The 57671-nt window shown below is 67.8% G+C and carries 47 protein-coding genes (2 of these 47 cut by a window edge); 34 read left to right on the forward strand and 13 right to left on the reverse strand.

Annotated features, from left to right (window positions below):
- Positions 1-1527 carry the final stretch of an AfsR/SARP family transcriptional regulator gene (locus tag ACYVN4_RS35880; protein ID WP_460727073.1) on the forward strand. The gene continues 1734 nt to the left of window position 1, outside the view, so the window shows 1527 of its 3261 coding nt (coding positions 1735-3261); the start codon falls outside the window, past its left edge; the stop codon is at positions 1525-1527.
- A 47-nt stretch (positions 1528-1574) separates the two neighbouring features.
- Here the strand turns inward: ACYVN4_RS35880 and ACYVN4_RS35885 are convergent, their stop codons facing one another.
- Positions 1575-2630: a dihydrodipicolinate synthase family protein gene (locus ACYVN4_RS35885; RefSeq protein WP_460727075.1), complete on the reverse strand. Its 1056-nt coding sequence runs from the start codon at positions 2628-2630 to the stop codon at positions 1575-1577.
- A gap of 229 nt (positions 2631-2859) precedes the next feature.
- Here ACYVN4_RS35885 and ACYVN4_RS35890 point away from each other — a divergent pair, with 229 nt between their 5' ends.
- The gene (locus tag ACYVN4_RS35890; protein WP_460727076.1) at positions 2860-4212 is read left to right on the forward strand and encodes an MFS transporter; all 1353 of its coding nucleotides are present in this window, start codon (positions 2860-2862) and stop codon (positions 4210-4212) included.
- A gap of 274 nt (positions 4213-4486) precedes the next feature.
- On the opposite strand, the gene ACYVN4_RS35895 is transcribed toward ACYVN4_RS35890, so the two are convergent.
- The gene (locus ACYVN4_RS35895; protein WP_460727078.1) at positions 4487-7726 is read right to left on the reverse strand and encodes an AfsR/SARP family transcriptional regulator; all 3240 of its coding nucleotides are present in this window, start codon (positions 7724-7726) and stop codon (positions 4487-4489) included.
- 681 nt (positions 7727-8407) lie between these two features.
- Between ACYVN4_RS35895 and ACYVN4_RS35900 the strand changes: the two genes are divergently transcribed.
- From ACYVN4_RS35900 to ACYVN4_RS35910, 3 genes are read left to right on the forward strand one after another with little or no spacing between them, the layout of a single operon-like run.
- Positions 8408-10243, forward strand: coding sequence for an acyl-CoA dehydrogenase (locus ACYVN4_RS35900; protein WP_460727080.1), 1836 nt, complete (start codon positions 8408-8410; stop codon positions 10241-10243).
- 1 nt (position 10244) lies between these two features.
- Positions 10245-10724 carry a hypothetical protein gene (locus ACYVN4_RS35905; RefSeq protein ID WP_460727082.1) on the forward strand — a complete coding sequence of 160 codons (480 nt, stop codon included), beginning with the start codon at positions 10245-10247 and terminating at the stop codon, positions 10722-10724.
- Positions 10725-10753: 29 nt separating this feature from the next.
- On the forward strand, positions 10754-11161 hold the full coding sequence (locus ACYVN4_RS35910; protein WP_460727084.1) for a PaaI family thioesterase: 408 nt from the start codon (positions 10754-10756) through the stop codon (positions 11159-11161).
- Between the two features lie 43 nt (positions 11162-11204).
- Here the strand turns inward: ACYVN4_RS35910 and ACYVN4_RS35915 are convergent, their stop codons facing one another.
- Positions 11205-12467, reverse strand: a complete 1263-nt coding sequence (locus tag ACYVN4_RS35915) for a cytochrome P450 family protein (RefSeq protein WP_460727086.1) — start codon at positions 12465-12467, stop codon at positions 11205-11207.
- A gap of 248 nt (positions 12468-12715) precedes the next feature.
- On the opposite strand from ACYVN4_RS35915, the gene ACYVN4_RS35920 reads away from it, so the two are divergent.
- The 5 genes from ACYVN4_RS35920 to ACYVN4_RS35940 all read left to right on the forward strand — a co-directional run bounded on the left by ACYVN4_RS35920 (position 12716) and on the right by ACYVN4_RS35940 (position 18810).
- Complete coding sequence (locus ACYVN4_RS35920; protein ID WP_460727173.1) at positions 12716-14683, forward strand: gamma-glutamyltransferase family protein; 1968 nt, start codon at positions 12716-12718, stop codon at positions 14681-14683.
- Between the two features lie 71 nt (positions 14684-14754).
- Complete coding sequence (locus ACYVN4_RS35925; protein WP_460727088.1) at positions 14755-15345, forward strand: GNAT family N-acetyltransferase; 591 nt, start codon at positions 14755-14757, stop codon at positions 15343-15345.
- Positions 15346-15913: 568 nt separating this feature from the next.
- Complete coding sequence (locus tag ACYVN4_RS35930) at positions 15914-16675, forward strand: hypothetical protein (protein WP_460727090.1); 762 nt, start codon at positions 15914-15916, stop codon at positions 16673-16675.
- A 166-nt stretch (positions 16676-16841) separates the two neighbouring features.
- Positions 16842-18107, forward strand: coding sequence for a tryptophan synthase subunit beta (gene trpB / locus ACYVN4_RS35935; RefSeq protein ID WP_460727175.1), 1266 nt, complete (start codon positions 16842-16844; stop codon positions 18105-18107).
- A 325-nt stretch (positions 18108-18432) separates the two neighbouring features.
- A complete protein-coding gene (locus ACYVN4_RS35940) occupies positions 18433-18810 on the forward strand; it encodes a hypothetical protein (RefSeq protein WP_460727092.1) in 378 nt (125 codons plus the stop codon).
- 477 nt (positions 18811-19287) lie between these two features.
- Here ACYVN4_RS35940 and ACYVN4_RS35945 read toward each other — a convergent pair whose 3' ends face one another.
- Positions 19288-20454, reverse strand: a complete 1167-nt coding sequence (locus tag ACYVN4_RS35945) for a GAF domain-containing protein (RefSeq protein WP_460727094.1) — start codon at positions 20452-20454, stop codon at positions 19288-19290.
- A 338-nt stretch (positions 20455-20792) separates the two neighbouring features.
- Between ACYVN4_RS35945 and ACYVN4_RS35950 the strand changes: the two genes are divergently transcribed.
- The 22 genes from ACYVN4_RS35950 (at position 20793) to ACYVN4_RS36055 (ending at position 44260) form a co-directional block, all read left to right on the forward strand.
- Positions 20793-22217, forward strand: a complete 1425-nt coding sequence (locus ACYVN4_RS35950) for a cytochrome P450 (RefSeq protein ID WP_460727096.1) — start codon at positions 20793-20795, stop codon at positions 22215-22217.
- 17 nt (positions 22218-22234) lie between these two features.
- A complete protein-coding gene (locus ACYVN4_RS35955) occupies positions 22235-23248 on the forward strand; it encodes a GAF domain-containing protein (RefSeq protein WP_460727098.1) in 1014 nt (337 codons plus the stop codon).
- Positions 23249-24010: 762 nt separating this feature from the next.
- Entirely contained in the window at positions 24011-25216 is a 1206-nt protein-coding gene (locus ACYVN4_RS35960) for a hypothetical protein (RefSeq protein WP_460727100.1), read from the forward strand.
- A gap of 36 nt (positions 25217-25252) precedes the next feature.
- On the forward strand, positions 25253-25957 hold the full coding sequence (locus ACYVN4_RS35965) for a hypothetical protein (protein WP_460727102.1): 705 nt from the start codon (positions 25253-25255) through the stop codon (positions 25955-25957).
- Positions 25954-26820, forward strand: coding sequence for a hypothetical protein (locus tag ACYVN4_RS35970; RefSeq protein ID WP_460727104.1), 867 nt, complete (start codon positions 25954-25956; stop codon positions 26818-26820). Before ACYVN4_RS35965 ends, ACYVN4_RS35970 begins: the two co-directional genes overlap by 4 nt.
- Positions 26817-28343, forward strand: a complete 1527-nt coding sequence (locus ACYVN4_RS35975; RefSeq protein WP_460727106.1) for a cutinase family protein — start codon at positions 26817-26819, stop codon at positions 28341-28343. The genes ACYVN4_RS35970 and ACYVN4_RS35975 overlap by 4 nt, the downstream gene beginning before the upstream one ends.
- A 34-nt stretch (positions 28344-28377) precedes the next feature.
- Complete coding sequence (locus tag ACYVN4_RS35980) at positions 28378-29103, forward strand: hypothetical protein (RefSeq protein ID WP_460727108.1); 726 nt, start codon at positions 28378-28380, stop codon at positions 29101-29103.
- Positions 29100-29390 carry a hypothetical protein gene (locus ACYVN4_RS35985; protein ID WP_460727110.1) on the forward strand — a complete coding sequence of 97 codons (291 nt, stop codon included), beginning with the start codon at positions 29100-29102 and terminating at the stop codon, positions 29388-29390. Before ACYVN4_RS35980 ends, ACYVN4_RS35985 begins: the two co-directional genes overlap by 4 nt.
- A gap of 11 nt (positions 29391-29401) precedes the next feature.
- Positions 29402-29677: a hypothetical protein gene (locus ACYVN4_RS35990; RefSeq protein ID WP_460727113.1), complete on the forward strand. Its 276-nt coding sequence runs from the start codon at positions 29402-29404 to the stop codon at positions 29675-29677.
- Between the two features lie 21 nt (positions 29678-29698).
- Positions 29699-30322: a hypothetical protein gene (locus tag ACYVN4_RS35995; RefSeq protein ID WP_460727115.1), complete on the forward strand. Its 624-nt coding sequence runs from the start codon at positions 29699-29701 to the stop codon at positions 30320-30322.
- Complete coding sequence (locus tag ACYVN4_RS36000; protein ID WP_460727117.1) at positions 30319-31176, forward strand: hypothetical protein; 858 nt, start codon at positions 30319-30321, stop codon at positions 31174-31176. The genes ACYVN4_RS35995 and ACYVN4_RS36000 overlap by 4 nt, the downstream gene beginning before the upstream one ends.
- Positions 31170-32714 (forward strand): hypothetical protein, encoded by a 1545-nt coding sequence (locus ACYVN4_RS36005; RefSeq protein ID WP_460727119.1) that lies wholly within the window; start codon positions 31170-31172, stop codon positions 32712-32714. Before ACYVN4_RS36000 ends, ACYVN4_RS36005 begins: the two co-directional genes overlap by 7 nt.
- Complete coding sequence (locus ACYVN4_RS36010) at positions 32711-34192, forward strand: SCO6880 family protein (protein ID WP_460727121.1); 1482 nt, start codon at positions 32711-32713, stop codon at positions 34190-34192. Before ACYVN4_RS36005 ends, ACYVN4_RS36010 begins: the two co-directional genes overlap by 4 nt.
- A complete protein-coding gene (locus ACYVN4_RS36015; RefSeq protein WP_460727123.1) occupies positions 34189-36045 on the forward strand; it encodes a hypothetical protein in 1857 nt (618 codons plus the stop codon). The genes ACYVN4_RS36010 and ACYVN4_RS36015 overlap by 4 nt, the downstream gene beginning before the upstream one ends.
- Positions 36042-36356, forward strand: coding sequence for a hypothetical protein (locus ACYVN4_RS36020; protein WP_460727125.1), 315 nt, complete (start codon positions 36042-36044; stop codon positions 36354-36356). The genes ACYVN4_RS36015 and ACYVN4_RS36020 overlap by 4 nt, the downstream gene beginning before the upstream one ends.
- Positions 36353-37531: a peptidoglycan DD-metalloendopeptidase family protein gene (locus ACYVN4_RS36025; RefSeq protein ID WP_460727127.1), complete on the forward strand. Its 1179-nt coding sequence runs from the start codon at positions 36353-36355 to the stop codon at positions 37529-37531. The genes ACYVN4_RS36020 and ACYVN4_RS36025 overlap by 4 nt, the downstream gene beginning before the upstream one ends.
- Before the next feature lie 15 nt (positions 37532-37546).
- Complete coding sequence (locus ACYVN4_RS36030) at positions 37547-38113, forward strand: hypothetical protein (protein WP_460727129.1); 567 nt, start codon at positions 37547-37549, stop codon at positions 38111-38113.
- Positions 38114-38202: 89 nt separating this feature from the next.
- A complete protein-coding gene (locus ACYVN4_RS36035) occupies positions 38203-39795 on the forward strand; it encodes a hypothetical protein (RefSeq protein WP_460727131.1) in 1593 nt (530 codons plus the stop codon).
- An 18-nt stretch (positions 39796-39813) separates the two neighbouring features.
- On the forward strand, positions 39814-40770 hold the full coding sequence (locus ACYVN4_RS36040; RefSeq protein WP_460727133.1) for a hypothetical protein: 957 nt from the start codon (positions 39814-39816) through the stop codon (positions 40768-40770).
- Complete coding sequence (locus tag ACYVN4_RS36045) at positions 40767-42527, forward strand: type IV secretory system conjugative DNA transfer family protein (protein WP_460727135.1); 1761 nt, start codon at positions 40767-40769, stop codon at positions 42525-42527. Before ACYVN4_RS36040 ends, ACYVN4_RS36045 begins: the two co-directional genes overlap by 4 nt.
- The gene (locus ACYVN4_RS36050; protein ID WP_460727137.1) at positions 42524-43012 is read left to right on the forward strand and encodes a DUF4913 domain-containing protein; all 489 of its coding nucleotides are present in this window, start codon (positions 42524-42526) and stop codon (positions 43010-43012) included. Before ACYVN4_RS36045 ends, ACYVN4_RS36050 begins: the two co-directional genes overlap by 4 nt.
- 6 nt (positions 43013-43018) lie before the next feature.
- Positions 43019-44260, forward strand: a complete 1242-nt coding sequence (locus tag ACYVN4_RS36055) for a DUF1173 family protein (RefSeq protein WP_460727139.1) — start codon at positions 43019-43021, stop codon at positions 44258-44260.
- 865 nt (positions 44261-45125) lie between these two features.
- Here the strand turns inward: ACYVN4_RS36055 and ACYVN4_RS36060 are convergent.
- On the reverse strand, positions 45126-45275 hold the full coding sequence (locus ACYVN4_RS36060) for a hypothetical protein (RefSeq protein WP_460727140.1): 150 nt from the start codon (positions 45273-45275) through the stop codon (positions 45126-45128).
- An 828-nt stretch (positions 45276-46103) separates the two neighbouring features.
- On the opposite strand from ACYVN4_RS36060, the gene ACYVN4_RS36065 reads away from it, so the two are divergent.
- Positions 46104-47126: a tyrosine-type recombinase/integrase gene (locus tag ACYVN4_RS36065; protein ID WP_460727142.1), complete on the forward strand. Its 1023-nt coding sequence runs from the start codon at positions 46104-46106 to the stop codon at positions 47124-47126.
- A gap of 153 nt (positions 47127-47279) precedes the next feature.
- Here the strand turns inward: ACYVN4_RS36065 and ACYVN4_RS36070 are convergent, their stop codons facing one another.
- Positions 47280-47483: a hypothetical protein gene (locus ACYVN4_RS36070; protein WP_460727144.1), complete on the reverse strand. Its 204-nt coding sequence runs from the start codon at positions 47481-47483 to the stop codon at positions 47280-47282.
- Positions 47484-47574: 91 nt separating this feature from the next.
- On the reverse strand, positions 47575-52506 hold the full coding sequence (gene mobF, locus ACYVN4_RS36075) for a MobF family relaxase (RefSeq protein WP_460727177.1): 4932 nt from the start codon (positions 52504-52506) through the stop codon (positions 47575-47577).
- A gap of 305 nt (positions 52507-52811) precedes the next feature.
- Here mobF and ACYVN4_RS36080 point away from each other — a divergent pair, with 305 nt between their 5' ends.
- A complete protein-coding gene (locus ACYVN4_RS36080; protein WP_460727146.1) occupies positions 52812-53225 on the forward strand; it encodes a hypothetical protein in 414 nt (137 codons plus the stop codon).
- A gap of 134 nt (positions 53226-53359) precedes the next feature.
- Here ACYVN4_RS36080 and ACYVN4_RS36085 read toward each other — a convergent pair whose 3' ends face one another.
- The 6 genes from ACYVN4_RS36085 to ACYVN4_RS36110 form a co-directional block, all read right to left on the reverse strand.
- On the reverse strand, positions 53360-54016 hold the full coding sequence (locus ACYVN4_RS36085; RefSeq protein WP_460727148.1) for a hypothetical protein: 657 nt from the start codon (positions 54014-54016) through the stop codon (positions 53360-53362).
- A gap of 29 nt (positions 54017-54045) precedes the next feature.
- Positions 54046-55413, reverse strand: coding sequence for a hypothetical protein (locus ACYVN4_RS36090; protein ID WP_460727150.1), 1368 nt, complete (start codon positions 55411-55413; stop codon positions 54046-54048).
- A gap of 73 nt (positions 55414-55486) precedes the next feature.
- Positions 55487-56245, reverse strand: coding sequence for a PP2C family protein-serine/threonine phosphatase (locus ACYVN4_RS36095; RefSeq protein WP_460727179.1), 759 nt, complete (start codon positions 56243-56245; stop codon positions 55487-55489).
- 94 nt (positions 56246-56339) lie between these two features.
- A complete protein-coding gene (locus ACYVN4_RS36100) occupies positions 56340-56507 on the reverse strand; it encodes a hypothetical protein (protein ID WP_460727152.1) in 168 nt (55 codons plus the stop codon).
- Positions 56508-56602: 95 nt separating this feature from the next.
- Positions 56603-57331 (reverse strand): DUF2786 domain-containing protein, encoded by a 729-nt coding sequence (locus tag ACYVN4_RS36105; protein ID WP_460727154.1) that lies wholly within the window; start codon positions 57329-57331, stop codon positions 56603-56605.
- A gap of 51 nt (positions 57332-57382) precedes the next feature.
- Positions 57383-57671, reverse strand: partial view of a hypothetical protein gene (locus tag ACYVN4_RS36110; RefSeq protein WP_460727156.1) — the 3' portion only. It continues 56 nt past the right edge of the window; the window shows 289 of its 345 coding nt (coding positions 57-345); its start codon lies off the right edge, out of view; its stop codon occupies positions 57383-57385.

The following is a 57671-nucleotide window of genomic DNA, read 5'->3' on the forward strand; positions in this document are numbered from 1 at the left end:
GTCCTGGATACCTTGGTGTCGTTGGTCGACAAGTCGTTGGTGGAGTTGGTCAGCGAGCGTTACCGCATGACCGACACCGTTCGCGCCTACGCCGCAACGCAACTCGATGCGGCCGGCGAGCGTGAGCGGTTATCGGGTGCGCACGCGGACTGGTTCATCGCCTTCTCCGATATCGCCGCACCGCGGCTGCGGGGCGCCGAGTACGCCTATTGGACACAGCGTTGGGCGGAGGAGTACCCGAACGGAGAGGCCGCGCTGCGGTGGGCGGTGGCCGCGGGCGACCGCGACCGGGCGGTGCTGTTGTACGGCAATCTGATCTGGTACTGGATGTGGCGAGGCCTACGAGTGGAAGCACTGGCCTGGCGCGAGCAGGTGCTGGCGATTCTCGGCGATCAGCCACAATCGGGCCTGATCAGCGCCTACCTCGCGTGCCGTTTCACCCCGGCCCTGCCGACATATCAGGATCCGCCCTTGCGGCGTGTGGATGACCCGGCCGGCGAATTCGACCGGCTCGTCGAAGCGGCGATGACCGAATCGCGCCCCCCGCATCCGGTTTTCGTCTTGATACTGGCGTTGCGCCGGTGGCGGCGCGGCAACCCCCAGCTGCTGGCGGAGTGCACGAGCTCGACGGATCCGTGGTTGGCGGGTAACGCGTTGGGGGTGCGGGGCAGCGCCGAGTACAGCGCGGGGGCACCGCTGCGCGCGATGGTGGATCTCGAGGCGGCGGTGGCGCGTCGGCGCGAAATCGCTGATCCGCGTGGGCTCAGTGGCGCGCTGCTGGGCCTGGCCAGCTGCCGGACGCGGGTCGAGGGTCCGGCCGCGGCGGCGTCGTTGATCGCCGAGGCGGTCGCGCTGCTGAGTCCCGCGGCGCCGGAGGATGCGGGACTGTTGCGGGTCGTGGCACATCTGCATCTGCTCGACGGCGATGTCGAGGGCGCTGCCGAGTATCTGCAGCGGGCACGCGCTCTGGGGGTCGTGCATCCGGGAATGTTGCGCTGGCAGCGGTTGACCGAGGCCGACTCGGTGCGCCGCGGTGGTCACCCGGCCGAGGCGGTCGCGATGTATCGGGAGCTGGTCGACGATTCGACGCAGCCCAACGTATCGAGTGATCGGTTGGCGATCAGCAGGATGGGCGACGAAGCGAGCATGCGCACCTCCTACGCGCTGGCACTGATCGCGATCGGCGAAGTGCCAGCGGCGAACTCGCAATTATCGATCGCTCTCGAGTTGGCGCGCGGTTCCTCGCACATGTTGCTTCCGGTGGTCGGCGTCGGCTACGCGATGGCTGCCCTGGCCGCTGAGGACCCCGAGCGGGCCGCGGTGATCATCGGGGCGGTGTCGGGTATCAACGCCCGAGCCGGATGCCGTTATGTTCCAGCCGATGATCGCCGCGCGATCACCGAAATCCGTGCGCTGCTCGGCGATACACGTTTCGAGGCAGCGCGGGTGGCCGGGATGGCCCTGACTGTCGAGCAACTCACCGCCATGCTCATGGCGAACAATGCCGTGCCCAACCACTCTGTCTGATCATGGTCTTTCCCCGGAGTACCCGGGTCGTCGCCTGGTGAGGTCGCCTACTCGACCGTCGCAGGTTCGTGGTGTTCGCTCGGAGAGCTGGTGACGGTAAAACAGCAGCGCCCGACCGACGCCGTGCCGCACGTGCGGAACGGCAAAGTCCTACTGCTACAGGTGCTTCGAGAGTTCTCAGGCCCGTGTAGTCGTGCGGCGAACGCAGCGTCAGGTGTTGATGACTTTGGATGGTGTGGCACCAACGGGGGTCGAGTCTTGTGTGGGAAGTTCGGGATTCGTTGGCCCAGAGCGGCTTTGATGTAGGGCAGTTCGGGTAGCGGCGAACGGCGTTTGGTGCGGCTCCACTCATCGAAGATCGCTTGCAGGTGGGTTGCCGTGGCGGTGTCGCCCTCGCGGATGGCCGCCGCGATGCCCACCGGTATTTCGACGATCGGGTTCCCGCCGCCGGTGACGATGCCCTCAACGCCGAGATCGGTCACACGGGCGGCAACGCTGTCATCGCCGACGAGAACACACCGACCGGTCGCGGTGTAAGCGTGCGTTGTATCCCGGTCGGTACCCGAGTCCTTGATCCCGGCCAGGAGTGGGAACTGCCCGGCCAGACGGGCCACTACTGCTGGTGTGACCGGTGTTTGAGTGTGGTGGGGAAAGTTGTAGAGCAGGGTCGGGATCTCGACCCGAGTCAGGATCTGCCGGAAATACTCGAACACCCCGTCTTCGGGCGGATCGGCGTAGAAGTACGGGGCGACAACGGCCAGATAGTCGGCGAGCGGTTGAACATCTCGGAGCTGGGCGATGACCTCCTCGACCGCACAGGCGCCGATGTGGGCGATGACCATGCCGGGGAACCAGCGACGGAACTGCGTCAAGACCACGAGGCGTTCGCTTGCTGTGGTGGCGAAGAACTCGCCGGTGGTGCCGTTGACCATGATCGTTCGCACTCCCCGATCCCACAGCCACTCGGCGTAGCGACGGATAGCGTCGGTATCGACACGATTGTCGGTGAACGGGGTGACGACCGCGACGACAGGCGTCTGGATTTCCCTGGTGGCCGTGATTTCGGGCGCAGGATCCGGGTCCGGGGTGCAGGCGGGTGTCATCGATGGCGCTCCTCGCGGTTCTCCACAGCGGTCGCCTCACAGCGAATCACACGAATCTGACTGCCGCAGTGGCTATCTCCAGCGGTGGGGACGTAGCGCATCGACTTCATTGCCGGACATGGCACCCTGTCGATGCCATGCACCGGAATCGGAGTCCGGTCGATGTCGATGGCTGTATCGACCTCCACGACAGGTCGGTTCCGCTGCACCGCCCAGCACCGAGGACAGCATGTCATCTGCGGATCAGAACACCTTGCCGCGAGAATTGATGAATACCGCCGTTGATGCCACACCCAGGCTTCGGCGGATTCATCTCGGCTCGCTCACCTTGCTGGTGTCGAGTGGGCTGGTCAGCTATATCGATCGTGCGACGCTGTCGATCGGCAGTCCGATGATCCGCCATGATCTGCACCTGTCGGTTGCCCAGATGGGCATGCTGCTGTCGGTTTTCCTGTGGGCCTACGCGGCCGCGCAGCTCCCGATCGGTGTCCTGGTCGACAAGCTCGGGCCTCGGCGACTACTGGCCGCAGGGATTGTCATCTGGTCGAGCGCGCAAGCCGCGGCCGGCGCGGCGGGGTCATTCGGTGCCTTCGCCGCGGCACGAGTCGTGCTCGGTGTGGGCGAGGCACCTCAATTCCCCTCCGGCATCCGGGTGATCCGGGATTGGTTCAACGTTCGCTCCCGCGGTACCGCCACCGGAATCGTGAACTGCTCCTCGACCCTCGGCACCGCTATTGCCGGTCCACTGCTGACCGGTCTCATGCTGGGCCTCGGCTGGCGATGGATGTTCGTCGTGATGGCCGTCGCGGGGCTGGTCATCGCCGCCCTCTGGTATGCCTTCTACCGCGAGCCTGCCACCGTCGCGCTCACCGAGACCGAGCGAACCTACTTGGACGAGGGGGACATTCGGCCCGTTCGGGCAGCGATCGGCTTCGCCGAATGGCGTCGACTCCTGGGTCACCGAACCACCTGGGGGATGATCACCGGGTTTTTCGGCGTCGTCTACGTGACGTGGGTTTACACCGCGTGGCTGCCCACCTATCTGGAGAGCCAACGGCATTTGAGTATCAAGACAGCAGGATTCGCGACTGCGGTGCCCTTCATCGCCGGGGTCGTCGGGGCCCTGTCCGGCGGATGGCTCACCGATCGCCTTGCCCGGCAGCGGTTCTCGCCGGTCGATAGCCGCCGATACCCGATGGTTGTGTCACTGCTGGGCATGGCCGTCTGTACTGGCGCTGCGGCATTGGAATCGGCGACCGCTGTTGCGTTGACCTTCATCTCCTGTGCCATGTTCCTGGGTTGTGTGGCCAGCTCCGCATCCTGGGCCATGGTTCCGGTTGCGGCACCCCCTCATGCCACCGCTTCACTGGGGGCGATTCACAATTTCGGTGGGTACCTCGGCGGTGCGCTGGCACCTCTGGTCACCGGTTTCGTCGTGCAATCCAGTGGCTCGTTCGTGCCAGCGTTCCTGCTCGCCGCAGCCATCGCTGTCGGGTGTGCGATAGCGTCCTTCCTCACCGTCCGCGGCCCGGTTGCTTTACCGGCCGGGCCAGCCGCCGCTGTAGCCGCGAGCCAGGGATGACCAGTCGAACGAGCAAGCGACTCGGACGGCCGGACCAGAACAGCGCATCCGCATGGGCCGATACCCGGTCGGCCCGAGTTCGGCGTCGATGCCGACCTCGATCGCGGGCCTGTAACACGCTGTGGGCCAAGCAATTACGGCGTTCGTCGCGAGATTCACCCCGATTCCGGATGGGAAGGTTTGCGATGAAGCACCAGGATGGGCGGGAGGACCACCTCCGTTCAGCCTCACGTACTCGGCGGCCCGGCGATGTAGGTCGACAGATGTTGTCACGTCATGTCCGTAGTAGGTCGAGTAGGGCCTCGTCGGAAAGCTGAGCGCCGACGAGAAATTCAGCGTTCGCGCGCGCGGGCCCCAGCGCCTCGTGCGTCTGGTCGAGTGCGCGTCGGCGGAACGGCCCGATACGGATCACCCCGCCGCGCCGGTTGAGCCGATCGGTGGCACCGAGAATTCGGGCGGCACGTTCGGGGTCGCCGCTGGCCAGGGCGATGAGGGCGTAGCCGGTGCCGACCTCGGCCAGCAGTGCCGTCGAGGTCTGAGCGGTCAGGTCGCGCGGCAGGGCCAAGACGCGCAGCGCTTCCTCCTGGCGACCCACCGCGGCCAGGGTCGCGGCCTGAGCGGTGCTCATGTAGGTCAGGTTCACGAAGCGGACGGTGTCGTGGCGTCCGGCCGGAGGCGGACCGACAGGCAACGGGTAGTCGGCCATCCGCCGGTAGAGCTCCAGCGCGCGATCGTTGTCTCCGCGCAGGTGTGCCAGGTGTGCCTGCGTCGCGGCCAGGAACCGTTCGGGGGCGGGGATGATGTTCGGGGTGAGCAGGGCCTCGGCGCGGGCGAGAAGGGGCGCAGCGCCGTCGGGGTCACCACCGACGAGGTGCATATCCGCGGTGAACAGCAACACACCGATGCGTTCGCCGGCACCGAGCTCGGGACTGAGCAGCTCCACCGCGCTCGCGATCAGGGTCCGCGCGGAGTCCAACCCGAGCACCCGGGTCCGGAAGCTGGCCAACGCGATCAGGGCGCGACTGTAGGAGCGGGCGTCTCCATGGGCGCTCAGACACGTCAGCGCCGCTTCGAGCGCGGGTTGCCCGCGGACGGCGTCGCTGCCGCCCAGGTCGTCGAAACCCTTTGCTATCAGCGCGTTTCCACGCAACCACGGGTCGTCGGAGGTGGTACACACGCTCAAGAGAGTGTCGTCGTCGTCGAGCAGGTCGCGCAGCGCGAGAATGAGCACGAAGATCGGGTGTGGGGGCCGGTCCTCGGTGAGGGCCGCACGGGTCAAGCGCTCGAATTCGCCGGTGTTCTCCTGGATCTGGCCCCACCAGACGGTGGTGAAATACGGCGGTAGATCCTCCGCGTAGCGGCAGGCCAGATAGGCGCCGGTGCATCCCGGTGGCGGGGTGTCACCGAGTAGTGCGAGGACTTCGCGGCGGCGTTCGGACACGTCGGTGTGCAATCCGCGCAGCAGCCAGTACCACACGAGATTGGCGTACAGCCGTACCGCGCGTTCCCCGTCGCCGACATCGAGCGCCCAGCGCAGCGCGGTTTCGCAATTGCTGTGTTCGGCGATGAGCCGCGCGAGCCAGTCGGGATAGGTGGCGGTGCGCAATCCGTGCGCGGCGGCGTCGGTGAACTGCAGGAAGCAGTCGGCGTGCAGGCGGGCGACCTCGTCGACCTCGTCGGCCGCGATCAGTTCCGCGGCAGCATAGGCCCGGATGGTTTCGACCATGCGGTAGCGCTGCCCGTCGAATTCCACCAGCGACTTCATCACCAGCGAGGTGACCGTGTCGATCGCCCGGGGTCCGCATACCTGGATGACGGCGTCCAGGGTGGCGCCGCCGGCGAACATCGAGAACCGTCGCGCGGCGGCGGCTTCGGCGTCGGTGAGCAGTCCCCAGCTCCAGGCGACAGCCGCGTGCAGGGTGCGATGGCGATCGGCCACGTGACGGGTGCTGTTGGTGAGCAACCGAAAGCGGTCGGCGAGCCGGGCGTTGAGTTCGGACAGCGGCAGGCTCCGCACGCGGGCCGCGGCCAGCTCGATGGCCAGCGGCATGCCGTCGAGGCTGCGCACGATGGCGCGGATATCGGCGGCGTTGCTCTGCGAGAGCGTGAAATCCGGGGACACCGTGCGCGCGCGGTCGAGGAACAGCCGCACGGCCGCTGACATGGTGAGCGTGGGGACGTCGGCGTCGGCGGCGGGCAGTGCCAGGGTCCGCACCGGGTACAGGCGCTCCCCGTCCACGCCGATCGGTTCGCGACTGGTGGTCAACACGCGCAACAGCGGCAGCCGTTGCAGCAGGTCGTCGATCAGGTGTGCGGTGGCCGCCACGACGTGCTCACAGTTGTCGAGCACGAGCAGTGTTCGCCGACCCGACAGTGTGCGTTCGAGAACTTCGGCCCAGTTCGTGGACAGGTCGTCGGGTCGTTGGAAGTGGGTGAGCGCGTTGGCGATGGCCACGCCGACGGCGTTGGTTGCGGGCCGGTCGGCGCGTTCGCGTTCGAGCGCGGCGAGTTCGACGAAGGCGTACCCGTCGGCCCAGTCCTCGGTGTGGGCGCTGACTGTCTCGGTGGCCAGTCGGGTCTTGCCGACACCACCGGTACCCGACAATGTCACCAGCCGCGCCTCGCGCAATGCCTGGCGGGCCCCGTCGACGTCAGGTCCGCGTCCGACGAAACTGGTGCTGCGTCGCGGCAACGAGGGCGGGCCGGTCGGCGCCGGTGGTGTGGGGTGGCTGCGATCCGGTGGCGGTGTCGCGGCAGGAGCGGACGCCTCGATGGTGTGATCGGAGGTGGTGTTGGCGTGAATGTCTGCCAGGGCGGCGCGCAGCACTTGTGTCGGTGTCGTGCCGAGTTCCTCGCGAAGGAGGGCTTCGGTGCGCTGGAACTGTTGGATGGCCTCGGGGGTTCGCCCCGCGACCGACAGGGCCCGGATCAATCGTGCGGCGAGTGTCTCCCGCAACGGGTGCGCGGCGACTTCGCTCCGCAATTCGCGCACCACTTCACCGCTGCGGCCCAGCATGCGGAAGGCATCGGCACGCAGTTCGACCACCTCGAGACGCAGCTCGGTCAGTCGCAGCCCGGCCGCGCGCAAAACCTCCGATTCGCCGACGTCGATGAACGGTTCCCCGCGCCATAACGCGAGTGCGGCGTCGAAGGAGGTGATGGCACGCTCGACTTCGTCGGCGGCGAGTAGTGTGCGCCCGGCTTCGATCGCTCGGGTGAATCGGTGTACGTCGACGGCCTCGGGGGCGAGGTCGAGCACGTATCCGCCCTTGTGGTTGCGTACCGCGCCCGACACCGCGGGACGCAGTCGACTGGCCAACGTCTGTAGGGCCTGCGGGCCCCCGCCGGGCGGGTCTTGCCCCCACAGTCCGTCCACCAGCCGTGGTGCGGGTACTACTCGGCCCGCGTTCAGGGCCAGCAACCCCAGCAATGTCCGTACTCGTGGCCCCCGGACAGTCGTCCGCGTCCCGTCCGCGGCCTCCACAACGATCGGCCCCAAAAGCTCTACCTGCATGAATCATCCATTTCGGGGTCGATCTTGCGTGGGCTGGGCGCTCTCGTCAATCTATAGAATCTGGGAACCTCGCCACATTCCGGCAACCGGATGCGGATGCGACGACGGCCGGCGAGGACGGGATTCGGCGGATCTCGCTCGGAATCTCGAACACGGTGGACCGGGTTGTCGCGGACACGCCTCCCCGCTGTGGCGCCGTCTGGTCAGGACACATCGTGGCAGGGACCCTCGCCCACGTCCGGGGACCGGCGGCAGCGACGGGAGCGGCCTCGACAGGTCACGAGATTCTCGCCGACCGTCGCGGAGGCGGGACTCCTGCGCGGTGTGAGACCTGAATCTCAGCGTGTCGAGGGGGTGAATGCCCTCCGTGCTGGGAGGTGGTGCTCGCGCCTACGCGGCCTGTCTCGAGGCTGCAACGCTGGTGGGCGACGGTGCTGGTCATGGCGGGGTAGTCGGAGCGATGAAGTCGGTCGCGGTGCGTTATTCCCTTCGGCTGCAACAGGATCGGCGATCGGGATCGTCGTGCGATACCGGACGCCCGTTCCGTCGATAGTAGGCATTGACAGAACATCAGCTTGAGATGAAGATACGCATGTGCGTATTAATTTGGTGGAGCGCCGGGACCGACTTCGGGTGGGCCCAGACGCACGGCGTGGCGATGAGCGAGAAGGGACTGCTCTGATGGGTCATTACCGGAGCAATGTGCGTGACCTGGAGTTCAACCTGTTCGAGGTACTGGGCCTGGGCACGGTGCTCGAATCGGGGGCCTTCGGAGAATTGGACCCCGCCGGTGTGCGCGAGATGTTGGGCGAGGTGCGGCGTCTGGCCGAGGGACCGCTGGCGGATTCGTACGCGCAGGCTGATCGGCATCCACCGACCTTCGATCCCGCGACCCATGCGGTGCGGCTTCCTGAGACGTTCAAGCGGTCGTTTCGAACGTTGCAGGCCGGCGGTTGGGCGATGCTCGGCGTCGCCGAGGAACTGGGCGGGCAGGCGGTTCCGCGCACGGTGACCTGGGCGTTGACCGAGATGATCGTCAGCGCCCAGCCCGCGGCGCACCTGTACAACGCGGGGCCGGCGTTCGCGAACATCTTCTACGACAACGGCACCGATGAGCAGAAGAAGTGGGCTCAGATCATCGCCGACCGCAACTGGGGCGCCACCATGGTGCTGACCGAGCCCGACGCGGGCTCCGACGTCGGCGCGGGTCGCACCAAGGCGGTTCAGCAGGAAGACGGCACCTGGCACATCGAGGGCGTCAAGCGCTTCATCACCTCGGGTGACTCCGACGACCTGTTCGAGAACATCATGCACCTGGTGCTGGCCCGCCCCGAGGGCGCCGGACCGGGCACCAAGGGCCTGTCGCTGTTCTACGTGCCGAAGTACCACTTCGACTTCGAGACCGAGACCCTGGGTGAGCGCAACGGCGTCTTCGTCACCAATGTCGAGCACAAGATGGGGTTGAAGGCGTCTGCGACGTGCGAGCTCACCTTCGGCGGCCACGGGATCGCGGCCACAGGCTGGCTGGTGGGTGAGGTCCACGACGGCATCGCGCAAATGTTCAAGGTCATCGAGAACGCTCGAATGATGGTGGGCACCAAGGCCATCGGCACGTTGTCGACGGGGTATCTGAACGCGTTGGCCTATGCGAAGCTGCGGGTTCAGGGTGCGGATCTCGCTCGTCTGGCCGACAAGGACGCGCCGCGAGTACCGATCACGCGTCATCCGGATGTGCGACGCAGCCTGATCCTGCAGAAGGCCTACGCCGAAGGCATGCGCGCGCTGTATCTGTACACCGCCGCGCATCAGGACCCCGCCGTCGCCGAGTCGGTGTCGGGTGCGGACGCTGGGCTGGCGTTTCGTGTGAACGACCTGCTGCTGCCGATCGTCAAGGGAGTCGGCTCCGAGCGGGCCTACCAATATCTGACCGAGTCGTTGCAGATCTTCGGCGGCTCCGGCTTCCTGCAGGACTACCCGATCGAGCAGTACATCCGCGACGCCAAGATCGACTCGCTGTACGAGGGCACCACCGCGATCCAGGCGCAGGACTTCTTCTTCCGCAAGATCGTTCGGGACCAGGGTGTGGCGTTGCGGCACCTGACCGCTCAGATCTCGACGTTTCTCGAGCAGGCAGAAGACAGCGACGAGCTGAAGCCCGAGCGTGCGCTGTTGCGGACCGCGCTCGAGGATGTTCACGAGATCGTGGTGGCGATGATCGCTCATCTGGGTGCCGCACAACAAGACCCCGAACAGCTCTACAAGATCGGACTGGGCTCGGTGCGGTTGCTGCTGGCGGTCGGTGATCTCCTGATCGGCTGGCAGTTGCTGCGCCAGGCCGTGGTCGCGACCACGGCCCTGCGCGCAGGCGTGGTGGGGAACGAGCGCGCCTTCTATCTCGGGAAGGTCGCTGCGGCATCGTTTTTCGCTCGCAATGTCCTGCCGGAGCTGACCGCCACCCGGTCGATCCTGTCGCAGGTCGATCTCGATGTCATGCATCTGGATGAGGACGCGTTCTGAGATGAGTGTCCTGACCGGTCGCAACGGGCTCGTTCTGGCCACCGCATGGAAGCGCGGGCCGGGCCGAGTTTCCCAGGGCCCGTTCATGATCAGTGTCACTCAGTACACACCCCGACATCTGGCAGATGGGGTCGATATCTGGCGGGCTTCGTCGCGGTTGGCCGATGAGTTGGTGGGGATCGAGGGCGCGGTCGGAGTGTCGGCCTACGCCCGTCCATTTCGCCGTGATGTGGGGTCGATCTCGATCTGGACCGACGAGACAGGGCTGGAGACGTTCATCGGGCTGCCCTACCACGTCGAGATCATGAACCGGTACCGGCCGCGCGGCCTGCCGATCAGGTCGGCGACGTGGTGGTCGCGGGAGGCGCGGGTGTCGGCAGCGCTGCGGGAGGGTCTGCGCATGCTCGACACGCATCGCGACCGGCGCCGGATCAACGGACTCGAGCCGCCATCGGCAGGCCCCTGTCGGAGAACGACATGACCCAAGACTATCGATCGAGTGGGAGAGCAATGGCGAGCGACGACATCAACGCGGGCTTCGGCGAGGTGCTGGGCCTGAAGTACAGCGAGGTGACACCCGATCGAGTGAGCGCCGAACTGGCGATCGATCCGAGTTTGCATCAGCCCGACGGGATCGTGCACGGCGGTGTCTATTGCGCGGTGGTGGAAGCGCTGGGCAGTGTCGGCGGGTCGTGCTGGTTCGGCGAGCGCGGCCGAGTGGTCGGGGTCAACAACAACACCGATTTCCTGCGCGCGGTGCGCGAGGGAATTCTGTACGCAGTCGCGGAGCCGGTGCATCGTGGCCGCAGCCAGCAGGTGTGGACGGTGACGATCCGCGACGGCGGGGACACGCTTGTCGCTCGGGGCACGCTGCGACTGGCGAACCTGGCCACCGGCGAGGTGGCTGCTGCCGTGTAGAGAGGTGCGGCGGGCTCGGTATTCGCCTGGGGCGTCGGGGCTTTCACAGCAGAGCCAGTGGTGGGGAGGGCGGGAAGGCGACCGGCACCCGCGTGGGAGCGCGATGGAAGGGGCTCGGATGCCAGGACAGTTGATCTGTCGGTACGGCGAGAGTGATGTCGGGCAAGGCGTCGAGGAGTTGATCGAGTGCTTCCTGGGCGATGAAGGTAGCCAGGGTGGACGCCGGGCAGGCTCGTGGACCGATGCCCCAGGCCAGGTGTGATCGGTTGCCGTGGTGGTCGTCGCCGACGCTGGGGTCGGAGTTGCACGCGGTGGCGTTGACGATGACCGGTTGGTCGGCCGGCAGCCACATGTCGTCGAGGCTTTGGGGTTGCTGTGGGTAGCGAATGGCACAGTTGATCAGGGGAGGGTCGAGGAACAGCACTTGATCGATCGTGTCGCGCAAAGGCAATGCGCCGCCGAGGACCTCGTCGTGGAACTGCTCGTCGGTCACCAGATGTAAGACGGTATTGGCGATCAGGTTCCAGGTGGGTTCGCTGCCACGGGCGTAGAGGACCGCGAGTTGGGCGACGATCTCGCTGTCGTCGAGCCGAGCGGGGTCGTTGATCAGGCGGGAGGTGATATCGGCCCCGGGTTTGCTGCGTTTCGTCCCGACAACATCCGACAGCGTCGTGAAGAAGGATCGTTCGTGGACTCGCGAGGTCGCCGGGTCCTCCGCGTGAGACAGTCCCCGCATCGCGGTGAAGACGCGCGCTGCGTGTTCGGGGGGAAATCCGAGCAGGTGGTCGAGCACGGACACCGTCAGAGGGATCGCGTACTGGCCGAGGAGATCGGCGGTGCCGTCGGCGCAGAAGCCGTTGATCAGCGGGACCGCGGCCACCTCGATGCGGCGGCGCAGTTCATAGAGGTCGATGGCCTCCAGAGCGGCTCGGTAGGCCGGTCGATACCGGAATCGGTGTTCGCTCTGCGTGGCAGGTGGTCCCCATTCCATCAACGGCAGGACCGGGCAGCGGGACGCGACGGTCGACTGCCAGGCCCGCGCATCAGCGGGGAAGTGGTCGAGGTCGTTGAGGATCGACACGGCGGCCTGGTAGCCCACGACGAGTGTCGCCGGTATCCCTTCGGCGAGCTCGACACTGATCAGGCGGCCGTGTTCGCGACGCAGCCGGTCGAACGCGGCGTGCGGGTTGGTGCTGAATTGCGGCGAGGAGAGTCGCCGCGCCGGTCCCGCCGCGGCGCATCCGTCGGAGGGCGAACGCGGGGTGGCTTGCTCGGTGCGCGGGCGGAACGGGGGCCCGTCTGTCACCAAGGGAGCAACTCCTGCCGAGCCGAGCAACGCCGAGTCCTGTTCGGCGGCAGTTGCTGTGAAACACACCTGTGAGAATCGATGAATCGTCCCGATCGTCTGTTCAACGATGCCAGACTGTCGAGGACCAGGGCTTTCCACTGCTGGGGAGCCGACGATGGTGAACATCCACGCGGATCACCGCTGCCAGTGCCGTTGCCGCGCAACACTTCCCAACGTGGGCGACAGCACTATCGTGTGCGGTCATGATGCGATCGCGAGAGCACCGGTGGATCGGCGCGGTGACGACGTTGCTGCTGCTCGGGTCGGCGTGTGCCTGCTCGTCGGATCCGGGACACTCGACGGGCTCCTCGTGTACGGCGACCCCCAACGGGATCGCGGTGGCCTCGGGTGTCCCCGCGGCACCGTCTTCGACGAATCTGGCCGACCATCCCGAGATCGCGACCGGCTATCGCAGTGGGATGCGTGCAGTGCGGACCACCGATTTCGCAGTGTCGACGGCGAACCCGGTCGCCACCGAGGCCGCGTGTACCGTGCTGGCCGCGGGGGGCAGCGCCGCGGACGCGCTGATCGTCGCGCAGACGGTCTTGACGCTGGTCGAACCGCAAGCCACCGGTATCGGCGGTGGCGCGTTCTTGATGTACTACGACGCCAAAGCCCGCACCGTCGACGCCTATGACGGCCGTGAGACCGCGCCCGCGGCCGCGACCCCGGACTATCTCCGATTCGTCAGCGCCACCGACCATTCCGCGCCGACACCCGACGCCCGCGCCAGCGGACGCTCCATCGGGACTCCGGGGGTGCTGCGGATGCTGGAACTCGCCCACACCGAGCACGGTCGACGACCGTGGAAGGAACTGTTCACGCCAGCGATCACGCTGGCGGACAACGGATTCGCGATCGGCCCCCGCATGGCCGGACAGATCGCGCAGTCCGCACACGATCTGACTCGCGACCAGCAGGCCGCCGCCTATTTTCTGCAGCCCGACGGAACTGCCAAACCAGCCGGGACCATGCTGACGAATCCGGCGTTGGGCAAAGTGCTCTCGAGCGTCGCCACCGACGGCGCCGAGGCCTTCTATACCGGTCCTGTCGCAGCCGACATCGTCGCCGCGATCGCCTCGGCGACCGGCGGCCGCACCCCTGGCGCCACGACCACCGCGGATCTGGCCGGTTACCAGGCCAAGAAGCGCACCGCCGTGTGCTCGCCGTATCGGAACCATGAGGTCTGCGGGATGCCCACCCCTTCCTCGGGCGGGTTGGCCGTCGAGCAGACTCTCGGCATCCTCTCCCATTTCGATCTCGGCTCGATGCGCCCCACCGACATCACCGGCGACGGTGACATCGCCCGCAACGGCGGCACACCGAACGCGGACGCGGTACACCTGATCGCCGAGGCCGAACGGCTCGCCTACGCCGACCGCGACCGATACGTCGCGGACTCCGATTTCGTGGCTCTGCCCGGGAATTCACCGAGCGCCATGCTCGACCCGGGCTATCTGGCCGGGCGCGCGGCGCTCATCGATCCACACCACAGCATGGGCACCGCCGCGCCGGGCAGCTTCGGGCCCGCACTCGTCGGTGCGGCGGCGCCGCAGCCCGAACACGGCACGAGCCACATCAGCATTGTCGACCAGTACGGTAACGCCGCGTCCATGACCACGACCGTGGAGTCGGCGTTCGGGTCGATGCACATGGTCGACGGGTTTGTGCTCAACAATCAGCTCACCGATTTCTCGACGCAACCAGTCGACAGCGCCGGCGCACCGATCGCCAATCGTGTCGAGGCGGGCAAGCGGCCGCGCAGCTCCATGGCCCCGACTCTGGTGTTCGAGCGCGATCCCGACGGTTCGCGTGGACGGCTGGACTACGTGACCGGCTCACCCGGCGGCGCGGTCATCATCCAGTTCGTCGTGAAAACCCTGGTCGCCATGCTGGATTGGGGTCTCGACCCGCAACAGGCCGTCTCGATGATCGACTTCGGTGCCGCCGACACACCGGTGACCAACATCGGTGGCGAGCATCCCCGCGTGGACGCCTCCGACAACGGCGCGCACGATCCGCTGGTGCAGCGGCTACGCCAACTCGGCCACCAGGTCTCGGTCGACCCGCAATCCAGCGGCGCCTCCGCACTGGTACGCGAGGGTAGCGGTTGGATCGGTGGTGCCGACCCCCGCCGTGAAGGCGTTGTGCTGGGCGGCAATCCACCACACTGAAACGCCGCGCCGGAGAGGCGGCCGACTTCCACCGCGGTCGGCACTGTCGTCAGGAGCAGGAGGTGGGCGTGATGAATCGATTTCCCGCAACATATCTCACCGAGCCGTGGACGCCGCCGTCACCGATCGCCGAGATCAGCGGCGTCGTCCCGGCCGACGCGGCACAGCTCACGCGTGTGCACGTCCTGTCGTTCCGCAGTGCTCTGCTGTGCGTGCGGGGTTCGGGCGAGAAACGCGCCGTCCTCGACAGGTTCCTCCTCGAGGACCTCGCGCCACGCAAGCTTCCAGAGTGGACCGCTCTCGCGGCGCGCCGGGAGCGCGGGCTGCTGGTGGCTCGCACCGCCACACGACAAGTCGCGGGATTCCTGTGGTCGACCACTGATTCGGCTCCCTGCGGGGTGATCCATTCCTGGTATGTCCATCCGCGGTGGCAGGGCACCGGGGTCGGCGGAGCTCTGATGCGCGCGACGCTGGAGGACCTGGATCGCCAGCGGGTGCGGAGTATCCGCGTATGGACTACCGAGGGCACCGCGGCGGTAGGCGCGTACAGGCGCTACGGATTCGTTGTCCACGGTGCGACGGAACCTACCCCGGATCGGTTACGCGCCATCGGGATCGATGCCCCCCAGCTGTCGCTGCGCAGGTCGCCGCCCTGTTGGTGACGGTCCCGGGAAGCGCGTCGTCAGCCTCGAGTTCGACAGAGTCGTGCGGTGGTGACGGCGGCAGCCCACGGCCTCCCCGATGACGATTTCGTAGCAGGGGTACCGGTCGAGACGATCCGGTTGTCGTGGCGTCGGATCCGATCCCGCCAGCCGCTTCCCACTGTTGGGAATTCGGTGCTGGCCGGAGAGCGGACTCGGCAATAGATTCCTGGCCCAGATCACAGCGACACCGATGCGGCCGAGGAGAGGTGGCTGACGATGATGCCCGTGAATCGTCCGACACCACCGCGGAGACGGATCCGCGCCGCTCGGTGACCGGCCCTTCACTCCGCGCCGCAGGCAAGCCAGGTGTAGGTTGCGTTGCTGCCCTGCCCTTTTCAGTCGATGCGTTCCCCTGTTCAAGGTCGACGATGTGGCGCGTGGGCATCTCAACCGGGGCCTCTCGTCTCAGCGTCGAGGTAGCCTGCCGCGGTTTCTGGGGCCGTCACCGACTGGACTCGGCAACATGGCACCGGTGGCCGTACCGATCACTCTCACCAATCAGCATGAGGAAACCCGGAGACCATCGATGAGGAAAACCACGACCGCCTTGCTGGCAGTCACGGCGATCACCCTGACCGCGCCCGCCGGCGAGGCCGCGCCCCCCACCGACGACGGCAATGCCGTCTCCTACGCCGTGACTCGACAGAGCGACGCCGCACTACTGAGAGTCACCGGCGGCGGTTTGGAAATCATCGGAGATCAGTTGGTTCTCACCGATCCCAGCGATCTCCCGGTCGCCGCGGTTCCTCTCTCCTACCGAGTCGATGACACCGCCTACCCGATCGAGGCCCGCATCGACGGTGACACAGCAACTCTCACCCCGGACACGGCGGATGGGCAGCCTGTGCCGAGCGCGCAATCGGTCAACGAAGGCGAGACCATTTCTGTCGATCAAGCGGCATCCCAGGTCGCCGAATCCTTCAGCCCTCGCGACAACCAGGCGCTGGGTGTCTTCGCTCAGCGTGAAGCCATCGCCGCGGCGGTCAGTGCGGTGGTGGGCGCCGTCGTCGGCGCCGGCGTCGGATGTCTGGTCGGAGCGGCCGTCGGCGGGACGGTCACGAGTCCGGCCATGGCCCTGCTGCTGCCCTTCGTCGGCGGGATCGTCGCAGGGTGTGTCGTCGGTGCCGCCACGCTTGGAGCCGCGGGGTCCACTCTCGGACTCGTCGGCCTCGGCGGACCGATCACCTTGTTCGCCGCGATCCAGTATTTCTCCACCATCCTCGCTCCTTGCCCGCCCGACACCACCTACTGCCAAGCCCCGACAGAGGCACCCGCCGCAGCGCACTGATCCCCGGTGACGGCTGAAAGGGACTCGCACACACCGCGTTTCACCACGTAGCCGCTGACATCAACGGTGGGGAGCCTTGGCGAGCGACCTCGCCGGGGCCGGAGAGTCGCGGTCGTTCGACACAGTAAAACTATTCCCAGGGGTGGGAACGAATTACGTTCGAGGAATGACTGACTGTTTCGTTCGACCGCGGCACAATGTGCTTCCGGACGAACGTGGTCGGTTCGGTCGTTACGGCGGCCGATATGTGCCGGAGAGTCTGATGCCGGAGCTGCTGCGCCTCGAAGAAGAATATTCGCGCGCACGCTCGGATCCGGCGTTCACCGCCGAATTGAACCAAATCCTGCGGGAATTCGTCGGGCGCCCCACCCTGCTGTATCGGGCCTCGCGCTTCGCACGCCTGCTTAAGGTCGCGGGCGTCGAGGTCTATCTCAAACGTGAGGACTTGACACACACCGGAGGGCATTGCATCAACAATGCTGTCGGACAAGCACTTCTGGCCCTCCGGCTGGGCAAGACCCGGATCGTCGCAGAAACCGGCGCAGGCCAGCACGGTGTAGCCGCGGCCACGGCATGCGCGATCCTCGGGCTCGACTGCGTCGTCTACATGGGTGCCGCGGATATCGCGCGTCAGCCGTTCAACGTCGATCGAATGCGCCTGCTGGGTGCACGAGTGCACCCCATACTGCACGGTCGGCGAGGAGTGAAAGAGGCGACGACCGAGGCGGTTCGGGATTGGGTAACCACCCTCGACAGCACCCATTTCCTCTTCGGCACCGTGACCGGGCCAGCACCCTATCCGCAGATCGTGCGTGACTTCCAGACGGTGATCGGCACCGAGACCCGAGGACAGCTACTCGCCACCGAAGCTCGCCTGCCCGATCTGATGCTCGCGTGTGTGGGAGGTGGGAGCAATGCGATAGGTCTGTTCCATCCGTTCCTGGCCGACGCTGCTGTGCGACTGGTCGGTGTCGAGGCGGCGGGTCGCGGCGACGCCGCAGGGCAGCATGCCGCCACGCTCACGCACGGCAGCCCCGGGGTATCGGATGGCACGTACAGCTACCTGCTCCAGGATGAGGACGGCCAGATCTCGCCCACACATTCCATCGCCGCCGGGCTCGATATCTCCGGAGTCGGTTCGGAATTGAGCTACCTCAAAGACAGTGGACGCGTGCAGTATCGAGCAGTATCGGATTCGACCGCCCTGCGCGGAATGTACGCTCTGTCCCGCACGGAAGGGATCATCGCCGCACTCGAGCCCGCGCACGCGTTAGGCGCTCTGCTCGAGATGGCCGAGCGGGGCGAGCTCGCCGAGGGCATGCTGATCGTCTTGGGACTCTCCGGGCGCGGTGACAAGGACACAGCCATGGTCGCCGCGACACTCGGCGATATCCTGCCTGGTGGACCGGCGGCGGTGAGCATCGCCACGTAAACATCGGCGTGGCCTGTCACGATTGGGATCCGACGGCGATGGCGTTGTTCGCAGCGTTGGATGCCGCCGTGTCCGACACATTCCGACAGCGGGCCCACACGGTGGCCTTGATGGTGTGCACCGATGGGGCAGCGCTGGCTGCGAAATTACCGATTGAAGCGATCATTTTCTCGAGTGGGCCGCTCGGTCTGCATTTTCGATCGCCCTCGCTCGAAACCTCCAAGAACCACACGGTTGGTTTGGAGTGTCCGAATTACTAGGGCGCTTCAGTGCTGGGGATAGTGTAATTGGCGATTCACCTACCCAGTATGGAATCCTGCTCCGCATGTCGAAGAAAAAGCACCTGCTTCTCGTGACGGCTGGGTTCACCAGTCTCGGTATCGCGGCGGTCTCCGTTGGCGCGAGTTCGGCTACGTCCGCGGCCACCGACCTGGACCATGATGGCGTTTACGCGGTCCCCGGAGACGCTACTTCCGGTCAGTATCAGACAAATCATTTCAGTGATGATTGCGCATTCTCGGTCTCCGACGCCGCGGGTAACGTGCTGGTCTCCGGCGGCGCAGCATCGGTAAATCGCGGCGTGGTCCAGGTCGAGATCCCCGACAATGCCGCCAGCTTCTCGACGACGGACTGCGGGGTATGGCATCTGGTCTATGTCGGTCGTCAGCCGCCCGCGAGTGGATCCTCCGCTTTGGGGCTCTAACCTGACAGTGCTGCACGGGCTCACGATTCTCCTCACAGCCACCATTAGCCCGTGCAGCTATTCTATGCATATTAACTGTCGGACCGAGTTTGTCCGGCTCGTGGGTATTCGCCCAGTGTGGCGGGCCAAAGACTAGGGTGCCGGGGACTGGCAACGGATCGGGGTATCGATAGCAATCGCGTAAACGGCGACAATGGCTTGGGTAGCTGCTGGGAAGCGGCAAGGAGGGCCGGCGGTGATCTGGTATTCGGTGCAAGTGTTGCCGGGGATGACAGAAAGTGGAGCCAGCGGATACATACGAAGAAATCTGGGGATTGGCTGCAGTGAGCGTGTGCGTCGAAGCGGACCGCGCGGCATGTTCGTTGCCTGGTCACGCCAAGTCGATGGTGGCCAGCCCGGTGAACTTGCTACTGCCCATCGGGTCACGGCGAGTGTGACAGGAGCGTCTTGCCGGACCGAGTCCAGACCTGCAGTAGGTCAGTGTCGTGACTTGGACTTGTTCGCCTGGGTGGCCATTTCCTGGCATGCCTTGCAGTCGCGCACGACGGGGACAGGAATCTCACCCATGGGGGTGATGTCGAGCAGGGCCTGCGGCCGGTCCCCGTCGAGGATCCGAGTCCACTTCGCGTCTAACAGCATCCAACCCTCGCTGGGGGCGAACCGGACCCGGGCGCGGGTGGCAGCGGTGTCCTCGACACCGGCGGCCAGGGCGAACACGGCGTTGACCACCGCGAGTTTGTCGTCCTCGTGGAATTCGGGGTTGTGGTGGCGCCACGCGGCCAGCGCGCTGGTCGGCGACACGAGCCACTCATGGATGAACCCCGTTTTGAGGTCCAGCAGCGCGAGCGCGTGACCAGGGGGAATCGGCATATGCCGTACGGCGGCGAGGGCGAGGTCGGGGCGGCCGGGGGTGGCGTTGGCGGAGACGTCGGCGACGACCGCGCGGACGCGGCGTTCGCCGCGGACGTGGGTGGCGCGGGCGGCGATGTGTACGTGGTGGCGGTCGCCGTATTCGTCGCGGCTGACCGCGGTGCCCGACCAGCGATGGGCCGGGACGTCGACGCTGGGCAGGTTGAACATCGCCAGAAAACCGTGGTGGTCGATGGATTCGAATCCGGCGAGGATTTCGGGGATGGTGTGCCCGGTCAGTGCGTCTCCGGCGGGGGTACGCAGCAGGAACATGGCGGCGGGGTTGGCGGAGACGATGCCTGAGCCGTCCCATTCGGCCGCGCCGATGACCGGGATGCGGGGAAGTGGTTCGGCGATGTTGCCGCACCACATTGCGATGGCCTGCACCGCCCCGGTCGGGCCGAGCACGGGCACGCCGATCAGGTGCTGGACGTGTTCGTCGGTCAGGGTGACGTACTTGCTGCGGGTGCGGCCGCCGTCGTAGACGTCGCGGATCAGTGGTTCCATCCTGCAGGCGACGCTGCCGCAGCGGGCGATGGAGGAGCGGTTGAGGCGGGAGAAGTCGCGGGGGGTGTCGCCGTCGAGGACGACGGTGGCCTGGTCGGGGCCGTCCATGGTGTCGATGACGACCCAGCCCCAGCGTGAGGTGATCGATTCACCGGTGCCGGGTCCGGCGGGCTGGTCGCCGGCGGGTGCGGGAACGAGCTCGGACGGGTCGGGATGGATGTCGGACATGACGGGGCCTCCCTACGGTGACGTGTTCGTTCCCCGCACAGGCCGGATCGCGGTGTGCGGGGTTGCGGTGGTGGGGGGTGCGAAAACGAAACATGGGCGGCCTCCTGGGGTGGGCGTCGGAATCCGATCAGTAAACTCACGCCCCGCCGTGGCGGAGTGGAGGTGATTCGGATGTAGTTGGCGACGCCACCAGGGGAAACCGCCCGGCGCAAGATCAGTAGACACCCGCCGGGGTTATGGCGTCAATCACTAACCCGGTTCGTGTCAGTCCGTGCCAACCTGTTGGAAAACCCGTGGTTATCGCCGGTTAGGGGCGTGTGGGGTGAGAGCCTCGGGGCATGACTGCCGCCGTGTTATCCCTGGACCAGCTGCCCCACGCGCCGGGACGGCTACCGATCCTGGGGGACCTCGCCAGCGTGGATCGCCACCACCCGACCCAGCACGAACTCACGCTCTCACGCACGCTCGGGCCGATCTTCCAGCGCAAGCTGCTGGCCAGCCGCGTCATCGTCGTCGCCGGAGCCCAGTTGGCTACGCAGGCTTGCGATGAGGCGTCGTGGGCGCGGTGTCTGGCCGGACCGGGGGAGACGTTGCGGCAGATCGTGCCGTCGGGACTGTTCACCGCCAAGAGTCGGGATCCGTTGTGGGGCATGGCGCATCGCATCCTGCTTCCCGGGTTCACCCAACAGGCGATGCGCACCTATCACCAGGCCATGACCACCGTCGCCGACGACCTCACCGCGGCGTGGGCGGTCGCACCGGGTGGGGTGGTGGACGTGCACGAGTCGATGACGGCCGCCACGTTGGAAGTGATTGCGCGGGCCGGATTCTCGCGCCGATTCGGACTGCTGGGCGAACCCACGCCGGGCGCGGTGGATTCGCGGTGGTTCGTCGAGGCGCTGGCCCGGATTCTGCGGTGGGCCTCGGATCAGACCAATGACCTGCCGGTGGTCGGCGCGGTCCGCACCCGCCTGCAAGCCAAACAGATCCAGCGCGATATCGCGGCCGCGCGCGGCTGGGTCGAGGACATGATCACCCAACGCCGCCACACCGGCGCGCCGGAGGCGGAGGATCTGCTCGGGTTGATGCTCTCGCAGACCGATCCCGAGACCGGGAAACCGTTGCCCGACAGCAATATCGCCGACCAGGTGCTCACCTTCCTCGTCGCCGGACACGAGACCACCGCGGCCCTGCTCGAGGCCGCCCTGCACTACCTCGCCGCCGACCCCGGCCTGCAACAGCAGTTGCGCGACGAGGTGGCCGCGCGGGGCGGGATCGCGACCTATGACGCGGTCGCTGGGATGCGCGGTATCCGCAACCTGCTCAACGAGGTCCTGCGGCTGCATCCGCCGGTCCCGGGCCTGTTCCGGGTCGCCCGCGAAGGTCAGATCCTGGGCGGTTACCGGATACCTGCCGGGCAGGCGGTATTCGTGCTTTCCCTTGCCGCACAACGCGACCCGGACGTGTGGGGTCCGGACGCCGAAGCGTTCGATCCGTCACGGTTCGACACCGCACGCCGCCGCGAGCATCCGGAGGCGTTCTTCAAGCCGTTCGGTTCAGGCCCGCGGGCGTGCATCGGCATGCAGTTCGCGATGCACGAGGCAGCGCTGCTGCTGGCTGCGATCCTGTCCAGCAACAATCTGGCATTCGGCGTCGGTGTCGAGGCACGAAATGTCCGTTCCGGTCTGCGACTGTACGAGCGGGGAACGCTGCGACCCGAGCCCTACACGCTGATCGCGGCCCCCATCCCGGCTACTCCCTGACTCGAAAGGAACGGCGTGTGACCTGGTATTTCGTCGAGTGCTTGGCGCTGGCTCCCGAGCCGATGACGATCATCAACAAAGACGGCCAGCCCCGCGAATGGACCTCGCTGCGCAGACTGCAGCGACACGAGAACCTCGACATCGATGCCCTACTTGAGCAGGTCCGCGACCAGAACAGCGGCGACACGGTCGAGAAGGTCGTCCCGACTTTTCCCGGCGGGCAGAAGTTCGTGCGGATCGTGCCCGTCGTCGGCCCGACCGCCGACGTCTACGGCATGCGCGTGTGGATCGGTGACCTCGACGACGACCCGGGAGAAGCGCGGCCGGCGGCCGGATTGTGTTTCCACCTGGCCACGCTGGAGGCGCAGTTGACCGAGGAGTCCTGGGCGATGTCGAACCTGCCCGAGGACGTCGCACCGCACCCGGGCACGCTCAGCCCGGCGGAGATGTTCCGTCGGGTGGTGCGCTATGACGCGATCAACGAGCTCGTCGGCATGGGCATCGAGCCGGATCCGACCGCGATCCACGACGCGCGCCTGACCGTGCTGCACAACGACGGTCGGTTGATGTTCTGGCAGGCCGCCGCCCGCGGCCGCAAGGACGATGTTCACACCGGGATGCGGGGGCTGAACATCGATATCAGCGACGTGCAGGCCCCCACGATCAGCCCGCTGGAAGCGTTGGGTTTGGGGGAGGCGGCTCCGGTCGACGGGCCCGCGGCCGCGCTGGTGGCCGCCACGTCGTCGGTGGATCGGCCGGTGATCGCCGAGTGGATCGGCAAGCCTCCGATCTGGATCGATTGGGAACGCGAGAACGGCGACACCCAGGTCTTCCACCCCGAGGACTGGGACCGCATCCGCGCCGATTTCGGCGCGCTGACCGACGGGCAGGAAAGCGTGCTGTCCGCGCGCATCCGCGCCTTCACCGAATCGGGCTGGGCCCCGGTCGAACTGCGCTCACGCCGCTACCCCGGCGAGGTCGGTGCCAATCTGCACGTCGTGCGCATCATCCGCCAGGACGAGTCCGGCTAGAACTGCGGTGAGCCGGTAGGGATTTCAGGCTCGGCTGCCCGCATCCTCCCGCACGGGCAGCCGAACCACCCCGAAAATCCGGGCCTTGACCGGCCGATCAAAAAACAAACCTCGCGCCCTGTTGCCTGGGGCGGTTTCGCGGGTTTACTCTGAGCCTCACTCGATCAAGAGCAATCACTCGGCAATCGGGTAACTGTTAGCCAGGGTCTGTGATGGCAGCCCTGAAGGTGTAGCTCGAACCACTGTGTTCGGCACGCATTCCTTCATCCGATCCCCTTTTTGCGCACGGTGAATTGTCGTGCGCGCGTGGGGATCTCGCCTGCCATCTCCCGAAAGGGGACCCCTCATGCACGCTCGCGCGCTCTTTCACCCCACCCTCAAAGGCACCCGGCCCGCTGTCGTGACGCGGGTTCGGGGGTGCTGGCGGCCTCGTCGGTCCAGGTCAACCTCGGGACCGAACTCCGGCGAGGTCGCCGCGCGAATCCCCGCACGCATCCGGGTGTCGTCCCCAATCGAGTTGGTAGCCAGGGCCTTTGCGCTCATGGTGTCCGACACGCGCGCCCGCATCACCTACGCGTGGTGCCGACGCAGCCTGGCTTGCCGGGCTGATTGTGCTGCGCCATCAACGAATCCGCCGTGCTTGTCGCGGGCCGAGCGCTCGGCGCTGCCGGTGTTCGGCGGCGTCGTCGGGCCTCGTCAATGGGGTCCGTCCTGGTTGTTCCCCCTGGTCACTCGCTGTGTCGACTCGGAAAGGCATGGGAAATGAACATTTCCAAGACCACCCGCAAAGCTCTCCTCGTTGCCGGTGCCTGGCCCGCACTTTTGGCGGTATCCGCCGGTGTCGCGGCCGCCAATCCCGGCCAGCCCGGCGTCGCCGCCCCGGGAGCCGGGCAACCCGGGGTGAGTATCGTGCCCCAGCCCGCGGCCCCGGTCGCACCTGCGGCTCCGGCGGTGGTTGCGCCTGCCGCGCCGTCGGCGAGTTTGGCGGATTGGGCTCCGGATCCGCAGGTCGTGATGCCGTTGCCGACCTGGCGGCCGCGCCCCCAACAGCAGCAGGCCGAACCTCAGCAGTCCTGGTACGTCCCGGATACGACTGCCGATGACAGCACCGCTGCTGATACTCCCGCGGATGCGGTGAGTGTTCCGGCGGCCGCGCCGGTCGATCCGCACACCCTGCGTTTGGGCACCACCGTGGTCGGGCTCCCGGCCGGAGTCGATCAACGCGCCCACGACAAAGCCCAGGCGTACGTCGATGTCGCGGAATGGAACCTCGCCGCGCTCGGTGACCGAATGGGCCTGCCCAGCAACGAATCCGACCGCATGGCCGCCGCCGCGCTCGGCGGTGGCGTGGTCGGTGCCCCGGTGGGCGCGCTCGTCGCGGCCCCGGTCGGCGCGGTCACCGGATGCGGTGTCGGCGCGCTGGTCGGCGCGGCCGCAGGTGCGTTGATCGGCGGAATCCCCACCGCGGGTGCACTTGCCCTGCCCGGTGCGGGAATTGGTGCGGCGATCGGTTGTGGTGTCGGTGCCGCCTCGGGTGGTTTGACCTTCGGTCTGGCGGGTGGCGTCGCCGGTGGCCTGATCGGTGCTGGTGGTGGCGCGGTGATCGGCGGTGCGGATCAGAACGTGAAACTCCCGACCGATGTGCCCCCGCTCGTCGATGCCCCGGAGGCTGCCCCGATGCCCCCGGCTCCGGCGGATCCGGTGGCGGCGAACGAAGTTCAGGCCGCCGCACCCATCGCCGCTCCGATGCCGGCCCCGGTGGTGCCTGCGGTCGAGCAGGTCGCCGCGCAGGTGGTCGACACCGTGGACCAGGCCGTCGCCGCCGATCCCGGCTTGGACTCGACGGTGGGTTCGCTGCGGGATGCGGTCGCGGCGTTGCCGCTGGTCTCGGCTGATCAGCTCGGGGGCTTCGCGGCTCCGGTCAACGACGTGCTCGCTGCGGTCCAGGCGGCCGTGGCGGGCAACTGAAGCCCATGAAACCGGCTGGTGGAGGAGGTGAATCGGATGAGTGAGACCTGGCGCAGCTGGCTGCCGGACACGAGTGCGGACTCCGACCTCAACGGCGAGGAGCTCGACAACGGCGTCAGCACGGAAGAAGTGTTCGTCGATGACGACCCGCTGCGCGAGATCGCCGCCGATATGCGTCGCCGCTCCGACACCCGCACCGTTCGCCGCCACGCCCTGAAGATCGCCGGTGTCGCGGCGGCCGCCATCCTAGTTGTCGGTGGCGCCGCCGCGCTGTCAATGTTGTCCGATCACGGCAATTCCCAAGCCGCCATCCCCGCACCGAAAGCCGTGGCTCCGACCTCGACGGCTGCGGCCTGGTGCGCCCAATCCCACACGCCCACACTCGTTGTCGGCAACGGCGCAGGCCGCGCACCGGGCAGCAAGGGTGCGACGGGCCCGGATCTGATCCTGTATCAGCAGTACGCCTGGTATGTGCTGCGCGACCCCAACGCCGCCCGCTCGGTCTTGGCCCCGGATGCGACTGCGGCGGATCCGGATCAGGCGCGTGCGGCGGTGGCCGCGATCCCGGCCGGGACCCGGCACTGCGTCACCATCACCACCCTGCAGCCCAGGAATTTCGACGTGCAGATCGAGGAACGGCATCCGGACGGCACGTCCGCGCAGTGGCAGCAGACGGTCACCACGGAGGTGGTCGACGGTAAGACGCTGATCGGCTCCATCACCGCAGGAGGGCAGTCGTGATGGCGCGCATCACCTTCCTGGATCCGGTCCTCGGCGAGAACGTTTCCTCGCCGCTGAATACGGCCGCACCCGCCGGGACTGTCCTGGATCCGGTTCCGGCGGGTGCGGGACCGAAAACCCTGCACCAGATAGGGATTCCACCGCTACTGATCGTGGGTAGTGGTGGAGGAGTCGGCACCACGACCACCACGCTCGGGCTGGCCGCCGCGGCTGCCAGCGGCGACACCAGCAGCACCGACGTGGTGGCCGTGGATGCGACCGCCTGGGGCGGCACCCTCGCCGCTCGCGGCTCTGACGCCCAGGTCAACGTCTCGACCGTCCAATCCTGGCTGGCTACACCCCAACCCGGCCTCCGCACCGCCGTGAACGCCTGCACCGGCCGCTCTTCTCTCGGTGTGCGGGTGTTGGGCCGGTCGGCGGATCCGCTGCCGGGCGGGGACAGCTTCGTTGCGGTCGGGCAGCATTTGGCGGCCGCGCACTGCACCCCGGTCTTCGACGGCGGCGGACAAGTCGCTTCCCGGCTGGTCGCGCCCCTGATCGCGGACGCCCGTATCGGATTGGCGATCGTCGTGGCCGCCCGCGCGGACTCCCTGAACTCGCTGAACCAGATATTGGGCTGGTTGGTGGATCGCCACGGGGAGTGGCTGATTCAACGCTCCGTGATCGTGGTCTGTCACCAAATCCCCGGCGGGTTCGGGGCCGGTGCGGTCGAGCATGTGCGCGCGCACCTGGCCAAGTGGGTCCGGGCCGTCGCCGAAATCCCCTACGACCGCCACCTCGCGGGTGGCGGGGTTCTGATCTGGGAGCGCCTCGAGGACGCCACCCGCACCGCATTCCGGCTCACCCTCGGAGGGATCTCATGACTACCACCGCATTCCGGCTCTCCACCACCCTGATCGCCGCGACCCTGCTCGGCGGATTCACCACCGCGCTGGCCGCCGCCGACGACTCGTCGGGCGGATGCCCGGCCGTCTACGCCCTCGGTGTGCAGGGCACCGGCGAATCCTCGCCCGATGCCGCGCCAACCACCGACACCGGCATGCTGTCGACGGTTTTCACGCCGTTCATGGCCGCCGCCCAGGACGCCAAGGTCAACGTCGAGCGCGCCTACATCCCCTACGACGCAAGCTTCGGCGGGATGGGCCCGAGCACCGCGACCGCGAACTATCAAACCTCGGTCAATGACGGTCTGACGGCGTTGACCAGCAAGGTTTCTCAGATCGCGGCCTCGTGCACGGCGACATTCATCGCGTTGACCGGCTACAGCCAGGGCGCGCACGTGGTCAGCATGCTCGCCCAGAAAATCGGCGAAGGCTCCGGCCCGGTCCCCGCCTCCAAAATCGCCGGAGTCGCCCTCTTCGGCGACCCCACCCGCAACAGCGGCGCCAGCACCTTCCCCGGCGCACCCGGACGCGACACCCCGGAACCGGTGCCCGGAACCTCCGGCGCGGCAGTGGGTTCGGTGGCCGCGGTCAACGACCTCGGAGCCTCCGGCGGCGGCATCGGCCCCCAGCGCGATATCGCCACCTCCTACGGCGACCTCACCGGCCGCGTCGCATCCTTCTGCAGCCCTGGCGATTTGGCCTGCGACGCCCCCGACAACGCCGCCCTGCTACGCACGGTCGCCAACGTCGCCGGGCAGGTCGAGATCGGCAACGACCCGCTCAAGAGCCTGGCGAGCATCACGCAGGCATTCGGGCTGACCGCGATCAAGGCCGCCACGAACATCGTCAACAACAACGTCACCGGCACTTCCCTGGCCAACCTGAGCCTCAACCCAGGCAAATCGATCTCGGCGAGCCTGGCCGAAGCGTCGGATCCGCGCACCGAAGTCGACCCGACGGACGTGCTCAAAGCGGTGCTGAAGGTGGGCACGATCGCCATCAACGCGATCTCCACCGTCGTGAAAACCGTTCTGACCCCGTCGAATATCACCCAGATCGCCACCGCCGGCATGGCTGATCCGGTCGCCGGTTTGGCGGTGCTGGGGGAGAAGCTGCTGGCCGCGGTGCCGGAACTGATCCCGCCCGCGACCGCCAGCAAGTTGATCCAGTCGACGTTCACCGAGGTCATCAACGACGTCAAAGACAATACGGATTTGTTGAACGTCAGCACGTGGACGAAGTATTCGGACGTCATCCTGCGCCACGGCAGCTACCAGAACGACTCGATCAGCGCCGCAGGGCAATCGGCCACCACGTGGGTCGGGGACTGGTTCGCCGCCGCCGCCCGCGATGTCGCCGGAGTCGCCCCCGCCGCAGCAGGAGCGACCACCTCAGCCAAGGCCACCACCACGAGCGATCCCGCCGCCCCGGCAGTTCCGAGCACCCCGGCCGCCCCGACTCCGGGCCCGGTAGCTGTCGGCGGAGAGACCACCGAGAACTGACTTCCCAACCCCTGCATACAGAAAGGAGTCGGTGATGACCGCCACCCTTGAGCCCACTACCAAACCGTTGGTACCGCAAGGTAAGTCGGCACGCCGCAGCGCGAACCGACGTGCGGAATCCGACCGGCTCGCCGCCGCCCGTGAACGCGGCCTCGCCTTCGCCGCACGCCCGCCGGAACAGGCGCGGCGGATCGGGGTGTGGCACAAGCCCGTCGCCCACGACCAGGTGCGGCCCCCGCTGCTGTGGCTGCTGGGCTGCCACGGCGGGGCCGGGGTCACCTCCCTGGAACGCAGCCTCGGCCCGGCGGCGGACTGCGCGCGGCTGTGGCCCGCGGTCCTCAGCGACGAGTCCCCGTTCGTGGTGCTGGTGGCACGCGAAACGATCGAAGGACTCGCTCGTGCGCACGATGTGCTGCGCCAATACCACTGCGGGCAAGCAGGTCCCGGCCGCGTCGTCCTGCTCGGCCTGATCACCGTCGCCGCCCAACCGGGGCGGGTGCCGGGACCGATCCGCCGCTACCGCGGTGTCATCGAGGAACTCGTCCCCGAGGGCGGTTTGTGGCGGGTGGCGTGGCGGCCGGGTTGGCCGTTGACGCCGATCCCGGATCTGCCTGTGTGGACTCCCGGCGAGGAGCCGCCCGCCAAGGGCCGCGACCCGCTCGCCGGTGTGCGTGAGCTCGGCACCGCCTTGCTCACCACCATCGCCGCCCTGCTGGGCACAACCCCCACCTCCGCGCAATCGGATGGAGCCTCGAAATGATCACTCACCTAGCGCTCACCACCTGGCAAGCCGTCGAGCAACTCGACCCCCAAGCCCCGCCCGGATCCAAGGGTCTGGTGCTGCTGGCCAACTACGGCAAATGGCTGGCCTACCTGCTCGGCCTGCTCGGAATCGTTTACGGCGGAGCCCGTTTCGCGATCGAGAAATGGAACGGCGGCGTCTGCGAGTCCCCGAAAATCGTGGCGGCCTCCCTCATCGGTGGCGGCATCATCGCTGCGTCGGGCCCGCTGCTGACCGCGGTCATCAACGCGTCGGCCGGAAGCTGACGGGGTCCGTCATGGACGCGGTCTTCGCCGATGACTACAAGCAGTTGCCGAGCAACGTCACCGGACCATTCACGCAGTTGCTCGATTACCTGCTCTGGTTCGCCGAGCTGGTGTGCCTGGTTTGGCTGATCGTGGCGGCGTGCCGGTATTTCGCGTTGCGGCACTCGACGGTGGAGACCTACGCCGAAGCCCACAACGCCGTCATCCGCTCCCTGGCCGCTGCCGTGCTCGCCAACGCCTCCATGGGCATCGCCATCGAAGTACTCACCGCCAACAGCAATCGCTGAGTACGAAAGGGGACAACTCCGATGCGCACACACATCATCGCAACCACCGCGACCGCAGCGCTGGTCACGCTGACTGTCGGCCTGACTGGCTGCGCGAGCCACCACGACACCCAGACCTCCAGCGCCCCGGATCTGGGGAAACCACCGGCCGCGGTGCGCTGGGAACCGGTGCAGGGCGTGCTCGTTCCCTACAGTCCGGTCGACGGCCCGGCCCAAACCTCCGCCGCGACTGGCTATTCGCACACCCCGCAGGGCGCGGTGCTGGCCACGATTCAGGATTCGATCCGCACCAGCGTCTCCCCGGACTCGGCCTGGCCACAATTCGCGGCCGCCTCCCTGGTGCGCGGGCCCGGAAAGGACAACTGGGTGCTCGCCCGGGCGCGGATCTCCATCACCGCCCCGACCAATCCGAAACTCGCCCCCACCGTGCTCGGCTACCGGTTCGACTCCTACACCCCGGAGAAGGCCGAGATCACGGTGTACACGCGGTTCTCGGACGCGAGCCTGGCCGCCTACCACCATGTGATCGAGTGGCAGGCGGGGGATTGGCGGCTGCTGCTGCCGAACCCGGCGGCGAAAACCGTGACCATGGAATCGGTTTCGGCGCTGCCCGCCGAGATGACCCGATTCGAGGCCACCCGATGAGCGGCCCCGACCAGCATCCGACGCCCGAACCCGACAAGGGCAACCGGTCGTCGATGACGCTGATCCTGGCGCTGGTCGCGGTCGGCACGATCGTGCTCGCCGCGATCGTCGTAGCCGTCTTGCACCACGGCGAAGGTGACCAATCCCAGGGCGTCGCACCGTCCTCCGGGGCGGTCACCACGGCGGCGGGGGAACCTGCGACCGGGTTCGCGGATCCGGATGTGGACGCGTTCGGCCGCCGCGTCGATATCCCGCACAACCCGGACGGGCAGCCATTGCCGCAGACCAAAGGCCCGCACACCAGCGATGATCCGGCGTTCCTGACTGCCGCGCCGGTGCTGCCCGAGCAGGGCGGTTGGCAGCGCGTGTATGCGGCGTCGGTGCCGTTCTCGGTCTCCGACGGCCCGACCGCGCTCGTGGACGGGGTGCCGGTCGGCTACTCCCACACGCCGCAAGGTGCCGCGCTGGCAGGACTTTTCGCGCTGTGGGAGTCCTACGCACGGCCCGCCGACTGGACGGTGCGCGAACGCATGCAGGTCATGACTGAGGCCGACCACACCCAATTCGACCGGCTCGTCGCGACCGGCAAGGTCCCGGCCCTGGCTCCCGCCACCGACACCCGCTGGCTGGTCGCCCCGGATGCCTTCCACATCGAATCCTGGTCGACCACAGGCGATCTGTGCCTTCTGCGCCTGGCGACCAAGGCACCCGCGGCGACGGCCGGCGGACCCACTCGGTGGCGGACTTCGCAGATCACGATGGTCTGGGACGGGCAATGGCGGCTGCGCCTGGCACCCGGCGGGGCACTGCCCGCCTCCTATATCGGCTCCCTGGATGGGTGGACGAAATGGTGACTCGCGACCGTCGCCTCGCCCGGCGACTACTCCTGGCCCTGGCCGCACTCCTGGTCGCCGCCCTCACGATCGTGGGCCCGGCTGCGAGCGCGACCGCTGACGACAACAGCGGCGGCGGTGGCGGTGGGACCTTCGGGTTCAACACCGTGTGCGACAACGTGAGCAAGACCGTCGGCGGGATCGACCTGCCCGGGATGGGCACCCTCGGCGACGTCCTCGGCGACGGCTGCAAGGTCGGCAACGTGGTCACCCACCCGGGCGACGCGGTGCAGGCGGCCAAAGACAAAGCATGGGACAGCACCTTCGGCAAGGCCGTCAACGCCCTGCTCGACGGTTTGGGGCAAGCGATCATCCTGTCGCTGACGTGGTGGATGAAAATCCCCACCAGCAACGTCGTTTCGCAAGCCGACCTGTTCAGCTCGATCCGCGGCTACACCTTCCAGTTGCAGGTGTTCTGCCTGGCCGGGTCGCTGATCATGTGCGCGATCCGCTTGGCGATGGTGCACCGCTCCGGCGCGGCCGAGCACGCCAGCGAAGCCTTCCGGGTGCTCGCGCGCTCGGTGTTCGCCAGCGCGATGTTCTCCACGGTGCTGGTCGTGGCGACGCAGGCCTCGGATGCCTTCGCCGAGTGGGTGATCAACGACGCCACCCACGACAACGCCAAAGGCGTCGCCGAAGCGATGGTCACCACCAACACCCTGACCGCGCTGTCTCCCGGCCTCATGTTCTCCGTCGCGATCCTCGGCATGGTCGGCGCGATCGCTCAAGCGGTCTTCGCGGTCGTGCGCGAGGGGCTGCTGGTGGTCGCGGTCGGGATCCTGCCGTTGGCAGCCGCCAGCTCCGGCACCCATGCCGGACGCGGCCTGTACGACCGGCTGACCTGCTGGTGTGTGGCGTTCGTGCTCTACAAGCCCATGGGCGCATTGGTGTACATGATCGCGTTCACCACGGCGGGCAAGGCCGGGCAAACCGCCGCGGGCGCAGCGACTTCCGGCCAGTTGCCCTCGACCGACGACGCGCAACGGGCCCTGGTCGGGGTCGTGCTGCTGTGCTCCACCGCGCTGGTGCTGCCCGCCCTGATGCGGCTGGTGTCCCCGCTGACGTCACTCGGCGGTGGGATCTCGGGCGCGCTGATCGGGGCTGGCGCGGTCGGCGCGGCCGCGAGCTGGGCGATGAAGGGCGCGACCGGCGCGGCCCCCGCCCGCGGCGGCAACGCCGGTGGCAACGGTGGAGGCGGAGGCGGTGGAAGTCGTCCGCAGGCCACCGGGGCCGGTGGCGGTGGTCGTGCCACCGTGCCGCCCCCGCCCGCCTCCAGCGGTGGAAGTCGAAGCGCGGCCAGCGCGGCAGGCGGTGGGGGAGCGAAAGCCGCTCCCGCCGGGGCGCTGGCGAAGGCCGGTGGTCACCCGGCCGTCATGGTCGCCGCCGGTGCGGCGATGGCCGCCGGAGCGGCCGCACGCGGCGCGAACTCGATGGTGTCGGCCGGGACCGAACCCGTCGCGCGAGCTACCGGGGCCGGGCGAGCGGCGGTGCCGCGATGAACGGCACTGAGCAGGTCGAACGCACCTACGGGCAATGGACGAAACCTCGGAGCGAAGGCCTGTGGGGCCTGGGCTGGTCGGTTTCCGTCGCGGCATTCGTGGCGGTGGTGATCGCGCTGCTATTGGTCATGGTCGCCGGGCTGCAAGTCGCCGCGGTGGCGATCGTCATCGAAATCGTCGTGCTCGCCCCCCTCGCCCATTCGAGGGGTGGCCGCACCGGATACGAGCGAGGTCTCCTCATGGTGAATTGGTCCCGCGCCTGGTGGCGCCGCGAGAACTTCTACATGGCGGGCATCTTCTCCCGCCTCGGTGCCGCGAAACTGCCTGGCCTGATGGCGAATTCGCGACTCTATGAAGGCATCGACTCGGCCGGTTACCGGTTCGGCATGATCCACATGCCCGGCCACCACCTCTACACCGTGCTCATCCGCACCTGGCCCCAAGGCGCACGCGCGGTCGACCAGGACCGCGTCGACGAATGGGTCGCCTCCTGGTCGCAGCTTCTCGCCACGCTCGGGGAGAAGCCGGACGTGGAAGCTATTACCGCGGTGGTGGATTCACTCCCGGAGACCGGCAACCGGCTCGCGTGCGAGGTCAACCGGCTCACCCTCGATACGGCTCCGGCCCCGGCGCGGGCGATGATGGCGCAGCTGGCCGAAATGCTGCCCAGCGAATCGGTGCGCACCGAATCCTGGTGCTCCGTCAGCTTCAAAGCCACCACCCCCGCGCGCCGGAAGGATCCGGCCGAGCAGGCCGAAGAGATCGGCCGCCGTTTGCCGTTGATCGTGGCCGCCCTCGCCGACGCTGGCGTGCGGGCGCGGCCGATGACCGGCGAGGAAGTCATCGCGCTCATGCGCCGCGCCTGGGATCCGGCCGCGGAAGCCGACCTCGAGGAGGCTGCCGAGGCAGGCGAATCCCACGGCCTGACCTGGAACGACGCGGGCCCGATCCACCACGACCAGAAGGTGAACAGGCTCATCCACGACGGCACGGTCACCGTGACCTGGGAGATGGAGATCGCGCCGGAAGGTGTTGTGCGCGAACGAGTCCTGCAACGACTCCTCGCCCCCAACGACCAGCTGCAGCGCAAGCGCGTCGCGATCGTCTACCGCCCGCACAACTCCGGGGACGCCGCCCAGATCGTGGATGACGACTACAAGAACGCCCTTGTGGCCGAGCAGACCCAGCGCGGTGTCGGGTCCGCGACCGCGACCATGCGCCGCGAATCCACCGAGCAGGCCCGCAAGGAACAGGCGGGTGGACACGGTGTCACCCGGTTCCACGCGCTGGTCAGTGTGACCGAGCGTCTCGGCGCGGACGAACCCGCACTGGAGGCGATCACCAAGGATCTTTCCTCGCAGGCCCGGTTGAAGATCCGCCGCTGCTACCGCTACCAGGCCGCGGCCTTCGCCGCCGCGCTCGGTGCCGGGGTGCTGCTACCGGAAATGATCTCCACACCCCGGGCAGTGGCCGAATGAGCCCCCGGCTACGCCACCCGGCGCACAAACCCCCGCCTGCCGCGACCGCGGTGAAAACGCAGAAATCGGGGAAGTCCAGCCGGGCCGCGAAAAAGACGACAGCCCAGTCTGATACAGCGAAGCCAGCCAAGCCGGTCAAGGCCCGCGGCGGGTTCGGGACGCGCCTGCTCACCGAGGAACAACGCACCCGCTGCGAATACAAGGCCCTGGATGGGAACCCGCTCGCGTCGGCGTGGGCGCGGTTCCAGCTCAAGACCGACGACAACCGCCGCCTGACCACCAGCAACCGTGCCACCGGCGGCAAAGGAGCTGGGAAGTCCGGGAAACGCGGTGTAGGCGTGAGGATCACGCCAACCGGTGTCGAGGGCCCTGGTGGTGGGCGGGATCGCTGTGTCGCGGCGCCGCCGGAGTACCGGGCCACGACCGCGCAGGTCGCGGGCTTGTGGCCGTGGGCGGTCGGAGCCGGTGCCCCGGTGATCGGCACCCCGCTCGGCCGTCATCTGCAGACCGGCGAAACGGTGTGCTTCGATCCGATGAACTGGTTCACGCGCGGCAACTTCATCACCGCCCCGAGCCTGTTCGTGCTGGGCCTCAACGGATTCGGCAAATCCTCCCTCGTGCGGCGGATCGTGCTGGGCGGGATCGCCCAAGGCATCACCCCGCTGGTGCTCGCTGACGTCAAGCCGGACTACCGCGACACCGTCGAAATGTGTGGTGGCCAGGTCATCGATTTGGGCTACGGGCACGGATCCATCAACCCTCTTGACGCCGGCCTCATGGGCGCGGCCGTCGCCCGCCTGGAAGCAGCCGGTCACGCCGGGCACGCGGTGAACCTGCGCGCCGAACTGCGTGCCAGACAGACGAATCTGATCGGCGGCCTGATCGAGCTGGTGCGCGGCGAACGGATCCGCGACTTCGAAGACACCCTCATCTCCACCGGCCTGCAACTGCTCTTCGCCCCGGAAACCGAAGGCGGCCGCGGCTACACCCTCGCTGTGCCGCCCCTGCTCGAGGACCTGGCCGACGTGATCGGGGCAGGCAGCCCCGAACTGTGGCTCGACGCTGGATCACGCACCGACGAGCAGTACGAGCAGGCCACCATCGACCTGCGCCGCAGCCTGCGCGCCCTGACCAAAGGCCCGTTCGGGCTGGTCTTCAACGCTCACACCACCACGCCATTGGATATGGATTCGGTCGGTGTCGTCATCGATGTCTCCCATATCCCCAAGGGCGACAAGAAGTTGAAGGCCGCCGCCATGCTCACCTGCTGGAGCGCGGGATTCGCGGCCATCGAGGCCCTGAACCTGCTGGCCGAAGTCGGGTTGGAGGAGCAGCGGTATTTCCAGGTCGTCATGGACGAGCTGTGGCAGGTCCTCGGGTTGGGCGAGTTCATGATCGCCCGCGTCGACGAGCTCACCCGCCTGCAACGCTCTCTGGCGACGTCGCTGATCATGATCAGCCACTCCATCCGCGACCTGCAAGCCCTCGGCGCCGCCGCTGATCGCGCTGTCGGGTTCCTGGAACGTTCCCGCGCGAAGATCCTGGGCGCGCTCCCGGCTGATGAGCTCGCCGCCCTGGACGGGGTGGTGAAGCTGACCGCCGCCGAAATCGCCATGGTGACGAGTTGGTCTGCGCCCCAAGCACTCACCGGTGAACCGATCCGCCCCGGCACCAGCGCACCGGTCGCGGCCGGGGTCGGCAAGTTCCTGCTCAAGGTCACCGAAGACAGGAGCCCGGGGATTCCGTTCGGGATGGAGCTCACCGACGTGGAGATCGAATCCGGCATCCACGAGACCTCCCGCAAGTTCACCCACTTCGGCCACCAGGCCCAGCACGAGAGGCGAGCATCATGAGCGCACCCCAACGCCGCTACGGGCCCGTCGACGACCGGCTGCGCCGCGCCTCGGTCGCCCGTGTCCGCCAGCTGGCACCGCGCACCATGTCGCGCACCGCGGCCGCGAAAGTCGTAGCCGCCGATATCGGCGTGCACTTCAACACCGTGCTGCTGTGGGTCGCCGCCGAAGACGGACCACCCCAGTCACGCAGCGTGCCGCGCTTGGAAGCGACCGTGGAACGCCTACGCCGCGAACTGGTGTCCTCGCAGGAACTCAACAAGGCCCTCGCGGAGGCGCTCGATGATGGCGGGACCTGGGAGCGGGCATGAAACCCGCCGCCGCGCTGGCCGCCGTCACCGCCGTCGTGCTACTGCCCGCGGTGGTCGTGGTCACGCTGATGCTCGATGACGAAAACACCTGCACCCCACCCACACCCGGCAACAGTGTTCCGGCCGGTGCCGGGCACACGTGGCCGGTGGACCCGAGCATCTTCACCGTCAGCGACGTCTTCGGCGCCCGCGGCGGCACCCACATGGGCGTCGACATGGCCGCCCCGGAAGGCACCCCGATCTACGCGGCCATGGACGGCACGGTCGCCGCGTCCGGGCCTGCGTCCGGCTTCGGGGACTGGATCGTGCTCGACCACAACATCGACGGACAGCTCTGGTCGACGGTCTACGGGCACATGTACGAGAACGATCTTCTCGTTCACGTCGGTGACCAGGTCAAAGCGGGGCAACAGATCTCGCGGGTGGGGACCAATGGCGAGTCCACCGGCCCGCACCTGCATTTCGAGGTCCGCCAGCCTCCAGGCCGTCTCGCAGGTGGGCAGGCCATCGACCCGATGCCGTGGCTGCAGGACGGCAACACCGCCACCCCGACCCAGAACCCGCGCGCTGCCGATGCGGCGGCCGCCACGACCGGTACACCCACTCCGACCCCGGCCGCGACCACTCCGGCGGCGGGTTGCGGTGCAGGTTCCGGGGGAGGGGTCGACAATCTCGCGCCCGGCAAGGTCCCGGCGCAGTTCGAGCAGTGGTACCGCAAGGCCGGAACCACCTGCCCGGAAATCTCTTCCGCGCTGCTGGCTGCCCAAGGCTCCCACGAGTCCGGCTTCCGCACCGACGCGGTCTCACCCGATGGCGCGATGGGGATCGCGCAGTTCATGCCGGGCACCGCGAAAGAGATTGCCCCTGATGGGCAGCCGTTTGTGATAGACGCGGACGGCAAAGGCTATGCGGATCCGATGGATCCGGCTGACGGGATCATCGGTCAGGCCCGCTACATGTGCGCGATCGCCAAGACCATCGAGGGCTGGCAGGCCGAAGGCAAGGTGACCGGGGATCTGACCGCGCTCACGATCGCCGCCTACAACGCGGGCGAAGGCGCGGTTCTGGAGTCCGGCGGGCTGCCGAATCTGATCCCGCGTCACTTCACCGAGACCCGCCCGTATGTGGCGGCGATCCTCGCCGACATCCCCAACTACGCCCAACAACTGTCCTGAAGGAGGCGATCGGTCATGTCCAGCAATCGAGGGCTCTACCTGCTGATCGGGGCGTGCGCGGCCCTGATCCTCGCTGCCGCAACGCTTTCCCTCCTTCACCCGCACACGCGACCGCCGACCGCGACGTCACCCGTGCCGGGTGTGGATCGCTTCCTCGGGCCTGGCGGACCGACCCCGGCCGAGGCGGGCGCGCAGACCGCCGCCGAACAGGCACTCACGGCGGTGTTCACCTGGCAGCCGGTCACCGACACCTCCACCGGCGAAGGCCTACTGCGGGCCAAACCGTGGCTGACCGGGCAACTCCTCGCCGCCGCCGACACCCCCGACGACCCGGGCGGGCGCGCGGTCCCGCAGTGGGCCATCTGGCGCGACGCCGCCGACGTCATCACCGCGACCGCCCAAGCTTCCGAGCTCACCACCCAGCCCGACGGCACCGCCCTCGTCCAGGTCGACGTGGTGCAGACCCTGCTGCATCGCGACGGCTTGAGCTCGCGCTATCGGCGCATGACTATCGCCGCTACCACGGCGCTCACGCCCGCCGGATGGCGGATGTCCGCGTTCACCGTCCACGCCAATCCCTAACCCCGCCAAGGAGACCCAGCCCATGAACCTGCACACCTTCTTCAGCACACGGTCTGCTCGCGGGCGGATGACCGGATGGGAGCCTGGCGGTGAGCGCCGGCAGCGGGGGTGACATCCCGCTCTACCCGTGGATGGCCGCCCCGCCCCACCTCAAGACCCGACGCCAACTCAGCGCCAAGGGCCGCGCCCCCGGCCGCCAAGACATCGCGGGCCGGATGGAAACCCGTCGCCGCGGGCAGATCGTCGTGGCCTACCTGTTCGACATCACCAAATCCACGGCCAAACGCCAAGCCACTCCCGCGCAGCGCGAGGCCCTCGCCCGCGCGAACCGCGAACGCCAGATCCAAGCCGCCGAACGCCGCGGCTACACCCGCGCCGACCTCGCCGAAATCAGTGACCCTGGCCCGGGTTGGGGTGCCCCGTACGAACTGGATCCGCAACTCGTCGCGGCGGCTGAACTGCTGCACCTGCGCGTGGACGCCGCCCACCACAGTTTGGCTCGATTGCACGCTCCCACCGAGGTTCTGGCTGCGCTCGACGGCTGGCGCGGCCCCCACCCCGCCAACGATCCGGCCGCCTACCTCACCGCATCCACCCGGCGAGCGCGACTCGACGCCTACCTCGACCGGTTGGCTCCCCGCAGCAGCGTCCGAGCAGGGGTGGAGACGGTCCTCGGCTACCTCGACTGCGGACCGGAAACCTCCGATCTGCTGGCGGGACCGGTGTTCGTCAGCCCCGCCGAAGCCCTACGCGGCCGCGCGAATGCTTTGCTGACTCGGTTGGCGCGCAGCGGGCCCGCGTTCGCTCCGCTGCTGCTGTCGCGCATCGCGCCGATGTCCACGGACGATCAGCGCGAAATCCGGGTTGCGGCAGGGCGGATCGCCTATGGGCTGCCGGTCGAGCCGTTGTGGCCGGACTACCTCGACCGCGAACAAGCGGCCACCTGGATTCGTGAGTACGCGCGCGTCACCCGCCTGGTCGAGGAATGCATACCGGGTATGGAGCCCGCGCTCGACCGGGCCCGCGGCCAGGTCGAAGCCCTCTTCGACCAGCAAGGCATGCACGACCTCGAGGCCGCCCGCCTCGCCGGGCTCGTCGGCGACATCGAAACCCACACCATCGACGACCGCAGCCTGCCGCCACTGCTGTGGCTCGACGAACATTCCCGCCACCACGCCGACCAGACCCGCCATACCCAGCAGGCGACCGCCCTGGGCACTGACACCGCCACCACCGCGCTGACCCTGCTCACCGAAACACGCGGCGTCGCACCTGCGACCGGGATGAAGCATGCGATCCACGCACTCGGATCCGATATCACCAACCTTGCCCGCGGGCAGGCCGCCGCGCGCACTGGATACGCCCGCCACAGCGATCGCCTCGCCAGAGTCCTGGCCGGACAACACATCCCCGCCGCCGTGCACCGCGACCTGCACGAACTGTTCACCACTGCCGCCCGCCAGGCCCTCGCACACGCCGAGCTCGCCGCGCACCGCGAAGCCACCTGGACACAGCGTCTGGCCACCGGACCACCGGCACCACCAGTGACCAGCGCCGCCGGACTGATCAGCATGATGCGCCCGAAAACCGCAGGCAGACAGCAGGACTCACCACGCCCAGCCGTCCTACCGCACACCGAACCCGACACCGGCCCGGCGGCCGACGTGGCCGCCGAACCCTGACATCAAAGGACTCCAGCCATGAATCATTACGAAGACGAGCAGATCGTCACCGAAACCGCGGCCGTGGTCGAGGCGGGTGCGCGAGCGCTCCTCGCGGCCCGACAAGCCGTCCGCAAGTGGGCCCAAGACCGCGAGAACCAAGCCCAACGCGGCCCGGGTCCTCAACCCGCCAGCCAGGCCGAACCTGCCGCAGCGCCGCGACAGCGGCGCGGATTGTTCTCACGCCTGAAGTCCTGGCTGCACAACCGCACTCGACCCCGCGAGAACTCGGCCGCGCAACAGTCGCATCCTGGGAACTCGACTGCGCAGCAGCCGCATCCGGTCGAGGAGCGCATCGCCCGCTGGGCCTCCGCTCATGCGACGTGGGAGTACGCCCGCGAGGTCGAACAGACCTGGGCACAACGCGCCCAACAGGAAGCCGCCCAACTGCAGAAGATGGGCGTCGACCCCAACCAGATAGTGCAGCGCGCCAACCAAATCCAGACCAGCCCCACGCCCGCTGTGACGTACGCGCCTCTGGATCCCGCCCGGATCGCGCGACTGACCAGCGAATGCACCCTCGCCGAACTCAACGCGGCCCGCGCAGTCGCCGAGCAGCAACAGACGGCCCAACAGCCGCAGACCGAACAGGAGAACACCAATGCCCCTGAACCCGAACCCACCGCGGAACCCGCTCAGCAGGCCGAGGCCGCGCCGCAAACGCAGGCGACAGCGAAGAAGACGAGCCCACGGCGCAACACCAACAAGAGCACTGCTGCGCAGCAGGGCAGCACCGCAGAGCAGCAAGCCGAATCCAGCCCATCGGCAGTGAGCAAAAGCGGTGATCAAGTTCTCGGATACAACAAGGCCGGGGCGAAGTCTCGCTCGCGCAGCGGCAAGAAGGCCACGGAATCAGAAGCGTCGGCTGGAACCCCGCAGCAGTTGCCGCCTCAGTCGGAGGCATCCGCTGGCGCCGATGCCGGAGTTGCGCCGTGACGACGCGGCGCGCTGTACCCGACCAGCGCATTACTGGCTCGGTCGCCACGATCGTGGTGGCCGCGGCCGGTGCGCTGGTCACGGGCGTGGCCTACGGAGGCTGGTGGCTCGCATTGCATCTACTCGGTGACGTCTCCGGTCGGTCGGCCGCCTTCTCCAGACCCGGCACCTGGCCGGGCCTGGCCCTGGTCCTGGCCGGCCTCGGGGAGACAGCGCTGTTCACCGCCACCGCGACGGTGCTGTGGCGGCGCGCGATGCGCCACGAGATCGAACGCCGCGCAACAGTGATGGCCTCGCCCCGGCGACTGAACGAGGTCGCCGGGGCCAGTGCGCGCAGCAAAGCGAGACGGCTACGCCCAGACCTCGACGTGATCCGCCGCTCCGACATCGGAATCGAACTGGGGCGCACCGTGATCGGCGATCAGGCCATCTATTTGAGTTGGGAAGATGTCGGTGTCGTCTTCGGCGGTCCTCGCACCGGCAAGACCGCCAGCGTCGCGATCGGCGCGATCTGCGCCGCCCCCGGCCCCGTCATCGCCACCAGCAACAAACGCGACCTGCACGACCACTGCCGAGGCCCCCGCGAAACCGCCGGCCGCCACGTCTGGGTCTCCGATCTGCAAGGCCGCGCAGGAGAACCAGAACAAGGCTGGTGGTGGAACATCCTGGCCGGGGTCGACCGACTGCCGACCGCACGACGGCTGGCCGCCTACTTCCAGGCCGAAACCAAGATCCCAGATGCCCGCTCGGACAACTACTTCGAAGGCGGCGCACTTGAACTCGTCGCGCTTTATCTGCTAGCGGCCGCCGTGTCCGGTGGCGATATCGCCCACACCTACAGCTGGCTGTCCTACGACGGGTGTGCACTGCCAGCCCGGCTGCTCGATGAGCACGGCCACCCCATCGCCGCCTCGAAGGTCCGCACCGCTCAAGCCTTGAATTCCCGCCAGCGCGACGGTCTTTTCGACATGGCCCGGCGCATGCTGACCGTGCTGACCGACGAACGCTACGCCGCCACTGTTCTGCCCCCGCAACGCCGGATATTCGACGGCGATGACAGCCCCCTGAGCCACTGGAACCCCAGCCACAACCTGCCGGAATTCGACCCTGCCGCATTTATCTCCTCGCGCGACAGCCTGTTTCTGCTCAGCATGGAAGGCCCTGACTCAGCGACAGCGCTGATCACCGCCCTGGTCGGGCGCTGCCTCGACCACGCGATGGCCCTGGCCGCCCGCTCACCCGGCGGCCGACTACGCACCCCGCTGGTCGGGATCCTCGACGAGGCCGCCAACGTCTGCAAACTCTCTGACCTGCCCTACCAGTACAGCCACCTCGGCTCCCAAGGCATCGTCATGCTCACCTTCCTGCAATCCCCGGCCCAAGCCTCGGAAGTCTGGACCTCGAATCAGCTCGACCAGCTGGTCTCGGCTTCGAATGCCCACTATTACGCCGGTGGCGTCACCGATCAGCGTTATTTGCAGGCGTTGTGCGAGCGGATCGGTGATCATGACGTGGACCGGTGGTCAGCCAGCTTCGGCCGCGGCGGGGCGTCGCACTCGCAGTCTTGGAGCCGGGAGTCGACACTGCCGGTCAACCTGCTCGCCGAACTGCCCAAGCACCTCGCGATCATCTGCACCACCGGCAACGCTCCGATGCTCGTTCGTAAAACCGATTGGCGCACAACCCGATACAGCGAAGCGATCACCGCCTCACTGGCCCGCTACGCGCCACCCGACGACGGAAAGGTCCGGTTATGAGCCAAGGCGACTTCGGGGACATCGACGACTCCTTCACCGGCGACCCCACCGGCAACGAACCAGAAGACGACAACACCGAAAGCGACGTCTTCCCCGACCTGCCCAGCTTCGTCGAAAACTACTTCTGTCCCTCCCACGCCCTCAAATTGTCCGACGGCCACCGCGGCCGGACCTGGTGCGCGCAATGGTGGAAGCACGTCCCTGTGGTCGCACGTTTGTACGCGGTGTGGCGGGCCTGGGAGAAGGCAGTCCGCAGCGGTGACGACCACGCCCTGAGCGCTTGGTACACCTACGACGCTGACCCGGCGCTGCGGGCCCTTTCCGATGGCGAGTACGGGCCGATGCACGCCTGCAGCCTCACCCAGCACCGCGACGTCCCCAGCTTGCCGTGTGATCCGATCCCCGCCGACGACATGGAAGCGCTCGCGATCGCGCTGGTCACCACCAGCTCAACGCACCGCGACCGCGACCAATCCGAGGAATGATCAGCGGTGGCGCGCATCGATCGTGTGCGCCTGGCCGCCCATCAGCTGCGGCTGGCTGATCTACGCGCCAACCCCGAGCGCTACACCCGTATCTTCACGACCGCGAAAACCACTGCTGGACACGGACTGTGCCTGTGCCGGCCTCGGCCGCTGCGGTTGGTGATCCGCTGCCGCGGCGGCCGATACTTCCTTGCCCGCTGGCCCGGCGAAGGACAAGACCACGACCCGAATTGCCCGTTCCACCAGGTGGATCCGGGCCTTTCCGGGCGCAGTGGCTACGCCGACGACGCGATCGTCGAAGGTCCGGACGCCACCACGATCCGCTTTGACACCCCGCTGCTGGTCAAACCCGGCACCACCAGCGAAACCGACACCCGCGCTGGCGAAAACGGCGGCAGCGGCCGCCGCACGGTCGGGCTCCTGGGCCTGCTCCACTACCTGTGGGAAGACGCCCACCTCAACACCTACAGCCCCGGCGGCCGCCGCAGCTGGGTGCAGGTCCTGGCCGCGCTCGGCCCGCACCTCGAGGACTGTGTACTCAGCCGCCGCGCACTGTCCGACGTGCTGTACCTCGTGCCGCCGTATCGGCCGCAGGTCGGCGACGCCAATCGCGCCGCGTTCGATGCTTTCCTCGACCGGCTGCGCAGCCCGCGTGACCAGATTCGGCGGGGCTTGCTGCTCGGTGAGCTCGTCGAGGTCACCGCGACCGCGCACGGTGTCGCCTACAAGGTCAAGCATCTGCCGGCGCCGCTCTACGCCAGTCGTGAAGTCCACCAGCGGATCCTGCGGGCGCATCGGCATTGCTTCGCCCGCGCCGCCAGCCAGCATGGCGGCCATCGGGTGGCGCTGTTGCTGTTGGAGCGTTCCCCGAAGGGCTACCCGAGCGTGGCCGATGCCGCGGTCATGCTCACCACCGGCGACACTTATATCCCCGCCGACAGCTCCCACGAACTCGTCATGGCCGCCGCGCTGCAAGCCGCTGGGCGTGCGTTCTTCAAACCGGTGCGCTACGACCACATCGCGCTGACGCTGCCGGACTTCGTGCTCACCGATGTCGAGAACACGGTGGTCGAGGTGTGGGGCCTCGACAGCCCAGAATACCTGCGCCGCAAGGAAATCAAGATCGGGCAATACCGTCAGGCAGACACAGCCTTGATCAGCTGGCAGCCACCGGAACCGCTGCCTGACCTGCACCGACATGGTCCTCCCGCAGGTCGGCACAACCCAGCTCGACACATCCAGCCATAGTCGGGGGATGAGGGCCAACTGGGCGAAATCCGGCGCTAAGAGGCGTCTCTGCCCACATGGCCGATCCGGGTGACCTCGGATTCCGGGTCGCACCGCACCGAGGTGTCGAGGGTTTTGTAAATCGACCGTTTTCCGAACAGCATGGGTGATAGATCGCCTTCTGGTTCCGTGCGATCTTATGGGCCTGAACGGTTAACACGGTGGTCCAGCGCTCACAACTTCTCGGGACCGCTGGACCCCATGCTCATGGTCGGCCGCGGCGCTTCGTGGCAGCGAGTACCGCGCGAGCGTCCTTGCGGCGGTCCGGGCTGGAATGGAACACCGCGACCAGGCCAGCGCAGAGACGCGTCGGCCCGTCCGTGTGCATCCACCATGCGCTGGCGCCGATCGCGCCGGCGACGCCACCTGCCCCCGCGATGGACGCGATCAGAGTTCCCATGCGTTTCCTCGCCGTCCGTGGTCGACGGCGAGGCCCAATCTTCTGGTACCCGCGAACATTTCACGTAGGGCTGGCGCGTGGAGCGGGGGTGGGCAATATTTGTCTGCCGAGGTGACTAGCCTCATCGGTGCCTGGTACCTGCTGAATTGGGTAACGGGTAGCGCTGTGGCCCCTGCCTCTTGGCTCTCCAACCTGGGCAGGGGCCGCATCTTGTCCTCAGGACCGAAGCGGGCCCGAGAAGGGCTGTCGGGCAAGACAACCTGGTCGCTGATCCTATGCAGATGGAGCGACACGTTACGAGCGACGTTGCGGGAGGCCGGAATATCTCCTCCGCTGAGGAAAACCGCAGGTAAAATGGGTATTTTCCGGGCGAGTGATGCCTCCATGACCTTCGCTTATCCACAGGCGTTGTTTCACGCTGATGTTTCACGGGCTGCGCTCTGACAACTGCCGCCCGGTCCCGCCCGGCCGGAAATGCCTGCTCAGATCGGGGTACGCGGCCCGAGCGGTGGACGAACAACCCCGCTCGGCAACAAAATCTGAGTTCTTCACGTAGATGAAGAAGTCGATGGCCACGATCTTCAGCCTCTACCGGAACGGCCACATGCGGAACCGTCCTTTCTACGAGTTCTACCGTCCTTTTACCGTCCTTTCGATCGTGCACGGCCTGCGGTCTCGGTTCATGACGCTCAGCTCGTAGTCGATGACGGTATGGGGAGGCAGGCCGAATTTTTGTCCCGCAAGGACAAACTTGCGGGAGTGCGTGAAACCGGAAGCAGCGCACATCATTCGATGCCACCCCAGTGAACGTGGTTGCCGTTTCGGATTGGGCCGCCCACGCGGCGCACATCATTCAGCCTGCAGACGCGCTCTAGTAGCTATCGAGAATGACACTTCTCACCAGTAACCGTCTCCGCACGGTCACGTCCTGCAATCGATCTCACTGGAGATGACCGCACAGCGCCTTCCGTGTGTCATTCCGTGTAGCGACTGAATCGCAACACCTTTTGCGAGGTAAAAGGCCAGCTCGGGGCCATATTTCCTGTCATCTGGCCGCCCAGGGTCCTACCTCCAGTAGGAGCATTCGCACATGTCCTGGGCGACGGGCGGCCGGAAAGCGTACGCCTCATCATTGGGCGAAAAACGAGAAGTCCACCCGTGCGCGGTTCGGCAGGACCCTGTCGGGGGAGTCGAAACGGCTGACGCACCCCGGGCCGCTCCCGCCCCGCGGATCCGTGCAGATCTCCAGAACGTGAGGTGTGGGAATATTCAATTATCCAGGGCCGCAACCTTTTTGGCGCCGGGATAATTGATAGTTCCAGCGTAGAAACTCGTGCCCGACGGTGCTTGTCAGTGACCCCTGGCATCCTCGAGACTTGAGGAAAGCCAGGAAGGCGGTGAGGTGTGGCGAGTGCCGAGAGCATCCAGGGGGCGGCGGAGTCTGCCGATGCCGCCTTGGTTGATCCGTTCGTTCTCGATCCGCTGTTTCGTCTGTGGCTGGCGGTGCAGCCCAACCGGCGCAGCGGTGCACGGTTGGCCGTGCGCACGATCGATCGGTACTGCCAGCGCGTCGCGCTCTATCTGGAATGGCTGCGCAGCAGTCCATTCCGCGATGCGCTGACCACGCCGGAGGGTCGCGACAGTGCGTTGACGGCGTGTCGCGAGCAGATGCTCGCCACGAGGCGGTCCACGACCTGGAATGTCACCTTGGCGGCGGTGAGCGCCTATTACGTGTGGCTCGAGCTGGGCCCGGCGCGGGTAGCGGCGGCGCGGATCGAGCGGCGTATCCAGCGGACACTGACCGTCGACGAGCAGTCGGCGCTGATCGCGACCGCAGAGCGCCGCCCCGCGCACACACCACTGATGCGGGCTCGCCGCGCCCGCAACCTCGCGCTGGTGATGGTGCTGCTCTACGGCGGGCTGCGGGAATCCGAAGCCGAAGCCCTCGATATCGACGACATGGTGCTGACCGGGCGCCGCAGCTTCCTGTGGGCTCCCGCCGCCGGCGGCGACGAGCTGCGTCGCGTCGAGCTGGCGCGCCGCGCCCACACCGCCCAAGCCGAATGGCAGGTCGAACGCGCCGACCTGCTCGGATCCGCCCGCATCCCGGCGTATTTCCTGGTGTGCGAGAACGGACTGGAACGCACACGGCGGCTGTCGGTCGGCCAGATCGAGGACGTCGTCGAGGAACTGGGCCGCGAGGCGGGTATCACCGAACGTCTCGCGCCCGGTGTCCTGCGCGCCACCTACGCCGCGCAACTGCTCGCCGCTGAGTCCGACCTGCCGCGAGTGGCCTACACCCTCGGCCAGGTCAAACCCGATATGCCCCAAGTGAATGCGCTGCGAGCGGCGGCACCGACACCGCACCCCGGACGCGTCGAAACCGCCGGCCTGGGTGTCGACGGCCAGCTCGCCCTCGACTTCTGACCGCGGGCCTTCGAATCGGCACGGCCCGCAGCCAGGCTTGGGTGGGGGGACAGTCAGCTGGCGCTGGACTTCTGAGCCGGAACAGTCAGGAAGTCTTGCTGTCTAACTGATCGGCGAGGGATGTGGCAGCTGAATGTGTCCCGCTTTGTGGCGTCAGAATTCGCTGGTCCCAACAGGGTTCGGTTCCAGCTCGAATGGGCCGATCAAACATGTACCGAGGCCAAGTGCGTCGATCAGCCACTGCATCGCGCGTCGGCGGCCGCGCGTGTCGAGGTGTGACAAGGCCGTGTGAGCCGAACGCATCGCGTCGATTTCCAGGGATCCGGTGGTGAGCACGAGGGTTTCGTTGCCGGTCATGGTGAGCTCCTCGAATCGGGGGAGGCGGATGTCCGCGACGGTCCCATACTCGTGTCGCAGTAATGTCGCATGAGGTCTAGTTCCGTAGCGGCTATGCCTCGGCCCCGCGATCGTGCTCGGCGGCCGCGTCTGTTTCGGGTCCGCGCGGGTTGCGACCGGCTTCGTACTCGGCGGCCTTGGCTGCGGCGTGCTGGTCACGTAGGCGTTGTTCAGCGGCAGCGCGAGCGGGGGCGAGATCGCGGCGGCGATCGCGTTCGGCTAGGGCATTTTCCAGTTTCGCGGTGGTCGTGGCGCGGGCTTTGACCTGGCGGGCGTGAAGGTCGGCGATACGGGTGTCGGTATAGCGGGCGGCGGCGAGTTCGCTGCGTTTGCCGGTTGTGTCGGCGTCGCGGTCGAGGATGGCCTGCCAGCGATGCGGGGCCGCCCCGGCGGCAATAGCTTCGGCACGGGCGTCTTCGGCGTGTTGGCGGGCCTGCTGGGCCTGTGTACGGGCTGTGGCCTGCTTGTGCTGGCCGATGCCGAGTTCTGCTTCGGTCTCGCGGCGGGTACCGATCCGGTAGGCGGGCAGCGCCTCGAGCTTGCGGTGGGCGTCGGCGACCGCGTCTGTCGCGATGGCGAGTTCCGCCTCGGTGGTGTCGGCCGTGGACTGGGCGGTCAGGGCGGCACGTACGAGATCGGCTTGCGTGTGCAGCTGGGCGTGCTCGGCTTCGACCGCCGCGAGCGCTTCGCTGGGCGCGGTGGCCGGTGCGGGGTCGGGTCGGGTGAGGGTGGCGCGCAGGGCGCGGATGCGGTCGTTGAGGTCGCGGCCGTCGAGGCTACGCAGCGGGTCGGCTTGCAGTTCGGTGGCGAGTTCGAGGTCCTCGAGGGCATGGAGTTGCTCGCGCAGTTGGGTCGCGTGGGCGGCGAGCTGGTGGTCGATACCGGGATGCGAGGGCGGCAACGGTGTCGGGTTGGTGCGCAGGACTTCGGTGCGGGCGTGTTGGTGCTGGTCGAGGAGGGCTTGCCCGCGGGCGGCGAGCACGCTCGCGGCGGCCGCCGCCTGGGTGAGGGGTGGTTGGCTGGCCTGGGTGATCTCGGTGATGAACTCGCGGGCGTCCAGGCCGGCGGTGTGCGAGGCGGCGACCACGTCGAGCAGGTGCTCGAAATCTTGGTTGTCTTCGACGTGGCGGTGCAGCCCGGCCGGAAGGTGTTGGGCGAGTTCGTGGCGGGCCCAGTCGCGGCCGAGCGCGCGGGCGGTGTGTTCGTAGTCGGTGCGGATCCGCGCGAGCCGGGCGGGCAGTTCCGCCGGGTCGGGAACGGCGAATGTGTCGGCGAACTCGCTGATCGCGGCCACACGCTCGGCGGCTTGGTCGGCTTGGTCGGCTTGGTCGGGTTCGTCGAGTTCGGTCAGGCGGTCGTAGAGGTCGCTGGTGTAGTCGGCGAGTTCGGCATCGATGCCCGCGAACCGCGGCGGCGCGGCCGCCAGTTCCGGAGCGGGCAGATCGCGGACCGCGAGGAACGTGCCCTCGGCGCCGTGGGCGGGAAGGCCGAGCTGGCGGGCGATGTGGCGATCGGCGCGCGACCGCAGGACCGCGGCCGGGTCGTCGGTCTCGTCGATTGGGTCGACGGTGACCCGCCACCGGTCGGTGGCTGTCAGCCCGACCAGAGTGGTCAGATCCAGGCCGGACTGCTCGGCACGATCGAGGGTGTCGACCAAGGTCTCGTAGTGCGGCGACACCGCGATCTGGGTGTAGAGGCTGGCGGGCAGACCGCGCTCGAGAACGTCGTCGATGCGGTCGTGTACGAGCAGGCTGCGGGCGTGGTCGTAGATCTCGCGCAGCCGCTCGGGATCCTCGGCGGCCGCGAGTTCCTGGCGCAGGACTTCGGTGGCGGTGATGTTGTCGTCCTCGCGGGCGAGCTCTCGACACCACACCTCGTAATCGCTACGCGCCTCGGCGGGGGCGTGGTCGAGGGCAGGGTCGGGCAGGGTGTCGGTGGCCAGGAAGATGCCGTTGTAGTCGCTGCCGCGGGTGAGCCCGACATACGCGAGCGAGCGGCCCAACGCCGCGCCCATGAGCAGGTACGCGTGCCGGACGGTCATGCCCTGGGCCCGGTGGACGGTGCTCGCGTACCCGAGCTCGGTGTTGTCGGCGACGTAACGGGCGGGCAGCACGACATGTCCGCGATGCGTGATCCCGGCGACGGTCAGCGACCCGTCCGCGTGCACGTTCCGCACCCGCCATTGCTCGCCGTTGTCGATCGGATCCCCCGCGCGGATGCCGCCGGTGATGCGGATCCGGTTGGTGTTGCGGCGGCTGACCACGATGTCGCCGACGTAGGCGGTGTGCGCGTCGGCAAGCGTTGCGCCGGGCCCGCTGGTGGCGACGTGTCCGGCCTGCGCGTGGGCGGCTTGCGCTGCGCCGTTGAGCAAGTGGACGTCCTCGAGGGTGGCGGCCATCATCAGACTCGACACTCCGGCGTCGAGGTCGGCCAGGTGCGCGGTGAGGATCTGTTCGCGCAGTTCGTCGACCATCCCGGACACGATCCGGCCCGCGGAATCGTAGAACTCCCAGGCTGCGGGAGCGTCGCCGTCGCGCACGCGCAGCGACGCCTGCGCCTCGTCCGGATCGGTGAATCGGACCACGGTATCGAGCTCGGGTGCATGGGTGTCGGCGGCGACCAGGCGCAAGCACCCCCCGGCCTCCACGGCGGAAAGTTGTGCGGGATCGCCGATCCATCGGACCACCGCACCGTGTGCGTCGGCGAGGGCTTGCAGCTCGGCGAGATTCGCGGTCGCGGCCATCCCTGCTTCGTCGACGAGCAGCATCGTGCCAGGCTCGATACCGAGGTCGCCGGTCTTGCGGGCACGGGTCAGCAGGGACTCGATCGTGCGCGCGGGGACACCGATGTCGTCGCCGAGAACACGGGCGGAGGACTTCTGTGGCGCCAGCGCCAGCACCTCTCGGCCGTCGTCGATCCACGCTTGGGCGACCGCGCGCATGGCGGTGGTTTTGCCGGTGCCAGCGGGCCCGATCGCGACCGCCAATCGCGTCCCGGACGTGCACAGATGGCGCACGATCCGCTGCTGTCCGGCATTCAACCTCTGGCCGGTCTCGGCCTCGACTGCGGCGATGGCTGCGGTGACTGCGTTGCTGGTGACGAACTCGGCAGTGGGGGAGTGTGCGGCGTCGACGAGTGCGGTTTCGGCGTCGAGAACGGATTGATTGGTGAACCGGACTGTGGTGGCCGCGCAGGTGGAGAACACACTCTGTCCGTTGCTGCGGGCCAAGGCTTGCGGCACGGGTTCGGGGTCGATGGTCAGCCGGATGCTGGTCGCGCGTACCGCGTTCACGATCTCGGCGACCGCAGCCCGCTGCTCGGTATCGGTGGCGAAATCGCAGGCGGAGACACGGTCTTCGGCGGCGGCGCGGATGTGGCATTCGGTCCAGGTCGCTCGGCGACGGGCGACGGTCTCGGCGACCTCGGCGGCGATCTGGCCGCGGTCGTAGACCTCGCGTCCGGCATGGCTGGCGACGCGCGTGGCGAGGTCGAGCAGGTTGTTGTCGTGCTCGGGATCCAGCAGCGCCACGACCTCGTCGGCGGCGGCCGATCGGTCGGTGTCGGTGGCGAATTCGTAGCGGTCGAGGGCGTCGTGGACCGCGGCGGCGCGCTGTCCGGGTGTGCTGTCGGCGAGCTCGACCACATGCTCGGCGAGCAGTCCGGCCGCGGTGAGCGCGGCGTGCTGGGCGTCGTAGTCGCGCAGCATGTTCGGATCCCGCGACAGCTCCACTACGTGCTCGACCCACGCCTGCGCGGTGCGGCCGTCGCCGAGGAACCCTTCGGTATCCGCCGCCCATTCCTCGATCATTTCCCGCAAGGTCCGCGGCAGCGGCTTGGCGTCGCGGGTGGCCAGGGTGGCGGCTTGAGCGAGGCGGATCTGGACGGCTTTGCTGGGGTTGCGGCCGTGCTTGGCGCGGTAGTCGGCGACGAGTTTCTCGGTGGCGCGCACGATGTTCGGGCGGCGACTGAAGTGCGCGATCAACGCTTCGGGGACGTCGGCGATCTCGTAGACCGGTGCCTTGCCCAACCCATTGCGGTAGCGGGGTTCGAACCGCAAACCCAGGCGGCGCTTGAGCTTGCCGGTGATCGCGGCGTTGTACTGGCACGACAGCGAAACCGTTGCCGCATACAGCGATCGCGCATCCAGAGCGCACCACTTCCTATCCGCACCCAGCACCCGCGCGGACACCACGGCGTGGGTGTGAAGGTTGGGGTCGCCGGTGCGGTTGTCGAAGTGGTCATACAGCGCGAACGTCATGCCGTCCGCGTCGATCTGACGGATTCCACCCGCCCCGCGGCGGGCGAGCGCGAACTCCGATTGCATGCGTGCCAGGGTCTCTTCGACGGCTTCACGATGGCAGGCCGCGATCTCGGCGCGCAGCGCATCGTCGCCCAACCCCCACAGGATCGAGACGCTTTTCTGCGGGGTGAACACGCAGTCGTAGGCGGCGACCGCCTTGCTCTGGCGCTGCTTCTCGTCGGCCAGGGCGTCATCGATTTCGAGGTCGGACGGTTCGCGGCCCAGTTCGTCGGTGAGGTGCTGGCGGGCCGCACTGACACGCAGATCCAGCCACTCCTCTTGGGTGAGGGGGCGGCCGACTTCAGCCAATGCCGTGGTCTTGTCACGCAGATAGATGGCCTGGATCGCGCTGGTGCCGTTGCCGCGGGCGTGCACTCCGCTGCCCAGGGAGGCGGCGGTGAGGGCTTGCCGAGCGGTCATGCCGGCGGCGACGGCATCGACGATGATCCTGTCGGCATCGGGGTGGATGCCCTCGCCGTAGAGGGCGCGCATCTGATCCTGCGACACCTCGCCGTTCACTCCGAGAATCTCAGCGCCGCGGCCGAACCAACGGCCCGGGGGAGTACCGGTTGCTGTGTAGTAATCGGTGAAGGATTTGTCGGCGGCGCGCGTGCGGTCGCCGGTGGCGACCTGCCGTGTGAGGTAGGTGTAGCCATCGCCCGCGTGGATCGCGTGGATGGTCATCACGAGATCAACGGTAGGCCTGAAACATGCAGCTCGGAAGGGGTCGTGGCCGAAAATTCACAATAGTGCAAGAGGTGTGTATAGGGATAAGGCTCTACAGGGGTAGATCGCAAGCGATCGGGATAGGGAGCGGCAGGGACATGAGCACGGGACGCGCGGATGAGGATTGCGGAAGATTCGCGGCGGGAACGGCCAGAGCGGGCGTAGCGTGAGAAATCAAGATCGCTGAACGGACTTCGAGCCGGGCGACACCCCGGCTACCGGCGCGACAGGGCCGCCCGCGCGGCCCGTTGGAAGGGGATGCGATGGCGACCAAACCGGCTGGACCGGCGGTTGTAGCCCGCAAGCAAGCGCGCGCGGCGATGGCCGCGGTGACGGCGGCTGCGCGGGAACGCGAGCACGCGGACGCTGAGGACTTGGCGGCGGTGTTGAAGGCGGGCGCGCAGATCCAGCGGGCGGCCGCCAAACGTGACAAAGACATCGCGGCCGCGCAGCAGGCGTACGCGACCACGGCGGGCGCGGTGGAAGCGGAGGAAGCGGCGGCGCTGGCGCGGATCAAGGCGCGCGGGACCGACGAGCCGACATTGGTGGAGCTGACTGGCTTCGAGCTGGGCGAGGTGCGGCGGCTGCTGCGGCTGGCCGCGCCTGCGGCGGCGACCGGGCGGGCGTCGGGGCCGGCGGCCAAACCGTCGGCTGCGCCGGGACCGGTCGGCGATTAGATCCGACTGCGGACATGGCAATGCCCCCGTGGGTGACCGATCCGGATCGGTCACCCACGGGGGCATTTTGGTGGGACTCCCGCGCGCTGCGCGTCGTTGGGCGGCTGGGCACGTCGTTGGGCCTGCGGGGGCTATCAGGCGATGAGTTCGGGGTGGGCGGGTGCGGGCTGTCGGCGCCCGCGTGCGCGGCCGGTGAGTTCGACCAGGCGGGCACGGTGGGCAAGCAACGGTTCTCGGGCTCGGCTGATCAGGGCTTCTATCGCGGATATCTCCGCTGAGGTCTCGCACATCTGCTTGCCTCGGGTGAACAGTGTCCACAGGTGTCGCCGGTAGGAGTCTTCGACGACTTGGCGGGCGCTGGACCACACCGTGATCGGTAGCCCCAGGGTGTAGACGTCGGTCAGTTCCTGGGCGATGCGGTTTTGGCTGATGTGGAACTCCGCGAGCTTGGGCCCGAGATTGCGGGCAAGGGCGAACACGGCTTGCGGAGTGGGCGGTTCGCCACGCTCGCAGGCAATGACACGGATCAGGGCGGCGATAACGGCACTGAGGTGGTCCTCGAAATCCGTGGTGAGCACCAGCGACAGGACTTCGGCGGCCCGGTCGCGGTCCAGGGTCAGCAGTGCGGCCACGAGATTGCGCTCCGGGTGCATCGCGCGTTGCCCGCGGCGCTGGGTCGCGGCCTTGATCTCGGTCACGACCTCCGCGACGGCGGCGCGGTCAGCGGATCCGTGCGACCGGCCGGGACGGCCCGGCGGATCGGGTGCGGCGGGGTCTGGGTGGCGCGACATGACGGGAACCTCCTACGCGGATCGGCCGGTCACTCTGGCGCGGCGGCGGGGCGGGGGTCGGCAGTGATGTCCTCGCCGTCGGCGGCGTCGGCGAGCAGGGCGTCGCGGTCGGCCTGCAACGATGCGAGGCGGGCGGCGCTGGCTTCCCGTTCCTTTTCGATCTCGGCGGCCAACGCTTGGGCGGCGGCCCGCTGAGCGAGGCGGCGGTTGCGGGCTGCCACCACGATTGCCGCGCTGTGTATCTGGTCGAGGTCGGGGCGAGACAGGAACTGCTGAAGGATCGCGCGCAGTACCGCGATGAACCGCTCGGTGGTGCGGGGCGGGCACGGGTCGGTGTGGGTGTCGCTGATCGGGCGGCGCGCGTTGGCCTCCCACCTGCCCAGCTGCGGGAACGTGGCGACGTGGATACGTCGTGAGCCGCCCACAACGGCGATGCCGTTGACCTGGGGCGGGTTGGGGCGTTCGAACCACTTGCGTTCGCGGGTGCCGTCGTCCTCGCCGTAGACGACGCTCACGCGGCACACGGGTTCGGTGGCGGTGGTGTCGTCCTCGATCCACACCGTGACCGTCCCGCTCAAACGCTTGCCAGCGATCGTGTAATAGCTGCGGGCGGTCATGAGGTCGGTGCTGTCGGTGAGGTAGACAGTCCCGAATTCACCCAGATCGACGGCGGTACCGGCGTATTCGCGCGGGGCCGGGTCACGGACCGCGCGCGAACGATCGGCGCTCATCGGACCGATCACCCGCGCGAGATGCTCCACCCGGTCGGCTTCGCCGACGGTGATCACGGCGCGGTCTTCGTCGACGCTCGGCACGGTGGCGGTGACGTCGGCGGTGAAAGCGACGGTGAATCCATAGCGCTCGGCCTCGCCGCACAGCGTCACCCACAGCAGCGCGGCGGGGTCGCTGACCGGTTCGACGGTGGCGGGCTCGCCCTCGAAGTCCTCGATCCCGCTGGTTTGGCTGATGTCCCACACCTTGCGCATCCGAAAACGGGTGCGGCCCTCACCCTCGTTGGTGTCCGTGCCTGCCTCGACGATTTCGAGCAGTACCGGCCCGGTGTCCTGGCCGGTCTCGGGTGCCGCCTCGCGGCCCTTGGGGGCGGAGATCTTCAACGCGGGCTGTGCCGGGTAGCGGCCGCGGTCGCGCCATCCGGCGGCGGTGTCGATATCGGTCACGGTGAATCCGCGCTCTTCGGCCTGGCGCAGGATCAGGGCCTGATTGCGCAGGCTGTAGCGCAGGAATCGCCCGCACGGGATCCGCACGGCGGTGGCAACCATCGCGCTGACCGCGTCGGGGTCGCTCAACAGGGTGTCGACGTGGTCGGCGGTGGCCTTCTCCTCCGCGCGCCATGCTGCGATCTGTTCGGGGGTGTAGCTGCGGCGGGTCTTACGCATGATCGGGACTCCTTCACTCGGCCGGAATGGATGTACGGTTCTTACGCAAATTCGGGGGCGCGTCCCGCGGGCTTTACGGGCGGTCGGGGGTGGGGATGGTGACGACAACGGCGGTGGCGTTGTCGGCGCGGGTTCCTGCGGCCGCGACGGCGGCGCGGGTCAGCCAGTGGGCGGCCTGCTGACTGGTCGGGGCGACGGTGAGAATGCGGCGAATCGTCTTCTGTGACAGGGCTTCGTGTACGCCGTCGGTGCTCAGCAGCACTCGCCGCGCCCGCAGCAGGTTCGGCCACGAGGGCCACGCGTTCTCTTCGGGCTGGCCTTCGGGGCGCGCCAGCGAGCGAGTCAAATCCCACGGGCGGCCGAATGCACCGAGATTGTGGTCTCGGGTGAGGGCGACCAGGCGGGTATTGCCCAGCAGGACATAGGCGCGGCTGTCGCCGATCCACGCCACATTGACCGTGGCGTCGGGGCTGATGGTCGCCACAACCAGAGTCGTGGACGGGCGCGGTGCCCCGTACTCGCCGGTGTAGTTCTCGAACGTCTCGCGCTGCTTGGCGTTGGCGTGGCGGCCGCACAGGGGCACAGCGGCGCGGGTGAGCCGGATCAACTGGCCCGGGGCACTGCGGTAGTCGACGGACGCGGCGAGCGTGCACGCGGCATGCGCGGCGGCGTCGGCGATCAGAGCGGATCCAGCGATGGACCCGACGCCATCGGCGGCGGCGACCACGACATAACCGGGGGCGGTCTCGACGTAAGTAGCGTGGGCAGTCGCGTCCTCGTTGTGGGCGCGCCCACCGATCAGGGACGCGGCCCCGATTTCGATGTCCCGCAGGTGGTAGGCGGTCGTGGCGCGATCAAGGGGCGGTGCTGGTCATTTCGGGGCCTCGCTTTCTGGGATTCGGTTGCGGCAGTGGCGAACCGGGGGGCTAGCCGTGGGTGGCGTCGAACCATTCGGCGTAATCGATGCGGTCGCGGCGCTCGATCTGCGCGACGCTCGAGCCTTCGAACTCGGCGTAATGGCTGCCGCACAACAGATCCGGGTCCGGATCGTCGGGGCCGCCGGGACGCACCACGGGCAAGGGGTGGGCATGCACGGGCCTTTCTCCGGGCGGCCCACCTTCCAAAGAATGTGTACGGAACTTACGCATTCGAGGGAGAGGTGGGCCGCTGCGAATAAGACGGGGATAGGTCAGCGTTCGAGGGCGCGGCGGCCGCCGATACCGGTCTGTCCGAGATTCACGCGGCGGGCGGCGGCGGCCCCCAGTCCGGCGGCGTCGGCGGAGTAGGTGGCGCGGCTGCGGGTCGTGCGCAACTGCCCGCTGAATTCGGCGCGCATGATGGTGTCGGCGCGCTGCTGGTCATCGACCAGCACCAGCGCGGTGCCCGGTTCGCTGTCCTCGGTGGCGGTGGTCTCGGCGGCGGTGAGGCGTTCACCGATCTCGGTGTAGAAACCGAACATCCACGACGCGCGAACTTTCCGTGTGCGTGCAGGCGTTCCGGCGGCGCTGGACATCCACCGGGCTCCGGCGAGCATCTGCGGCATGAGAGTGGCGAACAGAACCTGTACCCGCGTCAGGTGCGCGGCGACCCCGTACAGCCGGATCTGAGGGTCACCGCCTCGACGGTGTTTGATCGCAACGCAGTGCATCGCCGTGGACAGGATGTTCAACAACTGTGCCTGTTGGGGCTGGTACTGGCCGATCAGACGGAATTCGGCGGTTTCGATGGGGGCCGGGCCCTGCTCGGTCTTCCGCTGGCGGGCCTGGGCTTCGTCGATACCGTATTTCGCGATCAACGCGAACGCTTTGCTGTTCAACGCGTCGGCCTCGGGGGTGCCCGCGACGCGTTCGGCCTTGGTCAGCAACTTGCGCACCTTGTCCAACATGTCGTGCGAGGGTGCGCCGGACTGCTCGGTCATCGGAATGTCCTTTCTCGGAAACGATCGGGCGGGGCTGGAGCTCGGGGACGGCTATTCGGGCTTGAGTGCCGCGGTGGCCTTGGCGTCGCGTTCGGCGTTCAATGCCTTGGCAATGGGAGCGATCGCGCCGCGCACGCGCAGTCCGGCCCGTTCGCCGAAGCTGTGCACCCACAGCGGTTCACCCTTGGGGCCGATTGCGGCGTCCATGCCCCATTGCGGGGCCTCGCCTTCGAGCTGCGACACCATCAGCGTGTGTCCGGACCCCAACGTGACTTCGGCGTAGTAGCCCTGGCGGCGGGTGCAGAAGTGGTCGGGTTCGTCGCGGTAGTGCATGTTCTTG

The sequence above is a fragment of the Nocardia heshunensis genome (genome assembly GCF_054782115.1).

Excerpts from the sequence above, each read along its gene's own strand:
- ACYVN4_RS36030 (WP_460727129.1), top strand. The coding sequence starts at position 37,547 with ATGTCCAGCAATCGAGGGCTCTACCTGCTGATCGGGGCGTGCGCGGCC.
- ACYVN4_RS36020 (WP_460727125.1), top strand. The coding sequence starts at position 36,042 with ATGAGCGCACCCCAACGCCGCTACGGGCCCGTCGACGACCGGCTGCGC.
- ACYVN4_RS35960 (WP_460727100.1), top strand. The coding sequence starts at position 24,011 with ATGAACATTTCCAAGACCACCCGCAAAGCTCTCCTCGTTGCCGGTGCC.
- ACYVN4_RS35920 (WP_460727173.1), top strand. The coding sequence starts at position 12,716 with ATGCGATCGCGAGAGCACCGGTGGATCGGCGCGGTGACGACGTTGCTG.
- ACYVN4_RS35910 (WP_460727084.1), top strand. The coding sequence starts at position 10,754 with ATGGCGAGCGACGACATCAACGCGGGCTTCGGCGAGGTGCTGGGCCTG.
- ACYVN4_RS35890 (WP_460727076.1), top strand. The coding sequence starts at position 2,860 with ATGTCATCTGCGGATCAGAACACCTTGCCGCGAGAATTGATGAATACC.
- ACYVN4_RS35990 (WP_460727113.1), top strand. The coding sequence starts at position 29,402 with ATGGACGCGGTCTTCGCCGATGACTACAAGCAGTTGCCGAGCAACGTC.
- ACYVN4_RS36025 (WP_460727127.1), top strand. The coding sequence starts at position 36,353 with ATGAAACCCGCCGCCGCGCTGGCCGCCGTCACCGCCGTCGTGCTACTG.
- ACYVN4_RS36080 (WP_460727146.1), top strand. The coding sequence starts at position 52,812 with ATGGCGACCAAACCGGCTGGACCGGCGGTTGTAGCCCGCAAGCAAGCG.
- ACYVN4_RS35925 (WP_460727088.1), top strand. The coding sequence starts at position 14,755 with ATGAATCGATTTCCCGCAACATATCTCACCGAGCCGTGGACGCCGCCG.
- ACYVN4_RS35905 (WP_460727082.1), top strand. The coding sequence starts at position 10,245 with ATGAGTGTCCTGACCGGTCGCAACGGGCTCGTTCTGGCCACCGCATGG.
- ACYVN4_RS35995 (WP_460727115.1), top strand. The coding sequence starts at position 29,699 with ATGCGCACACACATCATCGCAACCACCGCGACCGCAGCGCTGGTCACG.
- ACYVN4_RS35980 (WP_460727108.1), top strand. The coding sequence starts at position 28,378 with ATGACCGCCACCCTTGAGCCCACTACCAAACCGTTGGTACCGCAAGGT.
- ACYVN4_RS36040 (WP_460727133.1), top strand. The coding sequence starts at position 39,814 with ATGAATCATTACGAAGACGAGCAGATCGTCACCGAAACCGCGGCCGTG.
- ACYVN4_RS35950 (WP_460727096.1), top strand. The coding sequence starts at position 20,793 with ATGACTGCCGCCGTGTTATCCCTGGACCAGCTGCCCCACGCGCCGGGA.
- ACYVN4_RS35965 (WP_460727102.1), top strand. The coding sequence starts at position 25,253 with ATGAGTGAGACCTGGCGCAGCTGGCTGCCGGACACGAGTGCGGACTCC.
- ACYVN4_RS36070 (WP_460727144.1), bottom strand. The coding sequence starts at position 47,483 with ATGACCGGCAACGAAACCCTCGTGCTCACCACCGGATCCCTGGAAATC.
- ACYVN4_RS35930 (WP_460727090.1), top strand. The coding sequence starts at position 15,914 with ATGAGGAAAACCACGACCGCCTTGCTGGCAGTCACGGCGATCACCCTG.
- ACYVN4_RS36005 (WP_460727119.1), top strand. The coding sequence starts at position 31,170 with ATGGTGACTCGCGACCGTCGCCTCGCCCGGCGACTACTCCTGGCCCTG.
- ACYVN4_RS36090 (WP_460727150.1), bottom strand. The coding sequence starts at position 55,413 with ATGCGTAAGACCCGCCGCAGCTACACCCCCGAACAGATCGCAGCATGG.
- trpB (WP_460727175.1), top strand. The coding sequence starts at position 16,842 with ATGACTGACTGTTTCGTTCGACCGCGGCACAATGTGCTTCCGGACGAA.
- ACYVN4_RS35985 (WP_460727110.1), top strand. The coding sequence starts at position 29,100 with ATGATCACTCACCTAGCGCTCACCACCTGGCAAGCCGTCGAGCAACTC.
- ACYVN4_RS36010 (WP_460727121.1), top strand. The coding sequence starts at position 32,711 with ATGAACGGCACTGAGCAGGTCGAACGCACCTACGGGCAATGGACGAAA.
- ACYVN4_RS35895 (WP_460727078.1), bottom strand. The coding sequence starts at position 7,726 with ATGCAGGTAGAGCTTTTGGGGCCGATCGTTGTGGAGGCCGCGGACGGG.
- ACYVN4_RS35940 (WP_460727092.1), top strand. The coding sequence starts at position 18,433 with ATGTCGAAGAAAAAGCACCTGCTTCTCGTGACGGCTGGGTTCACCAGT.
- ACYVN4_RS36050 (WP_460727137.1), top strand. The coding sequence starts at position 42,524 with ATGAGCCAAGGCGACTTCGGGGACATCGACGACTCCTTCACCGGCGAC.
- ACYVN4_RS35885 (WP_460727075.1), bottom strand. The coding sequence starts at position 2,630 with ATGACACCCGCCTGCACCCCGGACCCGGATCCTGCGCCCGAAATCACG.
- ACYVN4_RS36105 (WP_460727154.1), bottom strand. The coding sequence starts at position 57,331 with ATGACCGAGCAGTCCGGCGCACCCTCGCACGACATGTTGGACAAGGTG.
- ACYVN4_RS36085 (WP_460727148.1), bottom strand. The coding sequence starts at position 54,016 with ATGTCGCGCCACCCAGACCCCGCCGCACCCGATCCGCCGGGCCGTCCC.
- mobF (WP_460727177.1), bottom strand. The coding sequence starts at position 52,506 with ATGACCATCCACGCGATCCACGCGGGCGATGGCTACACCTACCTCACA.
- ACYVN4_RS35945 (WP_460727094.1), bottom strand. The coding sequence starts at position 20,454 with ATGTCCGACATCCATCCCGACCCGTCCGAGCTCGTTCCCGCACCCGCC.
- ACYVN4_RS35975 (WP_460727106.1), top strand. The coding sequence starts at position 26,817 with ATGACTACCACCGCATTCCGGCTCTCCACCACCCTGATCGCCGCGACC.
- ACYVN4_RS35900 (WP_460727080.1), top strand. The coding sequence starts at position 8,408 with ATGGGTCATTACCGGAGCAATGTGCGTGACCTGGAGTTCAACCTGTTC.
- ACYVN4_RS36015 (WP_460727123.1), top strand. The coding sequence starts at position 34,189 with ATGAGCCCCCGGCTACGCCACCCGGCGCACAAACCCCCGCCTGCCGCG.
- ACYVN4_RS36000 (WP_460727117.1), top strand. The coding sequence starts at position 30,319 with ATGAGCGGCCCCGACCAGCATCCGACGCCCGAACCCGACAAGGGCAAC.